Origin of the sequence: Nonomuraea deserti, from assembly GCF_004348685.1 — a bacterium.
Lineage (GTDB): Bacteria > Actinomycetota > Actinomycetes > Streptosporangiales > Streptosporangiaceae > Nonomuraea > Nonomuraea deserti.
This window is the reverse complement of sequence record NZ_SMKO01000025.1, coordinates 1-57,503: the sequence shown is the minus strand read 5'-3', so window position 1 is coordinate 57,503 and position 57,503 is coordinate 1. Positions and strand designations below refer to the sequence as shown.

General features: G+C 71.2%; 51 protein-coding genes (1 of these 51 running past the window's edge). 17 read left to right on the top strand and 34 right to left on the bottom strand.

The window, feature by feature from the left end; translation table 11 throughout:
• Positions 1–182, top strand: the final stretch of a protein-coding gene (locus E1292_RS13135; RefSeq protein ID WP_132595405.1) for an acyltransferase family protein. The gene continues 1,042 nt to the left of window position 1, outside the view; the window shows 182 of its 1,224 coding nt (coding positions 1,043–1,224); the start codon falls outside the window, past its left edge; the stop codon is at positions 180–182.
• On the opposite strand, the gene map is transcribed toward E1292_RS13135, so the two are convergent.
• Positions 169–936 carry a type I methionyl aminopeptidase gene (gene map / locus E1292_RS13130; protein ID WP_132595404.1) on the bottom strand — a complete coding sequence of 256 codons (768 nt, stop codon included), beginning with the start codon at positions 934–936 and terminating at the stop codon, positions 169–171. The two genes, E1292_RS13135 and map, sit on opposite strands and share 14 nt — an antisense overlap.
• A gap of 391 nt (positions 937–1,327) precedes the next feature.
• Positions 1,328–2,293: an NAD(P)-dependent alcohol dehydrogenase gene (locus E1292_RS13125; RefSeq protein ID WP_132595403.1), complete on the bottom strand. Its 966-nt coding sequence runs from the start codon at positions 2,291–2,293 to the stop codon at positions 1,328–1,330.
• A 144-nt stretch (positions 2,294–2,437) separates the two neighbouring features.
• Here E1292_RS13125 and E1292_RS13120 point away from each other — a divergent pair, with 144 nt between their 5' ends.
• The gene (locus E1292_RS13120) at positions 2,438–3,283 is read left to right on the top strand and encodes an NAD(P)H-binding protein (RefSeq protein ID WP_246090091.1); all 846 of its coding nucleotides are present in this window, start codon (positions 2,438–2,440) and stop codon (positions 3,281–3,283) included.
• Between the two features lie 62 nt (positions 3,284–3,345).
• Complete coding sequence (locus tag E1292_RS13115) at positions 3,346–4,209, top strand: haloalkane dehalogenase (protein WP_132595402.1); 864 nt, start codon at positions 3,346–3,348, stop codon at positions 4,207–4,209.
• Positions 4,210–4,252: 43 nt separating this feature from the next.
• On the opposite strand, the gene E1292_RS13110 is transcribed toward E1292_RS13115, so the two are convergent.
• Complete coding sequence (locus E1292_RS13110; protein ID WP_132595401.1) at positions 4,253–4,927, bottom strand: TetR/AcrR family transcriptional regulator; 675 nt, start codon at positions 4,925–4,927, stop codon at positions 4,253–4,255.
• 77 nt (positions 4,928–5,004) lie between these two features.
• On the opposite strand from E1292_RS13110, the gene E1292_RS13105 reads away from it, so the two are divergent.
• Entirely contained in the window at positions 5,005–5,961 is a 957-nt protein-coding gene (locus tag E1292_RS13105) for an NAD(P)-dependent alcohol dehydrogenase (RefSeq protein ID WP_132595425.1), read from the top strand.
• A 58-nt stretch (positions 5,962–6,019) separates the two neighbouring features.
• Here the strand turns inward: E1292_RS13105 and ilvC are convergent, their stop codons facing one another.
• From ilvC to E1292_RS13080, 5 genes are all read right to left on the bottom strand, one after another.
• Positions 6,020–7,003 carry a ketol-acid reductoisomerase gene (gene ilvC, locus E1292_RS13100; protein WP_132595424.1) on the bottom strand — a complete coding sequence of 328 codons (984 nt, stop codon included), beginning with the start codon at positions 7,001–7,003 and terminating at the stop codon, positions 6,020–6,022.
• Positions 7,004–7,026: 23 nt separating this feature from the next.
• Complete coding sequence (gene ilvN / locus E1292_RS13095) at positions 7,027–7,551, bottom strand: acetolactate synthase small subunit (RefSeq protein WP_132595400.1); 525 nt, start codon at positions 7,549–7,551, stop codon at positions 7,027–7,029.
• Positions 7,544–9,283 carry an acetolactate synthase large subunit gene (locus E1292_RS13090; protein ID WP_132595399.1) on the bottom strand — a complete coding sequence of 580 codons (1,740 nt, stop codon included), beginning with the start codon at positions 9,281–9,283 and terminating at the stop codon, positions 7,544–7,546. The genes ilvN and E1292_RS13090 overlap by 8 nt, the downstream gene beginning before the upstream one ends.
• 205 nt (positions 9,284–9,488) lie before the next feature.
• A complete protein-coding gene (locus E1292_RS13085) occupies positions 9,489–12,116 on the bottom strand; it encodes a putative bifunctional diguanylate cyclase/phosphodiesterase (RefSeq protein ID WP_246090090.1) in 2,628 nt (875 codons plus the stop codon).
• Positions 12,117–12,352: 236 nt separating this feature from the next.
• Positions 12,353–13,261, bottom strand: a complete 909-nt coding sequence (locus E1292_RS13080; RefSeq protein WP_132595398.1) for a 2-hydroxyacid dehydrogenase — start codon at positions 13,259–13,261, stop codon at positions 12,353–12,355.
• A 37-nt stretch (positions 13,262–13,298) separates the two neighbouring features.
• Here E1292_RS13080 and E1292_RS13075 point away from each other — a divergent pair, with 37 nt between their 5' ends.
• Entirely contained in the window at positions 13,299–14,396 is a 1,098-nt protein-coding gene (locus E1292_RS13075; RefSeq protein WP_132595397.1) for a PQQ-dependent sugar dehydrogenase, read from the top strand.
• 27 nt (positions 14,397–14,423) lie between these two features.
• On the opposite strand, the gene E1292_RS13070 is transcribed toward E1292_RS13075, so the two are convergent.
• The 3 genes from E1292_RS13070 to E1292_RS13060 all read right to left on the bottom strand — a co-directional run bounded on the left by E1292_RS13070 (position 14,424) and on the right by E1292_RS13060 (position 18,744).
• Positions 14,424–16,415 (bottom strand): VanW family protein, encoded by a 1,992-nt coding sequence (locus E1292_RS13070; RefSeq protein ID WP_132595396.1) that lies wholly within the window; start codon positions 16,413–16,415, stop codon positions 14,424–14,426.
• A gap of 92 nt (positions 16,416–16,507) precedes the next feature.
• The gene (locus tag E1292_RS13065) at positions 16,508–17,170 is read right to left on the bottom strand and encodes a response regulator (protein WP_181958224.1); all 663 of its coding nucleotides are present in this window, start codon (positions 17,168–17,170) and stop codon (positions 16,508–16,510) included.
• Complete coding sequence (locus E1292_RS13060) at positions 17,167–18,744, bottom strand: ATP-binding protein (RefSeq protein ID WP_246090089.1); 1,578 nt, start codon at positions 18,742–18,744, stop codon at positions 17,167–17,169. The genes E1292_RS13065 and E1292_RS13060 overlap by 4 nt, the downstream gene beginning before the upstream one ends.
• 177 nt (positions 18,745–18,921) lie before the next feature.
• Between E1292_RS13060 and E1292_RS13055 the strand changes: the two genes are divergently transcribed.
• From E1292_RS13055 to E1292_RS13045, 3 genes are read left to right on the top strand one after another with little or no spacing between them, the layout of a single operon-like run.
• Positions 18,922–19,890: a tripartite tricarboxylate transporter substrate binding protein gene (locus E1292_RS13055; protein ID WP_132595395.1), complete on the top strand. Its 969-nt coding sequence runs from the start codon at positions 18,922–18,924 to the stop codon at positions 19,888–19,890.
• Positions 19,890–20,375, top strand: coding sequence for a tripartite tricarboxylate transporter TctB family protein (locus E1292_RS13050; protein ID WP_132595394.1), 486 nt, complete (start codon positions 19,890–19,892; stop codon positions 20,373–20,375). Before E1292_RS13055 ends, E1292_RS13050 begins: the two co-directional genes overlap by 1 nt.
• Positions 20,376–21,896, top strand: a complete 1,521-nt coding sequence (locus E1292_RS13045; RefSeq protein ID WP_132595393.1) for a tripartite tricarboxylate transporter permease — start codon at positions 20,376–20,378, stop codon at positions 21,894–21,896.
• Between the two features lie 126 nt (positions 21,897–22,022).
• Here E1292_RS13045 and gatB read toward each other — a convergent pair whose 3' ends face one another.
• The 8 genes from gatB to E1292_RS13005 all read right to left on the bottom strand — a co-directional run bounded on the left by gatB (position 22,023) and on the right by E1292_RS13005 (position 32,568).
• Positions 22,023–23,510 (bottom strand): Asp-tRNA(Asn)/Glu-tRNA(Gln) amidotransferase subunit GatB, encoded by a 1,488-nt coding sequence (gene gatB / locus E1292_RS13040; protein ID WP_132595420.1) that lies wholly within the window; start codon positions 23,508–23,510, stop codon positions 22,023–22,025.
• Positions 23,511–23,512: 2 nt separating this feature from the next.
• Complete coding sequence (gatA, locus tag E1292_RS13035) at positions 23,513–25,003, bottom strand: Asp-tRNA(Asn)/Glu-tRNA(Gln) amidotransferase subunit GatA (protein ID WP_132595392.1); 1,491 nt, start codon at positions 25,001–25,003, stop codon at positions 23,513–23,515.
• A 58-nt stretch (positions 25,004–25,061) separates the two neighbouring features.
• Positions 25,062–25,361 (bottom strand): Asp-tRNA(Asn)/Glu-tRNA(Gln) amidotransferase subunit GatC, encoded by a 300-nt coding sequence (gene gatC / locus E1292_RS13030; RefSeq protein ID WP_132595391.1) that lies wholly within the window; start codon positions 25,359–25,361, stop codon positions 25,062–25,064.
• A gap of 121 nt (positions 25,362–25,482) precedes the next feature.
• Positions 25,483–25,755 (bottom strand): hypothetical protein, encoded by a 273-nt coding sequence (locus E1292_RS13025; protein ID WP_132595390.1) that lies wholly within the window; start codon positions 25,753–25,755, stop codon positions 25,483–25,485.
• Between the two features lie 59 nt (positions 25,756–25,814).
• Positions 25,815–27,887, bottom strand: a complete 2,073-nt coding sequence (locus E1292_RS13020) for a putative bifunctional diguanylate cyclase/phosphodiesterase (protein ID WP_132595389.1) — start codon at positions 27,885–27,887, stop codon at positions 25,815–25,817.
• A gap of 725 nt (positions 27,888–28,612) precedes the next feature.
• Positions 28,613–30,802, bottom strand: coding sequence for an NAD-dependent DNA ligase LigA (gene ligA, locus E1292_RS13015; protein ID WP_132595388.1), 2,190 nt, complete (start codon positions 30,800–30,802; stop codon positions 28,613–28,615).
• A gap of 392 nt (positions 30,803–31,194) precedes the next feature.
• Positions 31,195–32,196 (bottom strand): methionine synthase, encoded by a 1,002-nt coding sequence (locus E1292_RS13010; RefSeq protein WP_132595387.1) that lies wholly within the window; start codon positions 32,194–32,196, stop codon positions 31,195–31,197.
• Positions 32,197–32,238: 42 nt separating this feature from the next.
• On the bottom strand, positions 32,239–32,568 hold the full coding sequence (locus E1292_RS13005; RefSeq protein ID WP_246090088.1) for a helix-turn-helix domain-containing protein: 330 nt from the start codon (positions 32,566–32,568) through the stop codon (positions 32,239–32,241).
• On the opposite strand from E1292_RS13005, the gene E1292_RS13000 reads away from it, so the two are divergent.
• Positions 32,504–33,136 carry an MBL fold metallo-hydrolase gene (locus E1292_RS13000; RefSeq protein ID WP_132595386.1) on the top strand — a complete coding sequence of 211 codons (633 nt, stop codon included), beginning with the start codon at positions 32,504–32,506 and terminating at the stop codon, positions 33,134–33,136. The two genes, E1292_RS13005 and E1292_RS13000, sit on opposite strands and share 65 nt — an antisense overlap.
• On the opposite strand, the gene mnmA is transcribed toward E1292_RS13000, so the two are convergent.
• Positions 33,129–34,187, bottom strand: a complete 1,059-nt coding sequence (mnmA, locus tag E1292_RS12995) for a tRNA 2-thiouridine(34) synthase MnmA (protein ID WP_181958223.1) — start codon at positions 34,185–34,187, stop codon at positions 33,129–33,131. The two genes, E1292_RS13000 and mnmA, sit on opposite strands and share 8 nt — an antisense overlap.
• 79 nt (positions 34,188–34,266) lie before the next feature.
• Between mnmA and E1292_RS12990 the strand changes: the two genes are divergently transcribed.
• Complete coding sequence (locus E1292_RS12990; protein WP_132595385.1) at positions 34,267–35,319, top strand: DUF695 domain-containing protein; 1,053 nt, start codon at positions 34,267–34,269, stop codon at positions 35,317–35,319.
• Between the two features lie 95 nt (positions 35,320–35,414).
• On the opposite strand, the gene E1292_RS12985 is transcribed toward E1292_RS12990, so the two are convergent.
• Complete coding sequence (locus E1292_RS12985; RefSeq protein WP_181958226.1) at positions 35,415–36,629, bottom strand: cysteine desulfurase family protein; 1,215 nt, start codon at positions 36,627–36,629, stop codon at positions 35,415–35,417.
• Positions 36,630–36,728: 99 nt separating this feature from the next.
• Here E1292_RS12985 and E1292_RS12980 point away from each other — a divergent pair, with 99 nt between their 5' ends.
• The 4 genes from E1292_RS12980 to E1292_RS54865 all read left to right on the top strand — a co-directional run bounded on the left by E1292_RS12980 (position 36,729) and on the right by E1292_RS54865 (position 39,590).
• On the top strand, positions 36,729–37,241 hold the full coding sequence (locus tag E1292_RS12980) for a TetR/AcrR family transcriptional regulator (RefSeq protein WP_132595384.1): 513 nt from the start codon (positions 36,729–36,731) through the stop codon (positions 37,239–37,241).
• A gap of 273 nt (positions 37,242–37,514) precedes the next feature.
• The gene (locus E1292_RS12975) at positions 37,515–38,702 is read left to right on the top strand and encodes an MFS transporter (RefSeq protein ID WP_132595383.1); all 1,188 of its coding nucleotides are present in this window, start codon (positions 37,515–37,517) and stop codon (positions 38,700–38,702) included.
• Positions 38,703–38,924 (top strand): HIT family protein, encoded by a 222-nt coding sequence (locus E1292_RS12970; RefSeq protein ID WP_132595382.1) that lies wholly within the window; start codon positions 38,703–38,705, stop codon positions 38,922–38,924.
• 171 nt (positions 38,925–39,095) lie between these two features.
• On the top strand, positions 39,096–39,590 hold the full coding sequence (locus tag E1292_RS54865) for an ATP-binding cassette domain-containing protein (protein WP_281284020.1): 495 nt from the start codon (positions 39,096–39,098) through the stop codon (positions 39,588–39,590).
• A 73-nt stretch (positions 39,591–39,663) separates the two neighbouring features.
• Here E1292_RS54865 and E1292_RS12960 read toward each other — a convergent pair whose 3' ends face one another.
• From E1292_RS12960 to E1292_RS12905, 12 genes are all read right to left on the bottom strand, one after another.
• Positions 39,664–40,617 carry an electron transfer flavoprotein subunit alpha/FixB family protein gene (locus tag E1292_RS12960; RefSeq protein WP_132595380.1) on the bottom strand — a complete coding sequence of 318 codons (954 nt, stop codon included), beginning with the start codon at positions 40,615–40,617 and terminating at the stop codon, positions 39,664–39,666.
• A gap of 21 nt (positions 40,618–40,638) precedes the next feature.
• Positions 40,639–41,418, bottom strand: a complete 780-nt coding sequence (locus E1292_RS12955; RefSeq protein WP_132595379.1) for an electron transfer flavoprotein subunit beta/FixA family protein — start codon at positions 41,416–41,418, stop codon at positions 40,639–40,641.
• Between the two features lie 251 nt (positions 41,419–41,669).
• Complete coding sequence (locus tag E1292_RS12950; RefSeq protein WP_132595378.1) at positions 41,670–42,884, bottom strand: serine/threonine-protein kinase; 1,215 nt, start codon at positions 42,882–42,884, stop codon at positions 41,670–41,672.
• A 35-nt stretch (positions 42,885–42,919) separates the two neighbouring features.
• On the bottom strand, positions 42,920–44,731 hold the full coding sequence (locus tag E1292_RS12945; protein ID WP_132595377.1) for a serine/threonine-protein kinase: 1,812 nt from the start codon (positions 44,729–44,731) through the stop codon (positions 42,920–42,922).
• 16 nt (positions 44,732–44,747) lie between these two features.
• Positions 44,748–46,727, bottom strand: coding sequence for a serine/threonine-protein kinase (locus E1292_RS52635; RefSeq protein WP_220446801.1), 1,980 nt, complete (start codon positions 46,725–46,727; stop codon positions 44,748–44,750).
• A 131-nt stretch (positions 46,728–46,858) separates the two neighbouring features.
• Complete coding sequence (locus tag E1292_RS12935) at positions 46,859–47,371, bottom strand: YbaK/EbsC family protein (RefSeq protein ID WP_132595376.1); 513 nt, start codon at positions 47,369–47,371, stop codon at positions 46,859–46,861.
• A gap of 60 nt (positions 47,372–47,431) precedes the next feature.
• Entirely contained in the window at positions 47,432–48,982 is a 1,551-nt protein-coding gene (locus E1292_RS12930) for a flavin monoamine oxidase family protein (RefSeq protein WP_246090087.1), read from the bottom strand.
• 66 nt (positions 48,983–49,048) lie between these two features.
• Positions 49,049–49,891 carry a M55 family metallopeptidase gene (locus E1292_RS12925; protein ID WP_132595375.1) on the bottom strand — a complete coding sequence of 281 codons (843 nt, stop codon included), beginning with the start codon at positions 49,889–49,891 and terminating at the stop codon, positions 49,049–49,051.
• Between the two features lie 65 nt (positions 49,892–49,956).
• Positions 49,957–51,156: a DUF6395 domain-containing protein gene (locus E1292_RS12920; protein WP_246090086.1), complete on the bottom strand. Its 1,200-nt coding sequence runs from the start codon at positions 51,154–51,156 to the stop codon at positions 49,957–49,959.
• The gene (locus E1292_RS12915; RefSeq protein WP_132595373.1) at positions 51,153–51,566 is read right to left on the bottom strand and encodes a hypothetical protein; all 414 of its coding nucleotides are present in this window, start codon (positions 51,564–51,566) and stop codon (positions 51,153–51,155) included. The genes E1292_RS12920 and E1292_RS12915 overlap by 4 nt, the downstream gene beginning before the upstream one ends.
• Before the next feature lie 109 nt (positions 51,567–51,675).
• Positions 51,676–52,449, bottom strand: coding sequence for an enoyl-CoA hydratase/isomerase family protein (locus tag E1292_RS12910; protein ID WP_132595372.1), 774 nt, complete (start codon positions 52,447–52,449; stop codon positions 51,676–51,678).
• A gap of 205 nt (positions 52,450–52,654) precedes the next feature.
• Positions 52,655–53,314 carry an endonuclease gene (locus tag E1292_RS12905; RefSeq protein ID WP_220446800.1) on the bottom strand — a complete coding sequence of 220 codons (660 nt, stop codon included), beginning with the start codon at positions 53,312–53,314 and terminating at the stop codon, positions 52,655–52,657.
• Positions 53,315–53,439: 125 nt separating this feature from the next.
• On the opposite strand from E1292_RS12905, the gene E1292_RS12900 reads away from it, so the two are divergent.
• Both E1292_RS12900 and E1292_RS12895 read left to right on the top strand, forming a co-directional pair.
• A complete protein-coding gene (locus E1292_RS12900; protein WP_132595371.1) occupies positions 53,440–53,724 on the top strand; it encodes a HesB/YadR/YfhF-family protein in 285 nt (94 codons plus the stop codon).
• A gap of 75 nt (positions 53,725–53,799) precedes the next feature.
• Positions 53,800–55,815 (top strand): CehA/McbA family metallohydrolase, encoded by a 2,016-nt coding sequence (locus E1292_RS12895; RefSeq protein WP_165974504.1) that lies wholly within the window; start codon positions 53,800–53,802, stop codon positions 55,813–55,815.
• Here the strand turns inward: E1292_RS12895 and E1292_RS12890 are convergent.
• Positions 55,794–56,819 carry an NADP-dependent oxidoreductase gene (locus tag E1292_RS12890; RefSeq protein WP_132595370.1) on the bottom strand — a complete coding sequence of 342 codons (1,026 nt, stop codon included), beginning with the start codon at positions 56,817–56,819 and terminating at the stop codon, positions 55,794–55,796. The two genes, E1292_RS12895 and E1292_RS12890, sit on opposite strands and share 22 nt — an antisense overlap.
• Positions 56,820–56,945: 126 nt before the next feature.
• On the opposite strand from E1292_RS12890, the gene E1292_RS12885 reads away from it, so the two are divergent.
• The coding region (locus E1292_RS12885) for a TetR/AcrR family transcriptional regulator (protein WP_165974503.1) at positions 56,946–57,503 on the top strand (558 nt) is incomplete at its 3' end.

Below are 57,503 nucleotides of genomic sequence, written 5' to 3'. Positions count from 1 at the left end.
ACCAGCCGATCGTCGTGGCCGTGGCCTACTTCGTCACCGGCTGGCAGGCGCCGATCCTGGTCGAGTACGCGGTGATCGTGGCCCTGTCGCTGGTGCTGACGGTGGCCGTCTACGACGTGCTGGTGCGCAAGACGCGGGTGACCAGGTTTCTCTTCGGGATGCGGGAACCTACGGCACGGTGAGGACGACCGGGCCGTCACTGGTGATGGCGACCGTGTGCTCGACGTGCACGCTCCTGCTGCCGTCGCCCGAGCACAACGACCACCCGTCGTCGGCCAGGTAATAGTCGTCGCCGCCGCCGGCCATCAGGCTCGGCTCGATCGCGATGACCAGGCCGGGCCGCAGCCGCAGGCCGCGGCCCCTGCGCGCCTCGTTGGGCACGAACGGCGACTCGTGCATGGCCCGCCCGATGCCGTGGCCGCCGAAGTCGTTCTGCATGCCGTAGCCGGCCCCGCGCCCGACCGTGGACATGGCGTGCCCGATGTCGCCCATCCTGCCGCCGGGCAGGGCCGCCTCGATGCCCGCGGCCAGCGTCTCCTCGGCGACCTTGATCAGTTTGAGGTCCTCCTCGCGGGCGTGGCCGACGGTGAAGCTGACGGTGCCGTCGGCGTGCCAGCCGTCGATGTACGCGCCGCAGTCGACGCTGATCAGGTCGCCGTCGCGCAGTTTGTACGCCGTCGGGAGGCCGTGCAGCATCACCCCGTTGACCGAGGTGCAGATCACGCCGGGATACGGCGTCGCGCCGAACGACGGGTGATAGCCGAGGAACGACGCCCCCGCGCCGGCCTCCTCGATGACGGTCCTCGCCACCTCGTCGAGCTGCTTCAGCGTCACCCCGATGCCGGCCCGCTCCCGCACCGCCGCCTGGACGCCGGCGACGACCTTGCCCGCCTCCCGCATCGCGGCTATCTCTCCCGCTGACTTGAGCTCGATCACAACGCCTCCTTATCGATAACTATACCGGTATTATTATCACAACCGCCCGAGCCGGGTGCGCAACCGGACGAAGGAGATGCTCGGGCGCATGACCATGCCGGCGCCGTCGTGCATCCGAGCCCCGGACGCCGCGGTCTCACCCACGGGATCCGGGTGATTTGCCCTTTCCGGCGCGGCTCGGGGTCACGCACAGGGGAAAGGCGCCCGCCTTGGGAGTCGCATTTCCCGTCGCCCGGAAAAGGCCGGCCCCGGCGACGGCCAGGGTCGTCAGGAAACGCGGAACGAATGGAAAGTCACGGCGTCGAGAAAGCCCGTCGGGAGAGCCGGGCGATGGCGCGGCGCCGCGTCCTGCGGCGATGTTCAGCGTTCGGGGGCCGGGGGCATCCGAGCGTCAGATCGTGATGACGACTTTCCCTCTGGCGTGCCCCTGTTCGACGTAGCCGACGGCCTCGGGGACCTCGGCCAACGGGTAGGTCCGGTCGATGACGGGGGCGATTTCGTGCGATTCGAGCAATCGGCACAGGGTGACCAGGTCGTCGCCGTTCTCCTTCATCAGGAGTGAGACCAGCCGCTGGCGTACGCACAGGGACAGCACGAGCAGCCGGATTATGCGACCCATGACCCCGATCCAGGGACCGCCCGAACCGCTGTTGTGCACGAAAGTGCCACGTGGGGCGAGAACGCGCCTGCAGGCAGATAACGAACGATTCGCAATATTGTCGAGAATGAGGTCGTATTTCCTCGCGCTCAGCGTGAAATCCTCCTTGGTGTAGTCGATGACGTGGTCGGCGCCGATCGACCTGACCAGATCCACGTTGCGCCCGCTGCACACTGCCGTCACCTCGGCCCCGAAAACCTTGGCGAGCTGCACCGCGAACGTCCCCACCCCGCCGGAGGCGCCGTTCACCAGCACCCTGCGCCCGCCGACCTGCGCTTTGTCGCGGATGGCCTGCAGGGCGGTCAGGGCCGCCGTCGGCACCGCCGCCGCCTCCTCGTACGTCAGCCCGGCCGGCCTCCGCGCCACCAGCCCGCCCTCGGGCACGGTGACGTATTCGGCGAACGCCCCCTGGCACACGCCGTACACCTCGTCGCCGGGCTGGAACCGGGTGACGTTCTTGCCCACCGCTTCAACCTGCCCCGCCAGGTCGAAGCCGAGCACGTGCGCCTTGGGCCGGGTCAGCCCGGCCATGGCGCGGAAGATGTACGGCGAGCCTCGCATGAGGTGCCAGTCGCCGGGGTTGACCGAGGCCGCGCGCACGCGGATGAGCACCCCGTCGTCGCCGGCCTCCGGCCTGCCGACCTCCTGCAGCTCGAGCACGTCGGGCGAGCCGTAGGCGCGATAGCGGATGGCCTTCATAGGTCTTCCTTTGATTTCACGTGTAAGAGAATTATTACATATGAAAACCCTAGCATCCGCTGAGCCTGCCGCCAATGTGCAACTTGTGGACACCCGTTGCCACGATGCACTACCGTCGGAGTCAGTCAGCCAACTAACTTATAAATGGAGGACATCGTGATCGTGGTGACGGGTGCCACCGGTAACGTCGGCCGCGCGCTGGTCGAACTGCTCACCGCCGGAGGCGAGCAGGTGACCGCGGTGTCCCGCGGGTCGGCGACGGTGCCTGCGGGCGCGCGGCACGTCCGGGCCGACCTGGGAGACCCCGCCAGCCTGCGGCCCGCCCTGGAGAGCGCCCGGGCGCTGTTCCTCCTGGTCGCCGGGGACGATCCGGAGGGCGTGCTGAGCCGGGCCGCCGACTCCGGTGTCCGCCGGGTGGTCCTGCTCTCCTCCCAGGGCGCGGGGACCAGACCGGAGAGCTACCACCACCCCGCGCGGTTCGAGGAGGCCGCACGCGGCTCAGGCCTGGAGTGGACGACCCTGCGGCCAGGCGGCTTCCACACCAATGCGCTGGCCTGGGCCGAGGGGATCCACGCCGAACGCACGGTGGCCGCGCCGTTCCCCGACGTCGGGCTGCCGAGCATCGACCCCGCCGACATCGCCGAGGTCGCGGCCACGGTGCTGCGCGAAAACGATTATGAAGACGGGAACGACCACGCGGGCCGCACGTACGAGTTGACCGGGGGCGTGCCCCTCACCCCGAGAGAGCGGGCGGCAGCGATCGGTGAGGCGCTGGGAGAGCCGGTGCGGTTCGTCGAGCAGACGCGCGAGGAGGCCAGGGCCCGGATGTTGCGCTTCATGCCAGAACCGGTCGTCGACGGAACACTCGCCGTCCTGGGCGAGCCGACGGCGGCCGAGCTGAAGGTGAGCCCGGACGTCGAGCTGATCCTCGGCCGCGCGCCACGCACGTTCGCCGACTGGGCCGGACTCAACGTCGCGGCCTTCCGCTGACGACGCAGCCCCGCTCCGTCGAGGCCTTTCATCAACCTCCGCACTCCCAGAAGGGGCCCTTCATGCCCGTCCAACACGTCCTCGATTCCACGATGTACCACCAGGAGGTCGGCACCGGCGCGCCGATGGTCTTCCTGCACGGCAACCCGACCTCCTCACATCTGTGGCGGCACGTCCTGCCCGCCCTCGGCGGTCCGGGCCGCCGGCTTGCCCCCGACCTGATCGGCATGGGACGGTCGGGCAAACCGCCCACCGACTACACGTTCGCCGACCACGCACGCTATCTCGACGCCTGGTTCGACGGGCTCGGCCTGGACCAGGTGGTGCTGGTCGGGCACGACTGGGGAGGCGCTCTGGCCTTCGACTGGGCCGCCCGCCACCCAGGCCGGGTGCGCGGCGTCGCGTTCACCGAAGCGATCGTCAAGCCGATGTCCTGGGAGGAGTTCCCCGAGGGCGGCCGGCCCATCTTCCAGGCCATCAAGACTGAGGGGGTGGGCGAGTCGCTGATCCTCGACGACGCCCGCTATCTCGAACGGACGATGCCCGCGACCGTCGCCACACCGCTCGGCGAGGACGACATCGCGGCCTACACCCGGCCGTACCCGACCAGGGAGAGCCGCCTGCCGCTGCTGCGCTGGGCGCGGTCCATGCCGCTGGGCGGGGAGCCGGCCGACGTCGTGGCCAGAGCGGAAGCGTACGGCGCGTGGCTGGCGGCCAGCGTGGACGTACCCAAGCTGATGCTCACGTTCGAGCCGGGGCCGGGCACGATGCTGGGCCCCGAGCTCATCGGCTGGTGTGCGGACACCATCGCCGGCCTAGAGCTCAGGCACCATGACGCCGTCGCCGGCCACCACACCCCCGAGGACCAACCCGCCCTGATCGCGAAGACCATCGCGGAATGGGCGGACGAACGCCGGCTCCGCTGAGCCCGGCGGTGGTCGGCGGAGCCGGATACCAGTCGCGCGGCGGTCAGCACGCCGGGTAGAGGCCGAGCGGGGCGGGTGGTGGCAGCGGGTCGGCCGATTCGGCGCGGCCGGCGGGGCCGGCGCTGAAGACCTGCAGCAGGTACGCGACATGCCGCCGGGACGCGGCCAGCCTGGCCTCAGGGGGGCCGGTGGCCAGGCCGCCGTTCGCCATGAGCAGCAGCGTCAGATCCGACCGGTCGAAGTCGGCACGCAGCCGCCCGGCCGCCTTGGCCCTGCGTACCAGCTCGGCGAAGCCCTGTTCGGCGCGCACGCGCACGTCCTCGGCGCCTTCCACGGCGGAGAACCACGTCAGGAGCGCCACGCTGAAGCCGCGCTCGACCACCTGCATGGTGGCCACCTTCTCGATGAGCGTGCGGAATCCCCGCCAGGGGTCGGGGTCGGCCAGCGCGTCGTCGATGGCCGAGGCGCACACGCTCAGCTCGTCGGCGAACACCTCCACGATCAGCGACTCGCGCGTGGGGAAGCGCCGGTAGAGGGTGGCGACGCCGACACCGGCACGGCGGGCGATCGCGGCCATCGGCACGTCGAGACCGCGGGCGGCGAACGCCTGGCGGGCGGCTTCGAGGATGCGGTTGCGGTTGTGCAGCGCGTCGGCGCGGAGCCCGGCCGTGGCCGGGCCCGCCGCGGCAGGCCGCATCCGAGAGGAAGCAGCAGGCATGTTTCTCACATTAGTCCCAAGCGGATCGGCTTCTCCGTTTCCCGTCTAGCCTCGCGACCATGCGGACAGCGACAGAGATGCGTGCGGCCCTCTTCGACCGGTACGGCCCGCCGGAGGTGCTGTACGAGGGCACGGTGCCGGCCCCGGCCCCCGGACCGGGCGAGGTCCTGGTACGGGTCCACGCCGCCAGCGTCAACGGAGGCGAACTCCATGGCCGCGCGGGCCGGGTGCGCTTCGTGACGGACGTCGTGGGGCGCGGATTCCCGAAGCGCATCGGGATGGACTTCGCCGGCGAGGTGGCCGCCCTCGGCTCACCCATGTCCGGGCTCAAGGTCGGCGACCGGGTCTGGGGCGGGCTGCCGAGGGTGTTCGGCGCCGCCGCCGAGTTCGTGGTCGTACGCCCCCGGTACCTGGCCTTCGCCCCGGACGGGCTGGACCTCGTGCGGGCGGCGGCCCTGCCGGGCGTCGGCACGACGGCGATCACCGCGCTGCGGGACAAGGCCCGGCTCACGTCGGGCGAGCGGCTGCTGGTGCGCGGCGCCGGCGGCGGCGTCGGCCACGTCGCCGTCCAGCTCGGACGCGCGTACGGCGCCCACGTCACCGCGCTCGCGGGCGGCCGGAACCTGGGTTTCGTCCGGGAGCTCGGCGCCGACGAGGCCTTCGACTACGCCACCACCGGGCCGGGCGACCTCGGCACGTTCGACGTCGTGCTGGACACGGTGGGCACCGGCATGGGCGCCTACCGGCGGCTGCTCGCGCCGGGAGGGCGCATGGTGTCGATCGCGTTCGACCTGGGCAACGTGGCGGGGTCGCTGGGGTACGTGCTCGCGTCGGCCGTGTTCGGCTCGCGGCGGGTGCGCTTCTTCAGCGGCAAGCCCACCCACGCGCTGTTCGCCGACCTGACCCGGCTGGTGGAGAGCGGGGCGATCCAGCCCGTCGTCGACACGGTCTATCCGCTCTCCCGCATCGCCGACGCACATCGCGCCCTGGAGGCCGGCGGCGTACGCGGGAAACTGGTCGTGAAGATCGATTAGCCGCTCACGGCTGAGCCGACGGGCGGGCCGTATCCCGCCCGTCGGCCCCGGCGGGAGCTCAGGCCTTCAGCCAGCTCATCATCGGGCGGAGCTTGGCGCCGGTCTTCTCGATCGGGTTTTCGGCCAGCTCCTCGCGCTTGCGGTGGAACTCCTTCTGGCCGCCGTCGAACTCCTCGACGAGCTGCCGGGCGAAGGTGCCGTCCTGGACCTCGGCGAGGATGCGGCGCATCTCCTGGCGCGCCTCGTCACCGATGACGCGCGGGCCGCGGGTGTAGCCGCCGTACTCGGCGGTGTCGGACACCGACCAGTACATCTTCGACAGGCCGCCTTCGTACATGAGGTCGACGATCAGCTTCATCTCGTGCAGGCACTCGAAGTAGGCGACCTCGGGCTGGTAGCCGGCCTCGATGAGCGTCTCGAAGCCCGCCTTGATCAGCTCGGACACGCCGCCGCACAGCACGACCTGCTCGCCGAACAGGTCGGTCTCCGTCTCCTCCTTGAACGTCGTGCGCAGCGCGCCGGCGCGCGTTCCGCCGATGCCCTTCGCGTAGGACAGCGCCAGGTCGAGCGCCTTGCCCGAGGCGTCCTTCTCCACGGCCACGAGGACCGGCACGCCGCGGCCCGCCTCGAACTGGCGGCGCACGAGGTGGCCAGGACCCTTGGGCGCGACCATGCACACGTCGACGCCCTCGGGGGCCTCGATGAGGCCGTAGCGGATGTTCAGGCCGTGCCCGAAGAACAGCGCGTCGCCCTCGACGAGGTTGGGAGCCACGTGGTCGGAGTAGAGCCGGCGCTGGATGTGGTCGGGAGCCAGGATCATCGTGAGGTTGGCCTCTTCGACCGCCTCGGACGGCGTGACGACGCGAAGGCCGTCGTTCTCCGCCTTCTCGCGGCTCTTGGAGCCCTCCGGCAGGCCGACGCGCACGTCGACGCCGGAGTCACGCAGGGAGAGCGCGTGGGCGTGGCCCTGGCTGCCGTACCCCAGCACGGCCACGTGGCGCCCCTGGATGATCGACAGGTCGGCCTGGTCGTCGTAGTAGATCTCGGTCACTTGCTCAAAACCTTTCAGGCGGTACGGTCCAGTGCCCTGAGGGACCGGTCGGTGATGGAACGGGCGCCGCGGCCGATGGCCACCATGCCCGACTGGACGAGTTCTTTGATGCCGAACGGCTCGAGGACCTTCACGAACGCCTCGAGCTTGTCGGTGGTGCCGGTGACCTCGATGGTCACGGCGTCGGCCGCCACGTCGATGCAGCGGGCCCGGAAGAGCTGGACGAGCTCCAGCACGTGGGAGCGGCTGTCGGCGTCGGCCTTGACCTTGATCAGCATCAGCTCGCGCTGCACGGACTGCGACGTGTCGAGCTCGACGATCTTGAGCACGTTCACCAGCTTGTTGAGCTGCTTGGTGACCTGCTCGAGAGGCAGCTCCTCGACACTGACCACGATCGTCATCCGCGAGATGTCGTCGTGCTCGGTCGGGCCGACGGCCAGCGAGTCGATGTTGAAGCCCCGGCGGCTGAACAGCGCCGACACCCGCGCGAGCACGCCCGGCTTGTTCTCGACAAGCACGGAGAGCGTGTGTCTAGTCATCCTCGTTCTCCCACTTCGGCGCCATGTCACGGGCGATCTTGATGTCGTCGTTGCTGGTGCCCGCCGCGACCATGGGCCAGACCATGGCGTCCTGGTGGACGACGAAGTCGACCACCACGGGAACGTCATTGATCTCCATGGCCTTCTCGATCGTCGCGTCGACGTCTTCTGGACGCTCGCAACGCAGGCCCACACAACCATAGGCCTCGGCCAGCTTGACGAAATCCGGGATGCGGCGCGTCGTCTGCAGGTCGGTGTTGGAGTAGCGCTCATCGTAGAAGAGCGCCTGCCACTGGCGGACCATGCCGAGGTTACCGTTGTTGATGACGGCGATCTTGACCGGCACACCCTCGATGGCGCAGGTGGCGAGCTCCTGGTTGGTCATCTGGAAGCAGCCGTCGCCGTCGATGGCCCACACCGTGGCGTCGGGGCGGCCCATCTTCGCGCCCATCGCGGCCGGCACGGCGAAGCCCATGGTGCCCAGGCCGCCGGAGTTGATGAACGTGCCGGGCTTCTCGTAGCCGATGAACTGCGAGGCCCACATCTGGTGCTGCCCCACGCCTGCCACGTAGTAGGCGTCGGGGCCCGCGATGGCGCTCAGCCGCTCCATCACGTACTGGGGCGCCAGCGAGCCGTCCTCGAACGTGTCGTAGCCCAGCGGGTAGGTCGCTTTGTAGCCGTTGAGCACCGTCCACCAGTCGGCGTAGTCGCCGCGCTCGCCCGACGTCTGGATCGTGCTGACGAGGTCGCTGATGACCTCCTTGCAGTCACCCACGATCGGCACGTCGGCGTGGCGGTTCTTCGAGATCTCCGCCGGGTCGATGTCGGCGTGCACGATCTTCGCGCGAGGCGCGAACGACGACAGCTGGCCCGTCACCCGGTCGTCGAAGCGCACGCCCAGCCCGACGATCAGATCGGACTGCTGCAGCGCGCCGACGGCCGAGACGCTGCCGTGCATGCCCGGCATCCCCATGTGCTGGGGGTGGCTGTCGGGGAAGGTGCCCCTGGCCATCAGGGTGGTGACGACCGGGATGTTGGTCAGCTCGGCCAGCTCCAGCAGCTCGGCCGACGCGCCCGCCTTGTGCACGCCGCCGCCGACGTACAGGACCGGGCGCCTGGCCTCGGCGATCAGCTTGGCGGCCTCGCGGATCTGCTTGGAGTGGGGTCTGGTCACGGGGCGGTAGCCGGGCAGCTGCATGGTCGGCGGCCAGGTGAACGTGGTCTCCGCCTGCAGCGCGTCCTTCGAGATGTCGACGAGCACGGGGCCTGGACGGCCGGTCGAGGCGATGTGGAAGGCCTCCATGATCGTACGCGGGATGTCCGCGGGATCGGTGATCAGGAAGTTGTGCTTCGTGATCGGCATGGTGATGCCGGAGATGTCGGCTTCCTGGAAGGCGTCGGTGCCGATGGACCCGCTCGCCACCTGTCCGGTGATCGCCACGATCGGCACCGAGTCCATGTACGCGTCGGCGATCGGGGTCACCAGGTTGGTGGCGCCGGGGCCGCTGGTCGCCATGCACACCCCGACCCGGCCCGTCGCCTGCGCGTAGCCCTCGGCGGCGTGGCCCGCGCCCTGCTCGTGGCGTACGAGGACGTGCCGGACCTTGGTCGAGTCGTAGAGAGGATCGTAGGCCGGCAGAATGGCGCCGCCTGGGATCCCGAACACTGTGTCGACGTCCATGTGCTCCAGCGCCCTCACCAGGGACTGCGCACCTGTCATGCGTTCGGTCATCGGCTCGTTCCTTGCGTGGCTACTCGCTTAAGGACATAAAAAAGGCCCCGTCCCACCGGCGAGGTGGGCCTGGGGCGGCGCGCAGGTCGTCGTGCTTCGCTATCGGCCTGCGCGCCGGCGAAGTACTACGAGAATCTCACTGCGAAGCATGGCTTACACGATAGCCGCTCCGAACGCCCCAGTGTCAACTTGGTGGACACATGTCTCAAACGGTGAGACTCGTCCGCATCAGGGAGTCGACCCCGCGCGCCGCCATGGGCCTGGCCACCAGGAAGCCCTGCCCCCGCGTGCAGCCCATCTGCTTGAGCAACTCCAGTTGCTCGGGACGCTCGATGCCCTCGGCCACCACGATGAGCCCGAGGTCGTGACCGAGCCGCACGATCGTGCGCGTGAGCAGCGTCAGCGTGTCGTCCTTGCCGAGCCCCGACACGAACGACGGGTCGATTTTGATCATGTCGACCGGGAGTTGCCGGAGGAAGGCCAGCGAAGCGTAGCCGGTGCCGAAGTCGTCGATGGCCAGGCGCACGCCGAGCGCGCGCAGCTCGGACAGCCGCTTGATGGTCTCCTCGGCGTCTTCGACCAGCATCTCCTCGATCACCTCGAGGGTGAGCGCGGAGGCGGGCAGCCCGCTCTCGGCCAGCGCCTCCTCCACGGTCTCGACGAACCGGGGCGCGGTGATCTGGCGGGCCGACAGGTTGAGCGACAGGCCGATGTCCCAGGACTCGGCCCGCCAGGCGGCCACCTCGCGGCACGCCTCGCGCAGGATCCACTCGCCCAGCGGCACGATCAGCCCGGTGTCCTCGGCCGGGCCGAGGAACTGCTCGGGCGGCACGAACACCGACCCGCGCCACCACCGCACCAGCGCCTCGACCGCGGTCACCCGCGACGTGGCGAGGTCGACCACCGGCTGGTATTCGATCGCGAACTGCTGGTCGATCAGGGCCCGCTGCAGGTCGGCGGCCAGCTCCAGGCGGCGCACGACGTCGGCGTGCATCTGCGCGGCGAACACCTCGACCCGCCGCCCGCCGAGCTCTTTGGCGCGTGCCATGGCGACGTCGGCGTTGCGGATGAGGTCGCCCGCGGGCATGTCGTCCTCGGTGAAGGCCACGCCCACGCTGGCGGTCAGGGCCACGTCGCGGTCGGCGACGCGGAACGGCTCCTGCGAGACCGCGCGGACGAGCCGCTCGGCCAGGTCGACCGCGAGCTGCGCCTCGCCGCCCGTCTCCACGAGCACCGCGAACTCGTCACCGCCCCACCTGGCCAGCGTGTCGTCGGCCCGCACGGCGCCGCGCAGCCGCCTGGCCGCCTGGCCGAGGAGGTAGTCGCCGCTGGCGTGGCCGACGGAGTCGTTGACCGAGGTGAACCCGTCGAGGTCGAGGAAGATGACCGCGGTGTTGGCCCCTCCGGTGCCCGGCGTGCGGCCGGAGAGCACCTCACGGGTGCGCTCCTCGAAGTAGGCGCGATTGGGCAGCCCGGTGACGCCGTCGTGGAAGGTCAGGTGGGCGACCTGGTTGCGCAGGGCCTCCTCGTCGCTGACGTCTCTGGTGGTCACCAGCATCAGCTCGTCGCCGCGGACGTGGCGGGTGGCCACCGACTCGGTGGGGCGCCAGGTGCCGTCGGCGGCCCGCACCCGGCACGCGATCAGGCAGGCGCCGGGCGAGGCGCCCTCCTCGTCGAGATGCATGGCCCGCATCGCGACCTGGATGCCGGGCACGTCCTCCGGGTGGATGTAGTCGAAGATCGACCCGCCCACCAGCTGGTCGGGGCGGTAGCCGTAGGTGGCCTCGACCCCGGCGCCGATCTCGCGCACCACGCCCTCGTAGTCGCACAGGAGCACCACGTCGCCGGTGCTCTCCGCCAGCTCCCTGAGCTGCCGCTCGCCCAGCTTGACCAGGCCGCGCAGGCGCAGGTTGGTCGCCGACACCACGAACAGGCGCATGAGCAGGAGCAGCACGACGGAGACCGCGACCACCACGACACCGGTGACCGCCGGCCCCTTCGCCCCGCCCGCCAGGTGCGCGAGCAGCGTGCAGGCCGCGATCGCGACCAGCGCCTGCGGCACCACGCCGATCACGCCGGCCACGGCGGGCCCGCCCGCGTGCCTGCCGCGAGGACCCCACGGGACGGCGGCCAGGAGCAGGAACGCGACCGGCGCGAGCATGACGCTCCAGAGCGGCGCGTCGCCGCCGTCGAGCCGCGCCACCGCGACCGCCAGGCCGGCCACGGTCATGGTGGCGAGCACGCCGACGCCGGCCAGCCCGAGCAGCCATGAGGTGGCCTTGCTGGTGAGCACGGACGGGATCACGGCGAACGTGACCAGCAGCGCGATCATCGGCGGCAGCATCACGAACGTGAAGGCCGCGGGGTCGGCCGCGTCGGCGTAGACGTGGCGCAGCGCCACCACCCAGCCGATCAGGAAGAGCGAGGCGGCGCACAGATAGGCATCGGTGACCTGCCGTAAAACGGCTCTGGCCGGGAACTTGCGGTCGGCGGCGATCAGCGCGCCGCCGGCCGTGACACCGGCGCCCAGCAGCACGAACATGTCGGCGAAGCTGACCACGAAGCTCTCGGCGAAGGGACGCAGCGCCACACCGGCGGCCCAGATGACGGCGCCGCCGCCCATCCAGCGCGCGCCCATCGCCATGGGGCGATGCGCGGCCGACTTCACCGAGGCGATCAGCAGGGCCGTGGCGGCGGCCAGCGCCGCGAGCCCTCCCGCGACCGCGCCGGTGAGCAAGGGCTGACCGCCCGCGAGGAGCGCGGCGGCGAACGCCACCGCGCCGACCGCCGCCGCCGCGGTCAGCGGCACCCGTGGATCACGCCAGCGGATCACAGTCGTTGCCCATCCCGTCTTGTCCTCTGCGCCCATGACCGCCGAAGCCCGGCGGACCACTTCGCCAGTGTGTACGGTTGTGGGTGCGCGGGTGGTGACAACGCCGATGTCGTCACCGATCTGATAACCACACGGACCAATTGCTGCCAAGAGCGCCTTGACAGTGAGTCAGGAACTCCCTGCAAACGTAACGCTACGCACCGAAGGTCACGGACCAGCCACGTTCCGGGATCCTCTCAGTACGTGTCGGTTATGACATTGATCAGCCGCTCACCTGCGAGGTAACGCTCCAGCTGGCCCCGGATGAGGCGGAGCACGCGCCGCTCGGACGCCGGGGTGCTGCCCGCGACGTGCGGGGTGATCAGCACGCCCGGCGCGCTCCAGAGAGGGTGACCCTCCGGCAGCGGCTCCGGCGCCGTCACGTCCAGCGCCGCGCGCAGTCTGCCCGTCTTCAGCTCAGCGATCAGGGCGTCGGTGTCGACCACCCCGCCCCGGGCGGCGTTGACGAGCACGGCGCCGTCCTTCATGCGGGCCAGGAACGCGGCGTCCACCATGCCGGCCGTGTCGGGCGTGGCGGGCACGAGCAGCACCACGACGTCCGCCGCCGGCAGCAGCGCGGGCAGGTCGGCCATGCCGTGCACGCCGTCGCGGGCGGTCCTGGCCACGCGTACGACCTCGACCTCGAACCCGGCGAGCCGCCGCTCCAGCGCCGCCCCGATGGAGCCGTAGCCGACGATCAGCACGGTCGAGTCGGCGAGGACGCCGGTGTGGTGGTAGGTCCACTCGCCCCTGCGCTGCGCGTCCACGAACCCGGGGAAATCGCGCACCACCGCCACCATCGCCCCGACCGCCCACTCCGCGGTCCCCGCGTCGTGCACCCCGCGCGCGTTGCACAGCGTCACGCCCTCGGGGATGTGCGGACGGTACGGCTCCACCCCCGCGGTCACGGTCTGCACGAGCCGCAACGAGCTCATCCGCGCCATCGTCCCCCGCACGTCGGGCACCGTGACCAGGGGCGGGATCCACACCTCCACCTCCTCGACGCCTTCCGGCATCGGGGTCGTGCTGTTGTACACGGCGCATTCGACCCCGGACAGGTCGGAAAGAACATCAGCCGCCGAATCGGACGGAACCCAGGTCTTCATGCGGCAAACCTTACGACTCCGGGGAAGTATGGAATACATGAGGAAGCCCATGACGAAGCTCTGCGCGACCCTGTCGGAGGCCGTGCTGCTGACGGGGCTGCTGACCGGGCTGCTGACCGGGCTCGCCGGCTGCTCCGGCGGCGGCGGCGCGGTGCTCCCGACGGCCGCCGTGCCTGCGGATGGGCCGGCCGCGGACCCGAAGGACGTGGCGACCGGGCTGGCCGTGCCGTGGGCGATCGCGTTCCTGCCCGGCGGCGACGCCCTGGTCACCGAACGTGACACCGCCCGGCTGCTCCGGGTCACCGAGGACGGCAAGGTGAGCGAGCTGGGCACGATCGAAGGCGTGACGCCGGACGGCGAGGGCGGCCTGATGGGGGTCGCGGTCAAGGACCAGCACGTCTTCCTCTATTACACCGCCGCCGAGGACAACCGGATCGTCCGCTACCGGCTGGCCGGCGACGCGCTCAGCGACCGCCGGGTGCTCGTCCAGGGCATCCCGAAGGGCGGCATCCACAACGGCGGCAGGCTGGCGTTCGGCCCCGACGGTCACCTGTACGCCTCCACCGGCGAGACCGGCGACCGCGACCTCGCCCAGCAGCGCGACTCCCTCGCGGGCAAGATCCTGCGCATGGCCGTGGACGGCGCGCCCGCCCCCGGCAACCCGTTCGGCACGCTCGTCTACAGCTACGGCCACCGCAACGTCCAGGGCCTGGCGTGGGACGACTCGGACCGCCTGTACGCCTCCGAGTTCGGCGCCGACGCCTACGACGAGATCAACCTGATCGAGCCGGGCGCCAACTACGGCTGGCCCGAGGTCGAGGGCCGGGGCGATGACGAGCGGTTCGTGAACCCCATCCTCACCTGGTCGACCGACGAGGCCTCACCGTCCGGCCTGGCCTACGCCGGCGGTTCGTTGTGGGTGGGGGCCCTGCGCGGGGAGCGCCTGTGGCAGGTGCCGCTCGGCTCCGACGGCGCCGCCGGCCGGCCGGTCGCCCACTTCACCGACCGCTACGGCCGCCTCCGCGCGGTCACCACCGCCCCCGACGGCACCGTGTGGGTGGGCACCAGCAACAAGGACGGCAGGGGTTCGCCGCGGGAGGGCGACGACCGCATCCTGTCCGTCCCCGCCTCATGACCAGGGCGCTCGCTCAGGCGGCGCGCGTCACGACGCGGTGCAGGTGGTCTGGGGCTGCGGACGGTACTTGGTGGTCAGCTTGTCGTCCTTCTTGACCACCCGGCCGTCCTTGTGGAACACCCGCGTGACGTCGATGGAGAAGCCCTGAGCGCCCGTCGTCGACAGGCAGCCGGGCTCGCTGCTGGTCTCCCGGCGGAACTGGGTGAAGTCCCGCCGTTCCGACTCGACCGCCTCGATCTTGTCGTACCGCTTGGTGCCCCAGAGTGCCACCGTCACCGACGTCTGCGTGAACGCGGTCTTGATCAGCACGCCGTTGTCCGAGTCGTTGCGCCACTTCAGGTCCGACTCCGGGTAGAGCAGCGCGACGTCACGCCCGGCCGGGAACTGGTCGGTGTAGTAGTCCATCGGCTTGTGCTCGACGTCCTCGAGCCCGCTGAAGTACGCCGCGTTGTACATCGTCGTGGCGAACTGCGAGACCCCGCCGCCGACGATGCTGACCAGGCGCCCGCCGACGGTCTCCGCCGCTTCGACGTACCCGTCCTCGAGGGTGCGCTCGCCCACGACATCGTTGATCGAGAACGTCTCGCCCGGCTTGACGATGTGGCCGTCGAGCTCCTCCGCCATGCGCTGGATGTTCTTCGCGCGCGGCTGGCAGCAGTCGAAGTTCGTGGTGAAGGTGGCGAGGGTCTCCTTGATGCCGAGGTTGTCGATCTCCGAGGTCGCGACCGTCGGGGCGACGGCGCCCAGCCGCACCGGGATCGTCCGGTCGCCACCCTCGGCGAACACCTTCTCGGCGTCCCTGGCCAGCAGCTTGTCGTTCACGCCCCGTCCGGTGCGGGCGGGCACCAGGACCGGCTTGCCGTTCACGATGTCGTACGTGGCGTCGCGGGGTTGCTGGGCGGCGGAGACCAGGCTGCTCTCCACGGTGGTGAGCGCCGCCTTGGCGTCGAACTGCGGTGCGAGCCCGCCGCTGCCGTCGGAGGCGAAGGACAGGTTGGCCGCGATCACGGCGGGCGGGACCTGCGCCTGCTTGCCGTCGAGGGTCAGCGTGACGGGGGCGGCGACGGCCTGCTTCGCCTTGGCCAGCGCCGCCCTGACGGCTCCCGGGGTGGTGACGGGCTTGGACGGCCTCAGGGTGAGCACGACGGAGCCGCCGCCCCGCAGGAAGGCGTCTCCGATCCTCTTCACGGCGTCCTCCCTGTCGAGCAGCACGCCGTCCTGCGGCTGGCGGGCTTTCGGCGTCAGCCCGGAGAAGGCCACCCGGCCTTCCTGCGCGCGCTTGTCCACGGACTCGGCCAGGCCCTCGACGGTCCTGGTGAGCTGGGAGGTGTCGATGTTGATCTTCGGTTCGAGCTCGGTGGTGCCGGTCAGGCCGCGCCACACCTCCTGCGGGCTGGGGAAGCCGCTGGGCGCCTGGCCGATCGTGCCGACCACGTCGAGCTCCAGTCCGGCCTCGTCGGCCTGGATGGTGTCCTTCTTGCCGCCGATGTCGGCGACGACCGGCTTGCTCAGCTGGGCGGCGAGCTCGGTGCGCAGCTTGTCGGCCGCCTGCGTGACGGTCAGTCCGCCGATGTCGACCCCCGACACGCGGGTGCCGCGCAGCACGCTGCCGGACATGAGCACGGCGGGCACGACGTACGCCAGCACGGCGAGCAGCAGGAGAAGCGTGAGCAGGCCCGGCAGGAGGCGCCGTCTGCGCGGCTCGGGCTCGAAGGCGGGCGGGTGTTCGCGCGGGCTTTCCTGGCCGAACACGGCAGCGGGCCGGCCCGAGTCGTTGCCCGCCATCGGCCACGGCTGCGCCGGTGGCGGTGCTGGGGGCAGCGCGCCGCCCGAGGGACCGCCCGAGGCGCTCGGGGCTTGGGCCTGCCGGGGCTCCTGTCGTTCCGGCGGTCCGAAGATGTCCCGGGAGACCCCCGGGGGCAGGCCTTCGATCCGCGGCTTCTTGGAGACGCTCGACGTGGGCAGTGGCACCGAGGCAAACGGGTCGGTCGGTGACTCGATCGGTCCGGCGTTTCGCACGCCTCAATCTCCTCCCGGTCCGCAGCCAAGTCTCAGGCAACAGTAAGGCACGCGGATCCGCATATGTCACGGGAAATGACTACGGAAGTGTGTCAACCTAGCCACCGGTAGCGATGTTCCGGACGACCGGCCGTGCCGTAACGCGGCCGGAGTTCGGCCTGCCCTGCCGCGCAGAGATGTTCGAGATAGCGGCGGGCGCTCACCCGTGACAGGCCCGTGAGCTGGGCGGTCTCGGTCGCCGACAGGTCGCGGCCCGCCTCCCGCAGGCTGTCGGCGACCAGCGCGCAGGTGGCCGGGGACAGACCTTTGGGCATGGGCGCCGCGGTCATGGGCGTGCCGAAGAGCCGGTCGACGTCGTCCTGGCGTGCCTCGGGACCGATGGCGGTGATGCGCCTGCGGGTGTCGGCGTACTGCCGGAGCCGCTCGGTCAGCGCGGTGGCGGTGAACGGCTTGATCAGATAGTTGACCGCGCCGCCGCGCATGGCCTCCTTGACCGTGGGCACGTCGCGGGCCGCGCTGATCATGAGCACGTCCACGTCGTCGATCGCCTTGAGCACCTCGAGCCCCGACATGTCGGGCAGGTAGATGTCGAGCAGCACGAGGTCGGGCCGCAGCTCCGCCGCCGCGGCCAGCGCGCCGGCCCCGTTGTGGGCGACGGAGACGACGCTGAACCCCGGCACGCGGGACACGTAGCCGCTGTGGATCCGCGCGACCATGAAGTCGTCGTCGACGACGAGCACCCTGATGTCGTTCACGAGCCCGCCCCCGCCCGCTCTCTGGCCGGAAGGAGGGCGGTGAAGACGGCGCCGTCCGAGTTCGTCACCCGCACCCAGCCTCCTCTGCGCAGGCACGCCTGCCGGGTCAGGGCCAGGCCGAGACCGCGCGGCCCCGACTGGGCGGCCTTGGTCGTGAAGCCCTCCCTGAAGACCTCCTCCACCAGGTCGGGGGCGATGCCGGGGCCCGAGTCGCCGACGCGCACCCGCAACCCGTCGTGATCGGCCTGCACCGACACCTCGATCGTGCCCTCGGCGCCGTCGAGCGCGTCGATGGCGTTCGCGACCAGGTTGCCCACCACCAGCACCGCGTCCTGCGGGTCGCCGAGCAGGCCGACCGGCACGGTGGAGTCGTCCGACAACACGAGCGTGGCGCCCCGCTCGGCCGCCTCCGCGGACTTGGCCAGCAGCAGCGCGGCCAGGGTCGGGTCCTGGACCCGCTCGCGCAGACCGGCCGCGTACGAGCCGCCGGTGGTGCGGGTGATGAAGCCGATCGCGGCCTCGTGCTCGCCCAGCTCCAGCAGCCCGACAACCGTGTGCATGCGGTTGGCGAACTCGTGTGCCTGCGCCCGCAGCGCCTCGGTCGCGCTGCTGGCGTCGTCGAGCTCGCGGGCCAGGTGGATGAGTTCGGTGCGGTCACGCAGGGTCACCACCCAGCCGCGGTGGTGACCGCGTACGGACACCGGGGTGCGGTTGAGCACCAGCACGCGGTCGCCGTGCAGCACGACGCGGTCCTCGCCGGGGTCGGCGCCTCCCAGCACGTCGCGCATGCGCTCGGAGACCGGCATCTCGGTCAGGTCGGCGCCCACGTCGCCCAGCAGCTCGCGGGCGGCGTCGTTGACCAGGGTGACGCGCCCGTTGAGGTCGAGCGCCAGCACGCCCTCCTTGACGCCGTGCAGCACCCCCTCGCGCTGCTCCAGCAGGGCGGCGATCTCGCGCGGCTCCAGGCCGAACGTCTGCCGGCGCACCCGCGCGGTGATCAGCGCGGCCAGCGCGAGGCCGGCCAGCAGCACGGCGAGCGCCGTCCAGATCAGCGGCGGGAGCGCGTCGACGACCTGGCTGATGACCGTCGTCTCCAGCACGCCGACCGAGACCAGGCCGATGACCTCGCCGTACTCGTCGCGGATGGGCGTCTTGCCCCTGACCGTGGTGCCGATCGTGCCGGTCTCCTTGCCGACCCAGCTCCGGCCGGTCCTGAGCACCGTGCTGCCGTCGGTGGACAGCTGCTTGCCGATCAGCGAGGCGTTGGGGTGGGCGTAGCGTTTCTGGTCGGTGTTGGCGATCACGACGTAGTCGGCGCCGGTTTCCTGCTGGACGCTCATGGCCAGCGGCTGCAGCACCGTCTCCGGGTCGCTCAGCTTGAACGCCTCCCGGACCTGCGGAAGCGCGGCCACCGACTGCGCGATCGCCAGTGCCCGTTGCTGGTGGAGCGAGGCCAGCTGATCACGCGTGTGCTCGGCCCACACGCCTCCGGTGCCCCCCACGGCGAGCAGCACGATCACCATCTGTAGCGCGAACAGCTGGGTCCCGAGTGAGGCCTCACGAACCCGTCTCACGGGCACATGGAAACAAATCGAGGTCACGGCCAGGTCGCGGGCCACATCGCCGCCCGGCGGCCAGGGACGCGCGACCAATACGACCACTATGACGGCAACCGTGCAAAGGGTCGACTCCGGAGGGTAGGGGCTTCACGATCCGGGTTTTGTAACCGTGAAACCCTTCTTGGAGTGATCATGCGCTTGCGCGTATTCGCCGCCCTCGCGGCACTCTCCCTTGGCGCACTGACCGGCTGTGGCGAGACGACGGGCACCTCCGCGAACTCGCCGTTGCGGATCATGGCCCCGGCCGCGCCGGGAGGCGGCTGGGACCAGACCTCCCGCATCGCCGAACAGGCCATCAAAGCGGCCGACCCGCAGCGCAAGGTCGAGGTGTACAACGTGCCCGGCGCCGGAGGCACGATCGGCCTGGCCCAGCTCGCCGGCGAAAAGGGCAACGGCAACCTGCTGATGACCATGGGCCTGGTCATGGTGGGCGCCATCGAGCAGAACAAGTCGAAGGTCACGCTGGCGGAGACCACGCCCATCGCCAAGCTGACCGAGGAGTACGAGATCGTCGTCGTGCCGGCCGCGTCGCCGTACAAGACGCTGGACGACATGGTGGCGGCCTGGAAGGCCGACCCGGCGAAGGTGTCCATCTCCGGCGGCTCCGCGGGCGGCACCGACCACATCGTGGCAGGTCTGATGGCCAAGGCCGCGGGCATCGACCCCAAGCAGGTCAACTACATCGCCCACTCGGGCGGCGGCGAGGCGCTCAACGAGCTGCTCGGCAACAAGGTGAGCGCGGGCATCTCGGGCGTGGCCGAGTTCGCCGAGCACGTGAAGTCGGGCAAGCTGCGCGCGCTGGGCGTCACATCGGGCGAGCGGCTGCCGGACCTGGACGCTCCCACGCTGAAGGAGGCCGGGCTCGACGTCGAGCTGGCCAACTGGCGCGGCTTCGTCGCCCCTGCCGGGCTCTCCGACGCCGACAAGAAGGCGCTGACCGACCTGGTCACCAAGATGCACGACGCGCAGCCGTGGAAGGACGCGGTGGCCAAGAACGGCTGGATCGACTCGTTCCAGACGGGACAGCAGTTCGCCGACTACCTGGCCGCCGAACAGAACAGGGTCAAGGCGATCATCGCCGAAATGGGGCTCGTCTCCTGATGGCCCGCTGGTGGCGGCCCGAGCTCGGGCTGGCGCTCGTCGTGCTGGTGCTGGGCGTGCTCGTCGTGGTCGGGACGCTCGACGTCTCCGCCGCGGCCTCCCAGCTCGGCCTCGGGCCGCGCTTCTTCCCCATGCTGGTGGGCGGCGCCATGGTGCTCATCGGCCTGTTCTACGTGGCCGACGTCGTACGCGGCGGGCGGGGCGACCCCGAGGAGAGCGAGGACGTCGACGTCGACGCGCCCGCCGACTGGCGCAGCGTCGGGCTGGTCAGCGGGATCTTCCTGGCGTTCAGCGCGCTGCTGAACGTGCTCGGCTGGATCATCGGGGCGAGCCTGCTCTTCTTCGGCCTCGCCGTGGCCCTCGGCGCCGAGCACAAGCTGCGCGCCGCCGTGATCGCGGTGGTCGTGGGAGTGGCCACGTACCTGCTGTTCGTCAAGGGGCTCGGCGTGTCACTGCCCGGCGGGCCGCTGACGGGGGTGATCTAGGTGGAGTCGCTGCAGCTCCTCCTCGACGGCTTCGCCGCCGCGCTCACCCCGGTCAACCTCATGTACGCGCTCATCGGCGTCACGCTCGGCACGCTCGTCGGCGTGCTGCCCGGCATCGGCCCCGCGATGACCGTGGCGCTGCTGCTGCCGATCACGTTCACGGTGCCGCCGGCCAGCGCGTTCATCATGTTCGCCGGCATCTACTACGGCGGCATGTACGGCGGCTCCACCACCTCCATCCTGCTCAACACGCCGGGCGAGTCCGCCTCCATGATCACGGCGCTGGAGGGCAACAAGATGGCCAGGCGGGGCCGGGCCGCCCAGGCGCTGGCCACGGCGGCCATCGGCTCGTTCGTGGCCGGGACGATCGCGACCGCGCTGCTGGTCGTGGCGGCGCCCGCCGTGGTGAGCTTCGCGATCTCGTTCGGCCCCGAGGACTACTTCGCTCTGGCTGTCCTCGCGTTCACCGCCGTGTCGTCCGTGCTCTCCCGTTCCGTCGTACGCGGCCTGGCCTCCCTGGGGCTCGGCCTGGTGATCGGGCTGATCGGCATCGACCAGCAGACCGGCCAGGCACGGCTCACGCTGGGCATCCCGCAGCTGCTCGACGGCATCGACGTGGTGATCGTGGCGGTCGGGCTCTTCGCGCTCGGCGAGTCGCTCTACGTCGCCTCGCGGCTGCGCCACGCCACGCCGGAGGTCGTACCCGTGGGCCGGGCGTGGATGGGCCGCTCCGACTGGGGACGCTCGTGGCTGCCCTGGCTGCGCGGCACCGCGCTGGGCTTCCCGTTCGGCGCGCTGCCCGGCGGCGGCGCGGAGATCCCCACCTTCCTGTCGTACGCGGCCGAGAAGCGCCTGGCGCGCGGCGTGGCCCGCGAGGAGTACGGCAAGGGCGCGATCGAGGGCGTCGCCGGCCCCGAGGCGGCCAACAACGCCTCCGCCGCCGGCACCCTGGTCCCGCTGCTCACGCTGGGCCTGCCCACGTCGGCCACGGCCGCGATCCTGCTGGCCGCCTTCCAGCAGTACGGGCTGCAGCCCGGGCCGCAACTGTTCGACCACAATCCCGCGCTGGTGTGGGGCATGATCGCCTCGCTGTTCATCGGCAACGCGATGCTGCTGGTGCTCAACCTGCCCATGGCGCCGTTGTGGGCGCGCGTGCTGCGGATCCCCCGCCCGTACCTGTACGCCGGGATCATCCTCTTCGCCGCGCTCGGGGTCTACGCCGTGAACGGCACCGTGGTGGACCTGTTCGTGCTCTATGTGCTCGGCCTGCTCGGCTACGCCATGCGGCGCTTCGGCCTGCCGGTCGCCCCCGCGGTGATCGGCATGATCCTGGGCCCGATGGCGGAGATCCAGCTCCGCAGGGCACTGGCCATCGGGGCGGGGGACGCGAGCGTGCTGGTGGGCAGCCCGATCGCGGTCGTGCTGCTGGTGCTGGCGCTGCTCGCCCTGCTCACGCCGCTGCTGAGGAAGGCGCTGGCCCGGCGTGACGTCGAGCCGACCCGGCCGTCCGGCAACGAGTGAGCGTATGCCACCCGCCGGGCACCGGCGACAGAGCCCTCCGCACACCGCGCGCACTGGGCGGTCACCGGTCACACGCCGGGGCCCCGCCGTTGGAGCGGCGGGGCCCCGGTGACCGTGAGACGCCGGTTACCCGGAGACGCCGAGCTTCTCCAGGATCAGCTGCCGGGCGCGGGCCGCGTCGGCCTTGCCCTTGCTGGCCCGCATGACGCCGCCCACCAGCGCACCGGCTGCGGCGATCTTGCCGGAGCGCACCTTGTCGGCCGCGTCGGCGTTGTCGGCCAGCACCTGGTCGATGATCGCGGACAGCTCGCCCTCGTCGTTGACGATCTGCAGCCCGCGCTTCTCGACCACCTCGTCGGGCGTGCCCTCGCCGGCCAGCACGCCTTCGAGCACCTCGCGCGCCAGCTTGTCGTTGAGCGCGCCCGAGGCGACCAGCTCGGTCACGCGGGCGATGTCGGCCGGGGTGATGGGCAGGTCGGCCAGCGGCGTGCCGGTCTCGTTGGCACGCCGCGCCAGCTCGCCCATCCACCACTTGCGCGCGTCGGCGGGCGGGGCCCCCGCCGCGACCGTGGCCTCGACCAGGTCGAACGCGTCGGCATTGTGCATGGCCTGCATGTCGAGGTCGGACAGCCCCCACTCGGCCTGCAGCCGCTTGCGCCTGACCGACGGCAGCTCGGGCAGCGCCGCCTTCAGCTCGGCCACCCAGGCCGGGTCGGGCGCGATCGGCACCAGGTCGGGCTCGGGGAAGTAGCGGTAGTCCTGCGCCTCCTCCTTGGACCTGCCGGACGTGGTGGTGCCGGTGTCCTCGTGGAAGTGGCGGGTCTCCTGGACGATCTTCCCGCCGTCGGCGAGCACGCCCGCCTGCCGCTCGATCTCGCTGCGGACGGCCCGTTCGACGCTGCGCAGCGAGTTGACGTTCTTCGTCTCGGTGCGGGTGCCCCACTCGGACGCGCCACGCGGCATGAGCGAGACGTTGACGTCGCAGCGCAGCGAGCCCTCCTCCATGCGCACGTCGGAGACGCCCAGCGAGCGCATGATCTCGCGCAGCTCGGTGACGTAGGCCCTGGCCACCTCCGGCGCGAGCCGGTCGGTGCCCGGGATGGGCTTGGTCACGATCTCGACGAGCGGGATGCCGGCCCGGTTGTAGTCGACGATCGAGTAGTCGGCCCCGTGGATGCGGCCCGTGGCGCCGCCCACGTGGGTGGACTTGCCGGTGTCCTCCTCCAGGTGCACCCGCTCGATCTCGATCCGCACGGTCCTGCCGTCGACCTCGACGTCGACGTAGCCGTCGAAGCAGAGCGGCTCGTCGTACTGCGAGATCTGGTAGTTCTTCGGCATGTCCGGATAAAAGTAGTTTTTCCGGGCGAAGCGGCACCACTCGGCGATCGAGCAGTTCAGCGCCAGGCCGATGCGGATCGTCGACTCGATGGCCATGGTGTTGGCCGTCGGCAGCGCGCCCGGCAGCGCCAGGCAGGTCGGGCAGACCTGCGTGTTGGGCGGGGCGCCGAACGTCGTCTTGCAGCCGCAGAACATCTTCGACCTGGTGCCCAGCTCGACGTGCGTCTCCAGGCCGAGCACCGGCTCGAACGCGTCGAGTGCTTCGTCATAGACCATGGTCATAGCGACGGGGCCTCCTTCAGCAACGGGCCGCCCCAGCGGCTCTCCAGGGCCTGCTCCACGGCGGCGCCGACGCGGTAGCAGCGGTCGTCGGCCAGCACGGGCGCCATGATCTGCAGGCCGACCGGCAGACCGTCTTCCTCGGCCAGCCCGCACGGCACCGAGATGGCCGCGTTGCCGGCCAGGTTGGACGGGATGGTGCACAGGTCGGCGAGGTACATCGCCATCGGGTCGTCGACGCGCTCGCCGATCGCGAACGCCGTGGTCGGCGTGGTCGGCGACACCAGCACGTCGACCTGCTGGTAGGCGGCCTCGAACTCGCGGGAGATGACCGTGCGCACCTTCTGTGCCTGGCCGTAGTAGGCGTCGTAGTAGCCGCTCGACAGCGCGTACGTGCCGAGCATGATGCGCCGCTTGACCTCGGGACCGAACCCGGCGGCCCTGGTCAGCGCCATGACCTCCTCGGCGCTGCGGGTGCCGTCGTCGCCGACGCGCAGGCCGTAGCGCATCGCGTCGAAGCGCGCCAGGTTGGACGAGCACTCCGACGGCGCGATCAGGTAGTAGGCGTAGAGGGCGGTGGTGAACGACGGGCAGGAGACCTCGACGACCTTGGCCCCGAGCGACTCGAGGAGCTGCACGGCCTCGTTGTAGCGGGCCAGCACGCCCGGCTGGTAGCCGTCGCCGCCCAGCTCCTTGACCACGCCGATCCGCATGCCGGCGACGTCGGCGTGCCTGGCCGCCTCGACCACCGAAGGCACGGGGGCGTCGATGGAGGTCGAGTCCATCGCGTCGTGGCCGGAGAACGCCTCCTGCAGCAGCGCCGCGTCGAGCACGGTGCGGGCGAACGGCCCCGGCGTGTCGAGCGAGCTCGCGAACGCGATCAGCCCGTAACGGGACGAGCCACCATAGGTCGGCTTCATCCCCACGATGCCGGTCACCGAGGCCGGCTGCCGGATCGAGCCGCCCGTGTCGGTGCCCGTGGACAGCGGCGCCTCGTAGGCCGCCACGGCCGCGCTCGACCCACCGGAGGAACCGCCCGGCACCTTCGTCAGGTCCCACGGGTTGCACGTCGTGTGGAAGGCGGAGTTTTCCGTCGAGGAGCCCATGGCGAACTCGTCGAGGTTGGTCTTGCCGAGAATCACCAGCCCCGCCTCGCGCAGCCGCTTGGTGACGGTCGCGTCGTAGGGCGGACGCCAGCCTTCGAGGATCATGGACGCGGCCGTCGTCGGCATGTCGCGGGTGGTGAAGATGTCTTTGTGCGCGATCGGCACCCCGGCCAGCGGCCCGAGCCTCTCACCGGCCCTGAGCCTGGTGTCGACGGCCCGCGCCTGCGCGATCGTCGTCTCGCGATCGACGTGGAGGAACGCCTTGACCTTGGGCTCCACCTCGGTCATGCGGTCGAGATGCGCCTCGGCCACCTCGACCGACGACACCTCACCCGCGGCGATCATCGAGCCCAGCTCGGCGGCGGTCTTGCGGATCAGACTCATGCGCCCTCCTTCGTCGGGCAGATGAGCCTGACAGAGCCGTGTTCGGTCATTCGCTCGCTCATGCCTCCTCCCCGAGGATGCGCGGCACCCGGAATCGGTCGTCCTCGACGGCGGGAGCACCGGCCAGCGCCAGCTCGGGCGTCAGGGACTGTCGCACCTCGTCGGCACGGAAGACATTGGTCAGCGGAAGCGCGTGCGACGATGGCGGCACATCTTCGGCGGCGACCTCGGCCACCTTCGCGACCGCCTCGATGATGGCATCGAGTTGGGTGGCGTAGTGGTCGAGCTCGTCACCGGTGAGCGCCAGCCTGGACAACCGGGCCAGGTGTGCGACCTCGTCGCGGGTTATGGCGGACATGAGTCGTTGAACCCGTTTCGTGGATGGAGTCTTCGGACACTGCCATCCTAGAGGGCTTGACGAAGCACGCCCGAACGGTTAACTCCCTGGCAACACCGCTCCCGGGTGCGAGAGCGCGGCCTCACCCGTACGTCTCCTCCAACCCGCCCCTGCGCACGTCGCTCTCCCCTGCCACAGCCGCGTCGAACCCGACGCCGCCGCAGCACGTCAAGGCGTCCCAGACGTCATGACCCTTCGCGTCGAACCGGACCACGCGCCCGGGGCCCATCCTCCTGCCCCGCTTCACCCCGCCCAGCCGGAGCACGCGCTTGCGCTCACCAGGCATGGCGGGCGCGAAAACCACGACGTCGACCTCGATGTGGTCGTGCCGAACCGGGTCCGTGACGGTCCTCACCGGTCAGGTTCCGGAGAAGTCGATCCCGAGCATCACGAACCGGCGGCGCATCCGCACGGTCACGCGGTCCGGGTCACCTCGGGCGCGTAGCCGAAACCGACTTTCGGCACCGCCTCCACGTGATCACGCAGCCAAGCGGCGGCGTCGGCGGCCGGCATGGGCTCGCAGAAGAGCCATCCCTGCCCCACGTCGCAGCCCATGTCCGCCAGGCGGATGGCCACCTCGTCGGACTCGACCCCCTCGGCCACCGAACGCAGGCCGAGCGAGCGCACCAGGTCGACGATCGAGCGCACGATCCTTTCGTCGTCCTCCGACTCGGCGATCCTGCGCACGAACGACGCGTCGATCTTGACCTCCGACACCGCCAGGCGCTGGAGCCTGATCAGCGAGGAGTAGCCGGTGCCGAAGTCGTCGATGGCCAGCGGGACGCCGAGTGTGGCCAGCGCCTTGATGGTCTCCTGGGTGTAGGCCTGGTCGCCGGTCAGGATGCGCTCGGTGACCTCCAGCTGGATGGCCGCGGGCGGCAGGCCGTACTTCGCCAGCCCCACCTCCAACCGCTCGGGCAGCGCGGAGTCGAGCAGGTCACGGGCGGAGATGTTGACCGAGATCTGCACCCGCAGACCCGTGTGCCACCAGCGGGCGGCCTGCTCCAGCGCCTCGTCGATGACGTACGCGGTCAGCTGGCGCATCAGGTAGGACTGCTCCGCCAGCGGGACGAAATCGGACGGCGGGATCGGCCCGTGCGCCGGATGGCGCCAGCGCAGCAGCGCCTCGACGCCCTGGACCGCGCCGGTGCCGAGACTGACCTTGGGCTGGTAGTGCAGGCGCAGCTCGCGGTTGTCGATGGCGCGGCGCAGGTCGCCGAGCAGGCTCAGGCGCTCCGGCGAGTTCCTGTCCTTGTCGGGCTGGTAGAGCTCCACTCCCGTACGGCCCTCCTTGGCGAGGTACATCGCCACGTCGGCGCGCTGGAGCAGCAGCTCGAAGTCGGGGGCGTGATCCGGGTAGAGCGCGATGCCGACGGAGCCGTCCACGTCGAAGGTCATGCCCTCCAGACGCACCGGCTCGGTCAGCGCCGCGCGCAGCCGGGCCGCGACCTCCCTGGCCGCGTGCGTGTCCCTGATCGAGGGCAGCAGCACGGCGAACTCGTCGCCGCCCAGCCGAGCCACGACGTCTCCCGGGCGTACGGAGTGGGTGAGGCGGTGCGCGACCATCTGCAGCAGGCGGTCGCCCACCGGGTGGCCCATCGTGTCGTTGACCTCCTTGAACCGGTCGAGGTCCAGCAGGAACAGGCCGACCCGCTCGTCCTGCCTGGCCTCGGCGAGCGCCTCCTCGGTGCTGACGATGAGCAGCTTGCGGTTGGGCAGGCCGGTCAGCTCGTCGTGCATGGCCTGGTGGTCGCGGCGCATGGAGAGCGTGGCGGTGAAGTAGACGGCAGCCAGGGGTGCGACGAAGAGCGGCACCAGCCCCGGCGAATGGTTCATGACGACGACGACCAGCGGCGCCAGGCCGAGCAGGCCGGCGTAGACGAGACTCTGCGGGCCGACGGTGGCCTTCAGCACGCGGGTGAGCGAACGCCGCTCGTGCAGCGCGACCGCGCTGCACACGAGGGTCGCCCTGGTCGCGAAGTATGCAATCCCCGCCAGGCCGATCGCCAGCAGGTTACCGCCGCCCGGCACCCATGGCACGGCCGGGCTCGGCACGATGCCGAACGTCCCCAGCACCACACCCGCAGCGGTGAGCGCGAGGGTCGACTGCGCGATGTTGAACATGACCCGATGCCACGACTTGCGCGTCACCACGCCGTTCATGGCCACCGCGACCCCCTGCATCAGCACCGCGACGGGCAGCCCGAAGTGCAGGAGCACGGCGAAAGTGAACATGGTGGAGGGGTAGGTGCCGCCCACGGCCGCCGCCGAGGACACCATGACGGGCCTGAGCTCGCCCAGGACCACCAGCACGGCCAGCACCCAGAACAGCGGCGTGCGGGCGACCTCCACCAGCTCGGACGTGTCGAGCCTGAGCATGGCCACCACGAGTGCGGTGAACCCGATCACGGTGATGCCCGCGAGGAACGCCCACAGCGGCGTGCCGGCGCGTGGGCCGGTATCGCGGGTGTCGGTTGGGTCAGTCATCGGTAACAGAACCCCCATTAGGTCACTATGGGAGGGTACGACCTTCACCCCACTTCGCGAAACCAAGCGCGTACGTTCCGTCACTTCTCCTTTCCGACATATACCCAGAAAACACCCTGGGTAGCGCACCATGCACGCTGCGGACTCCCCATGCCGCCCAACACGGCACAACGCCCAGCCACGGAACGCGCCCCAGCACGCGGCCAGAGCCGGTCAGGCCACACGCCCTGCCACCCGTCTTGGTGGATCCGGGCACGGACCGCACGAGACGTTGCCTCTCCGAACACGGTCATCGATCAGGACGCGGTCACCCGTACAGCAGCCGGCCACACTCATGCCGAAACCGCGGTCACCACCCGCGCACGAGCCCTCGCCAACCGACCGCACCCATACGAGCAACCGCTCCCAGCACCGGCCCGCTCATGCGGACCGTCCGGGCCCGCACGAACCTCTCGCCCCCACGAACGACCGGGCCCGCAAGAACAACACCAACCACACACGAGCCGACCGGGCCTGCACGAACCAACCAACCCCCACACGAGCCGACCGGGCCCGCACGAACCAACCAACCCCCACACGAGCCGACCGGGCCCGCACGAACCAACCAACCCCACACGAGCCGACCGGGCCCGCACGAACCAACCAACCCCACACGAGCCGACCGGGCCCGTACGAACCGACCGAGCCCGTGCGAGCTCTTGGACCTGCATCATCGGCCGGAAAGGTCAGGACTCGGGTGGGGTCACGGCCTCCGTGGCCGCTTCCGGGCCTTCGTTCAGGAGGATCTCGAAGCCCGCACCGTCGAGGACCGGCACGCCAAGGTCGACCGCCTTGTCATATTTCGACCCAGCGTTGTCGCCCGCGATCAGGAACGACGTCTTCTTCGACACCGACGACGCGACCTTCCCGCCCCTGCTGGTCAGCTCGGCGGCGGCCGAGTCGCGGGTATAGCCCTCCAGCGTGCCCGTGACCACGAACGTCATCCCCTGCAGGGTCTGCGGGCCTTTCTCGGGGGCGGGCTCGTCCTCCATGCGGACCCCGGCCGCGCGCCACCGGTCGATGATCGCGCGGTGCCAGTCGACCGCGAACCATTCCCGAATCGTGGCCGCCACCCGGGGCCCGATGCCCTCGACCGCGGCCAGCTCTTCCTCCGAGGCGTTCATGATCGCGTCGATCGACCTCATGGCGTCGGCCAGGGCACGCGCCGTGGGCGGGCCGATGTGCCTGATCGACAGGGCGACCAGCACCTGCGCGAGCGGCACCTGCTTGGCCCGCTCGAGCTCCTCGATGAGCTGCAGCGCGTTCTGGCTGGGCTCGCCGTTGATGTTGGAGAAGAAGGAGACGACCTTCTGCTCCCCCGTCTTCGGGTCGATCTTGGGGAGGCCGGTGTCGGGATCGCGGACCACCGACTTGATCGGGATCAGCTGGTCGAGCGTCAGGTCGAACAGGTCGGCCTCGGTGCGCACCACCGGCTGCTGCGGCGGCAGCGGCTGGGTGAGCGCCGTGGCCGCGACGTAGCCGAGGCCGTCGATGTCGAGCGCGCGCCGCCCGGCCGCGAAATAGATGCGCTCGCGCATCTGGGCGGGGCAACCGCGCGCGTTGGGGCAGCGCAGGTCGGCGTCGCCCTCCTTCTCGTAAGCCAGCGCGGTGCCGCACTCGGGGCAGTGCGTCGGCATGACGAACTCCCGCTCGGACCCGTCGCGCAGCGCCGCCACCGGCCCGACGATCTCGGGGATGACGTCGCCCGCCTTGCGCAGCACCACGGTGTCGCCGATGAGCACGCCCTTCTTGGCCACGATGGCGGCGTTGTGGAGGGTGGCCCGCTCGACGGTCGAGCCCGACACCACGACCGGCTCCATCACGCCATAGGGGGTGACGCGCCCGGTGCGCCCGACGCCCACCTGGATGTCGAGGAGCTTGGTGTTGACCTCTTCCGGCGGATATTTGAAGGCGATCGCCCAGCGGGGAGCACGCGAGGTGGAGCCCAGCTCACGCTGCGTGCGGAAGTCGTCGACCTTGACGACCACCCCGTCGATCTCGTAGGGCGGATCGTGGCGGTGCGCGCGGTAGTGCTCGATGAACTCGTTGATCTCGGTGAGGCCCGGCAGCACCTGGTAGAGGTCGCTGACCGGCAGCCCGAACTCGCGCAGCCGGTCGTAGACCTCCGACTGCGCCCGCGGCTCCGTCGCGCCCTCCCAGACGCCGATGCCGTGCACCAGCATGCGCAGCGGTCGCTGCGCCGTGATGCGCGGGTCTTTCTGCCGCAGCGTGCCCGCCGCGGAGTTGCGCGGGTTGGCGAACGGCGGCTTGCCCTGCTCGACGAGCTGCTCGTTGAGCTTTTTGAAGTCTTCGACCGGGATGTAGACCTCGCCGCGCACCTCGACCAGGCTCGGCACGTCGTCGCCCTTGAGCCGGTGGGGCACGCCCTTGATGGTGCGCACGTTGGCCGTCACGTCGTCACCCGTGCGCCCGTCGCCCCTGGTGGCGGCGCGCTCCAGCTTGCCGTCGCGATAGACCAGGGCGATCGCGAGCCCGTCGATCTTCAGCTCGCACAGGTAGGGACCGGGGTCTCCCTCGGCCAGCCGCTCGGCGCGCACCTGCCAGGCCGCCATGTCGGCGTCGTTGAAGGCGTTGTCGAGGCTCTCCATCCTGGCCAGATGGCGGACCTTGGCGAAGTCGCCGCTGACCGGCGCGCCCACCTGCTGGGTCGGCGAGCCGGGCGTCTGGAGCGACGGATGCGCCTCCTCCAGCGCCAGCAGCTCTCTGAACCACTCGTCGAACTGGGCGTCGCTGACGGTGGGCTGGTCGAGCACGTAGTAGCGCCAGCGAGCCTCCTCGACCAGCTCGCTCAGCTCGGCATGCCGCTTGAGCGCGGGCACCGGCACCCCGGCGACCTCAGTGGATGGCTCGCCCACGGCCTCTCCTTCCGTCCAGCATTCTGAGCAAACGCTACCGCTCAGCACCGACAGAACACGCCGCCGGCGTACGGACTCCCATCCGTCACGAGACCGGACGCTCTCGCAGGTGGAGCAGCTTCCCGCGGCCTTCACGCAAGTGCCGCGGCAAGCCTCGCCATCCGTCCAGGAACGGCACCGCGAGCGGCTCGCCACTCGAACCCTTTGCACCTCTTTGACCGTTTCCCGTGGGCCACCGGAACGTCAGCCGCGAGCACCCCGGTGAGTCACCCGGTTCGCCGGCGCCAGGTCTTCGGGCGGGCGGAGGCCATGGCGGGGGCGGCGATCGAGGTGGGCGCGATGACGAGAGTGGCCCGCGGCCGACGCGCGGAGCATCCCGAGCGGCCGGCCGGTCAGCCGGCTTGCAGCCCGTCGGCGGGATCGTCCCTGAGCACTTGGGCGGCCTTGGCGCAGGCGGCCAGCGCCGCCCTGGCGTACCTCGGCGTCGCCCCGGCCAGCCCGCACGCCGGCGTCAGCACCATCTGCGCCGCCAGCCCGTCAGGCGCGAACCCCAGCCGCCGCCACAACTCCACCGCGGGTTTGGCGACCACCCCCGGGTCGGGCAGCCGGGCATCCCTGCCCGGCACCACGCCCATGAACAACACCGTCCCGGCCTCGAAGAGCTCGCCCAGGGCGTCGTCGTCCCTGCGCCGCAGCAGGGCGGCGTCGACGGAGACCCCCCGCACCCCCGCCGAGCGCAACAGGCCGAAGGGCACCGCGGGTGCGCAGCAGTGCACCACGGGGGCGTCGAAGAGCCGCAGCGACTCCTCCACCCGCCATCCCTCCACCGCGGCCAGCCGCCCGAACCCCGAGGCGGTCGGCACCGTGCCCGCCAGCACCCGCGGCAGCCCCGGCTCGTCGAGCTGCAGCACGATCTCCGTCACCCCGGGCAACCGCCGCCGCACCTCCGCGCAGTGGTCGGCGACGCCCTGCGCCAGCGACGCCGTCAGATCGCGTACGGCCCCCGCGTCGGAGAGCATCTTGTCGCCGTGCTTCAGCTCGATCGCGCCGGCCAGCGTCCAGGGCCCGCACACCTGCAGTTTGAGCGGCCCCGAGTAGTCGTGCGCGATCTCCTCCAGCCCGTCGATGTCGCGGCGCATATGGTCGAGGGACCGTTGGTGGTCGCGCCCCGGCCGGTCGCTCAGCCGCCAGCCGGACGGCTGCACCTCGACCGGCAGGTCGACGAGCAGCCCCGCCGTGCGCCCGACCATGTCGGCGCCGACGCCTCGGGCGGGCAACTCGGGCAGGTAAGGCAGCTCGGGCACCTCGCCGAACACGACTCTGATCGCCTCGAGGTGGTCCTCGCCGGGATGCGAGCCGATCCCGGTGGCTTGCCCCATGGGCACACTAGACATGGGCACAAGCGTAGGCTCTGCCGCTAGGCGTCCTCCCTCTCGTCAACGCGAGGGATTCTCACGGTCGCCCGTGAGGGTTCCTCTCCACTGCGTCAGAGCGGCCGACGACTCCACGCAGGAGACGCGACGCCCCCGCTGGGCGAAGGCGCGAGTGCGCCCTTCCAGGGCTTTGTTGTAGACAAGGCGGACACAGCCGAACGTCCGGGCAAGCTCGTCCGCTTGACCGGGGGTCGGGTAGGAGCGGTACTTGTAGCCCGCTTCACGATTCCTCCTCCGCCTGAAGGCGGAGGTTACTCGGAGGTAACTGATGGAGCTCAGGAAGTACGAGCACGCGTGCGTCCGCGTGGAGAAGAACGGCAAGGTCCTGGTCATCGACCCGGGCACGTTCAGCGAGGGCCCCGTTCTGGAGGGCGCGGACGCCGTCCTCATCACCCATGAGCACTTCGACCACGTCGACGTCGGCAAGCTGAAGGCGGTCTCGCCCGACCTGGAGATCTGGACGTGCGAGGCCGTCGCCGCCGAGCTGGCGGAGGTGCCGGCCAAGGTGCGGGTCGTACGCCATGGCGACGACTTCGAGACGGCCGGTTTCGGGGTGAAGGTGTTCGGCGAGTGGCACGCGAAGAACCACCCTGACGTGCCCATCGTGCAGAACGTCGGCTTCATGCTCGACGACGAACTGTTCTATCCCGGCGACGCCCTGACCGTGCCCGGGGTGGACGTGCCGACGCTGCTGGTGCCGACCAACGCGCCCTGGTTGAAGCTCATGGAGATGGTCGGCTATCTCCGCGAGGTGCGCCCCGGACGGGCGTTCTCCACCCATGACGGCCTGCTCAACGACATCGGCCTCACCCTGGTGGACAACTGGCTGAAGCTGGAATCGGACAAACAAGGCGCCGAAATGCGCCGCTTGAAGGTCGGCGAGTCGGTCACCGTCAGCTAGCAGAGAGGATCGTCGCCGAGCCGATCACGGTGGCGCCGGAATAGAGGACGGCGGCCTGCCCGGCCGCCACCCCCGTGGCCGGGCGGTCGAGGTCGACGCGGAGCCCGCCGCCGGTCTCCTCGAACCGGCAGCCGTAGACCTCTCCGTGGGCGCGCAACTGCACGGTCAGGTCGTCGAAGCGGGAAGGGCCGTTCCAGACCGGGGCGCCGCAGGTGATCGAGGTGACCTCGAGCGCCGCGCGCGGCCCCACCGTGACGGTGTTGGAGACCGGCTCGATCGACAGGACATAGCGTGGCCTGCCGTCGGCGGCAGGACGGTCGATATGCAGGCCCTTGCGCTGGCCGATCGTGAACCCGTGGGCGCCCTGGTGGCTGCCGACGACGGCGCCGCTCTGGTCGACGATGGGCCCCTCCGCCGCGCCGAGCCGCTTGGACAGGAAGCCGCGGGTGTCTCCGTCGGCGATGAAGCAGATGTCGTGGCTGTCGGGCTTGTCGGCGACCGTCAGCCCGCGCCGCGCCGCCTCCGCGCGCACCTCGGCCTTGGTCGAGTCGCCCAGGGGGAAGATGGCGTGGCCGAGCTGCTCGCGGGTGAGCACCCCGAGCACGTAGGACTGGTCCTTGCCCTGGTCGGCGCTCCTGGACAGGACCCCGTCGACCAGCCTGGCGTGGTGGCCGGTGGCGACCGCGTCGAAGCCCAGGGCCAGCGCCCGGTCGAGCACCGCAGCGAACTTGATCTTCTCGTTGCAGCGCAGGCACGGGTTGGGCGTGCGGCCCGCGGCGTATTCGGACACGAAGTCCTCGATCACGTCGCGTTGGAACCGCTCGGCCATGTCCCAGATGTAGAAGGGGATGCCGATCACGTCGGCGGCACGCCGCGCGTCGCGAGAGTCCTCGATCGTGCAGCAGCCCCGGGCACCCGTGCGGTGGGATTGGGGGTTGGCGGAAAGAGCGAGATGCACACCAGTGACGTCGTGACCGGCCTCGGCGATCCGAGCGGCGGCCACGGCGGAGTCGACGCCGCCCGACATGGCGGCAAGCACACGCAGTCCCATGACCTTCTCAGCGTACTGTCCGTACGGGAGTGCGCGGCCATGTGCACGATCGGAGCCAGGGTCTGCGAGGATTCAGCGCATGCGACTGTTCGGGCGCAAGGACGAAGAGGAAGAGGCCGGCGGGCACGACGAGGCCATCGCCGGGTTCTGGACGTGGTGGCAGGAGACCAGGCCGCGGCTCGACTCGCTGGTGGCCGAGGGCGAGGCCGGGGGGCTGGAGGAGTGGCTGGCCCCGGCGGTCGCCGCCATCCATCCCGAGCTGGTCTGGGAGGTGGCGCCCGGCAGGGAGGCGGCGCACGCCCTCGTGGTGACCGCGGCGGGCGACGCCGAGCTGCGCCCGCTCGCCCACCGCTGGGCCAGGGCCGCGCCCGACGCTGACCTGCTGTGGGAGTTCCATCCGTCGCGGCAGGCCAATCCGCAGGCGGCGGAGCTCACCATCGAGGTGGGCGGTTACGCGTTCGCGCTCGACAAGCTGATGCTCGGGCTCCGGGTGCCGCGCAACCAGCCCAGGGTCGACGTGGCCGCCTACCACCCGATCTTCGCCGAGCTCGACGAGGAGACCAGGATGGAGGCCACGCTGTTGGCCCTCGACTGGCTGCTCGGCGAGGACGACGTCGCCAGGTGGGTGGGCGAGATCACGCCGGCCACGTTCCAGCCGATCGACGCCGTGGCCGCCATGCACCTGCCGGCCGTGGTCGCCGACGTGGCCTCCGGCTACGCGGAGGAGGAGTGGGTGCTGCTCCAGGGCCAGACCGCGACCGGCGCCCCGCTCGTCGCCACGGTCCGCCACCCGCTGCGCCCCGTCGACCATCCGCTCTGCGACCAGCACATCGCGATCACGCTGCCCTACGCGCATCGCGACGAGAACGGCCTGCCGGTCGACGGCTCGCTGGAGGCGCTGCGCGACTTCGAGGAGCGCCTGGTGGCCCGCCTGCTCAAGCTGGGTGACGACGCGGTGCTGGCCGCCCACCTGAGCACGGAGGGGCACCGGATCATCCACGTCTACGCCGACCCGACCGGCGACGCCGCGATCCACGCCAAGGAGCTGATCGTGGGCTGGGAGGAGGGCGAGCCCCGCGTCGACGTGGCCGCCGACCCCGGCTGGACCGCCGCGGCGCCGTTCCTGACCTGACGCCGGGCGGGATGGCCGCCGTGTCGCCCATCCTGACCTGACGCCCACCAGGGTTGACCCGCCGTGGCGGCCTTCCAGGACGTCCGGGCGGCCGGTCAGCTGAGGCCGGCGCGGCGGGCGCGTTCGACCGCGGCGGGCAGCACCTCGATCAGGCGGTCGACGTCGTCGCGGGTCGAGGTGTGCCCCAGGGTGAATCTGAGCGAGCCGCGCGCCGCCGCCGCGTCGGCCCCCATCGCGAGCAGCACGTGCGACGGCTGGGCGACGCCGGCCGAGCAGGCCGAGCCGGTCGAGCACTCGACGCCCTTGGCGTCGAGCAGCATGAGCAGCGCGTCGCCCTCGCAGCCGGGGAAGGAGAAATGGGCGTTGCCCGGCAGCCGCCCCGCCGAAGCCGTGGGGGTCACTCGCCGTTCGTCGTGGGGGGACGGGGTCACTCGCAGCTCGTCGTGGGGGGTTTGCGCGGGGGGCGTCTCGCGCAGGTCGGGATCGCCGTTGAGCACGACGTCGGGGACGGCCGCGCGTACGCGCTCGATCAGCTCGTCGCGCAGCGACGCCAGGCGGCGCCCCAGGGCCTCCTGCTCCTTCACGGCGGTGCCGACGGCGGCGGCGAGCCCCGCGATGGCGGGGGCGTCGAGCGTGCCGGAGCGCACGTCGCGCTCCTGCCCCCCGCCGTGCTGCACGGAGACCGGCGTCAACCCTCTGGCCAGCAACAGCGCGCCGACGCCCATCGGGCCGCCGATCTTGTGGCCGGTCAGCGTGAGCGCGTCGACGCCCGACTCGGCGAACGACACGGGCAGCTGCCCCACCGCCTGGACGGCGTCGGTGTGGAACGGGATGCCGTGCTCGCGGGCGACGGCGGCCAGCGCGTGCACCGGCTGGACGGTGCCGACCTCGTTGTTGGCCCACATGACGCTGACCATGGCCACGCCGTCGGGGTCGCGTTCGATGGCGGCGCGCAGGGTCTCGGGATGGACGCGGCCGTATGCGTCGGCCTCCAGCAGCTCGATCTCCGCGCCCTGGCTGTCGGCCAGCCACTGGGCGGGGTCGAGCGCGGCGTGGTGCTCCACGGAGCTGATCAGCACGCGCCTCCGGGGGCGGCGCGCCCAGTAGAGGCCCTTGATGGCGAGGTTGTCGGCCTCGGTGCCGCCCGAGGTGAACACGACCTCGCTGGGCCGCGACCCCAGCGCGTCGGCGATCGTCTCGCGTGACTCCTCGACCACCCTGCGCATCCGGCGCCCGGCGCCGTGCAGCGAGGAAGCGTTTCCGACCTGTTGAAGTTGAACCGTCATGGCCTCGATCGCTTCGGGCAGCATCGGGGTGGTCGCTGCATGATCAAGATAGGCCGACGGTCTGGTCACAGGTTCAGGGTATCTCGTTTGCGACTGTACCGTCCGGACGGTACAGTTGGGAGCATGCGAAAGGACGAGCTTTTGGACGCGGCGGAGGAGCTCCTCTGCGACCAGGGTTCGACCGCGCTCACCCTGGCCGCGGTGGCGGACCGGGCGGGCGTCAGCAAAGGTGGCCTGCTCTATCACTACGCCTCCAAAGAAGCCCTGATCAAGGGCATGGTGGAGCGCCTGATCGACGACTTCGACGAGCTCATGGCCGCCCAGCCCGACAGGACCTACACCGGGCGCTATCTGGGCGCGACCCTGGCCGCCGTACGGTCGGGCAGGTTGCGACGATGGGCGGTCGTCACGGGAGCGTCAGGCAACCTTTTCCTGCTCGCGCCGCTGCGTGAGGCGATGACCCGATGGCATCGCGAGGAGCTGGGCGAGGAGCCCGACCCGCTGGCGGCCCAGATCGTGCGACTGGCGTGTGAGGGGCTCTGGGACGTGGCGAGCCACGATCCGGAGCTCAACACGGAAGACGATCTCCAGGCTCTGGAGGGCCGCCTCCGGGCGCTGCTCAAACCTCCCGCCTGAGCCGCCCCTCGGCCCGCCCGGCTCCCGGGCGGCCGGCCCCCGCGCGGATCCCCAGAGCCGGCTCCTGAGCCGGCTCCTGAGCCGACCTCCCGAGCCGGTCCTCCGTGGGAGATCCCGCGCCGTCCCGATCACCACCCCTGCTCACGGGCCCTTCACGGTCCGATCGAGCCGGGGCCTTTCCCCTGCGGTGAGCGAGCTCGCTCACCCTCCCCTGCCTGGACGCCCGCGCGTCCGGACCGCTGAAGACAACGATTTTGTGAGAGGTGTGGCCATATGACCCGCGAGCTGAGGGGTGCCCGTTACGGGGCGGTCCTCACCTTTGTCCTTGCCGGCCTGATGGTGGGCACGATGACCGTGCGCATCCCCGCCCTGACCGACAAGCTGGCCCTGTCCGAGGCCATGGTCGGGACGATCCTGCTGGTGTGGGGCCTGGGCGCTCTGGTGACCATGCAGTCCATGCGGCGCGTCATGGCGCGCGCGGGCAGCAGGGCGGTTCTGCGGATCGGCGGCCCGCTGACGGCACTCAGCCTGGTGGCCGTGGCCCTCGCCCCCGACCTGCCGCTGCTGCTGGTGGCCGTGGCGCTCTTCGGCATGGCCTTCGGCGTCATGGACGTCGCCATGAACGCCCAGGGCTCCACCGTCGAACGGGCCTACGGCCGGCCCCTGATGAACGGCATGCACGCCGGCTGGTGCGTCGGCGCCATCTCCGCCGGCGCCCTGGGCAGCCTGGCCATCGCCGCCGGCCTGCCGTTCACCGCCAACGTGGCGCTCGTCGGCCTGGCCGCGCTGCCCGTCGCCGTGCTGGTCGGCCGTACGCACCTGCCCGAGCCCCCGTCCACCGGCACCGAGCAGGCGGGCCGGCGCCGCATGCCGCCGGTCGTCTACCTGCTCGGCGCGATCATGTTCTTCGCGTTCATGGTCGAGGGCACGGTCGCCGACTGGAACGGCCTCTACATGCGTGACGAGCTCGGCGCCCCCGAAGCCCTGGCGGCGCTCGGCTACCCCGTCTTCGAGACCGGCATGCTGGCCGCCCGGCTGACCGGCGACCGGCTGCGGGCCAGGTTCGGGGTACGCGGCATGCTGACCGTCTCCGGGGTGGCCACGGCGGGCTTCTTCGCGGTCGTGCTGGTCGCGCCCGCGGCGCTGGTGGCGGTGGCGGCGATGTTCTTCGTCGGGCTCGGCGTGGCGACGATCTCGCCGCTGACGCTGTCGCTGGCCGGCACCGCGACCGGCACGCCGGGGCCGGCGATCGCCCAGGCGGGGGCCATGGGGTACGCGGGCCTGCTGCTCGGGCCGGTGGTGATCGGCTTCCTGTCGGACTCCACCTCCCTGCGTACGGCACTCGGCGTCGCGGTCGTCCTGGGCGTGCTGATCGCGCTGGCCTCCCGCCTGCTCCCGCGCGAGGAGCCCGCCCCGGTCACCCCGCTGCCCGTCAGGGAACCCGCCGAAGCCGCCGCCTGAGTGGCAGGCTCGTACGGTGCGGCCCGCTACCCCACCATGCCCGGCTACCTGCTGGTGAGCCCCAAGCGGCACATCGAGCACGTCGTGCGCGACCTCGGCGCGGACGCCTACCTCGAGCTCATGCGGGTGGGCAGGAAGGTGGCGCTGGCCGTGGAGCCGGTGGTGCCGTCGGAGCGGACGTCCGGGGAGCCGGCGGCCCGCCTCAGGCGGGCGCCGGCGTGACGGGGAGTTCTCTGTGGATCCCGGCGGGAGCGCCGCACACCCGCACGTGGCGGCGCTGCCGCTCACAGAGAACTCACAGATTCGCTCAGAACGCCTTCAACCAGGCACCGCAGGCTGGGTCGCACGATTCAGCTCGACGCACTGACCAAACGTTACGGTGACGTGGTCGCCGTGGAGGATCTCACCTTCACCGTACGGCCCGGCCTCGTCACCGGCTTCCTGGGCCCGAACGGCGCGGGCAAGACCACGACGCTGCGCATGATCCTCGGTCTCGACCTGCCCACGTCGGGCTCCGCCACGATCGACGGCCGTCCGCACCACGAGCTGCCGAGCCCGCTGCGCGTGATCGGGTCGATGCTGGAGGCGCAGGCCGTGCATCCGCAGCGCACCACCTACAAACACCTGCTCTACCTGGCGCAGAGCAACTCCATCCCGGCCGGCCGGGTCGCCGAGGTGCTCGACCTGGTCGGGCTCGCCGACGTGGCGGGCCGGAAGGCGGGCTGCTCGCCGGGCTCGACGAGGCCGACGGCCCCGCGCTCGACCTCACCCCGATGGACCTGCGTACCCTCGCCGCCGACGCCCGGCACGACTTCGCCGCGCTCGACCCGTCCAGGCCCATCGCCTTCACCGGCCCGGACGGAGGGGCGGCGGCGAGCGCTCCCGTGATCCCCACGCTTGCCACTGGAAAGGGGCGGCCCGCATCGTGCGGCACCGCCCCTTTTCGCCTGGGCCCTCGGGCCTACTTGCGCTTGGTGACCTCTTCGGTGAGCTGCGGGACGACCTGGTGCAGGTCGCCGACGACGCCGTAGTCGGCCAGCTCGAAGATCGGCGCCTCAGGGTCCTTGTTGATCGCGACGATGGTCTTCGCGGTCTGCATGCCCGCCCGGTGCTGGATCGCGCCCGAGATGCCGGCCGCGATGTAGAGCTGCGGCGACACCGTCTTGCCCGTCTGCCCCACCTGGAACTGGTGCGGGTACCAGCCGGCGTCGGTGGCGGCGCGGGAGGCGCCGACGGCGGCGCCGAGCGCGTCGGCCAGGCCCTCGATGACCGAGAAGTTCTCGGCCGAGCCCACGCCGCGCCCGCCGGAGACCACGATCGCGGCCTCCGTCAGCTCGGGCCTGGCGCCCTTCTCCTGCTTGACCCGCTCGACGACGCGGGCCGACCTCCCGGCGTCGCTCAGCGCGACCGTCACCTCCTCCTCGGCTCCGGCGCCCGGGGCGGCCTCCGGAGCGGTGGAGTTGGGGCGTACGGCGACGATGGGCGTGCCCCTGCGCACCCGGGAGTGCACGTTGACGCCGCCGCCGAAGATGGACTGGTCGGCCACGAAGCCCTCACCCAGGCCCACGGCGTCGGTGATGACGCCGGAGTCGGTCTTGACGGCCAGCCGGCCGGCGACCTCCTTGCCTTCGGCCGTGGCGGCCACGAGCACGGCGGCGGGTGACTTGGCGGCCACGAGCTGGGCCAGCAGCTCGGCCTTGGGCGCCACCACATGGTCGACGATGTCGCTCGAACTTGCGACGTAGATCGTCTCCGAGCCGTATTCGGCGAGCCTGGCCTTGGCCTCGGGCGTGAGGCCCGGGCCCGCCCAGACGGCGGCGGGCGTGCCCAGCGAGCGGGCCAGGGTCAGCAGCTCCAGCGTGACCTTCTTGACCTCGCCTTCGACCTGCTCGACGAGAACGAGAATTTCCGACATATCAGGTGTTCTCTCCCGTGCTCAGATGAACTTCTTGGAGGCCAGGAACTCGGCGGCCTTCGCGCCGCCGTCGCCCTCGTCCTTGACGATCGTGCCGGCGGCGCGCGGCGGCGCGGCGGCGAAGTCGACGACCTCGGACCAGGCGGCGGCCAGGCCGACCTGGGAGGGGTCGATGGAGGCGTCGCCGATGGCCAGCGTCTCGACCGGCTTCTTCTTGGCCGCCATGATGCCCTTGAACGACGGGTAGCGCGGCTCGTTGATCTTCTCGACCACGGACACGACGGCCGGCAGCGTGGCCTCGACCCGGTCGTAGCCGTAGTCGGTGATGCGCTGGATCGTGATCGACGTGCCGTCGACGTCGACCTTGTTGGCCAGCGTCAGCTGCGCCACGCCGAGGCGCTCCGCCAGCATGGCGGCGAGCACGCCGGTGCGCGCATCGGTGGACTCGGAGCCCAGGACGACCAGGTCGAAACCGACCTTGTTGAGCGCCTGCGCCATCGCGTACGAGGTGGACAGCGCGTCGGAGCCGTGCAGCGCATCGTCGCTGAGGTGGACGGCCTTGTCGGCTCCCATGGCCAGCGCCTTGCGGATGGTCTCGGTGGCCTTGCCGGGGCCCATGGTGAGGACGGTGACCTCGCCACCGTGGGCTTCCTTGAGCTTCAGTGCCTCCTCGACCGCGTATTCGTCGAGCTCGTTGACCACGCCGTCGGCGGCGTCGCGGTCGAGCGTGTTGTCATCGGACCGCAGCTTGCGCTCGGTCGCCGTGTCGGGGACCTGCTTCACGCAGACGACGATGTTCATGGCCGGTGGCCGACCTCCCGTGTTCGCGTGCGCCACCGCCTCGCTGCGGTGGGCGCCGAATGCAATGCTGTCCAGACTGCCAGGTGCCCGCCGGGCCCCCGACAGAGGGTGTGCCATGGTCTGGCGTTATGTTACCCATGAGTAGTCGGTGTGCAACCGCCGGGTGGGGGCGGCCGGCGGGAGGGTCCCGCCGGCTCCACCATACCGAACTTCATTCTGTTGCTGCCTCCCACCCCTGCGCGCGGCGGGGATCAGGCCGACAGCAGGAACACGATCCCCACCACCAGGGCCGTGCCCGCGAACAAGGCCAGGGTGAACGTGCTGAACACCGCCGCCAGCCCGAAACAGAGCCCGACCGTCCCCGCCACACTGACCATATCCGTGACGACGCGGCGCCGCCGGTAGAGGGCGCGCGAGAAGAGCGCCACCCCCGCGTCGGACACCACACCCAGCGCGTACGCGGCCAGCAGGAAGAGCGCCACCTCGGGCAGCGTCTCCTGGGCGGCGGCGGCCAGCAGCGCCACGAACAGCCCGGAGCCGATCATCCACCGCCTGCGCACCTTCTCCCTGTGCCGCGCCCTCGACTCCTCCGCCGACCGCTGATGGCGCTCCTTGCCCGGCCGCCACTCCCTCGTGCTCGTGTCATCGGCGTCCGAGCGCGTACGTGCCGGACGGCCGGGGAGGCGGGGCACATGGGAGACGGGCGCCACATCGAGCCTGGCACAGATCTGCGCGGCCGTCGGCCGCGCAGCGGGATCGGTGGACAGGCACTCGATCAACAGCGGCTCCAGCCAGCCGGGCACGCCCTTCAGGTCGGGCGCGTGGTGCACGACCCGGTAGGCGACCGCCGACGCGGGACCCTGCCCGTACGGCTGCCGCCCGGTCGCCGCGTAGGCCAGCGTGGCGCCGAAGGAGAACACGTCGGTCTCAGAACCCGCGTTCTTGCCCTCCAGCACCTCGGGGGCGAGATAGCCGGGCGTGCCCACCACGGCGCCCGAGGCCGTGACGGACAGCGAGTCGAGGGCGCTGGCGATGCCGAAGTCGATGACGACCGGCTCGCCCTCGGTCATCATCACGTTGGCCGGTTTGAGATCGCGGTGCACCACGCCCGACTCGTGCATGGCGAGCAGCGCGTCGGCCAGCCCGCCGGCCAGCCGGCGAAGGTCGGCGACGGGCACGGGCACCGAGCTGAGCGGCCGGCCCTGGACGTAACGGGTCACCAGGTAGGGGCGGGCTCCCTCGAGCGAGGCGTCAAGCACCTCGGCCACGTGCGGCCCGCCGACCCTGCGCATGGTCTCGACCTCGCGCGCCAGCCTGGCCAGCGCGCCGCCGTCGGCCGCGACATGCGGATGCAGCACCTTGACGGCGACCGTGCGGCCCTCGGCGTCGAGCGCCAGGTGCACCTCGCCGAACCCACCGGCCCCGAGCCGGGAGAGGAGCTCATACGGACCGAGCCTGTCGCCCATACTTCTTCTCTCCCCTTGAGAGCCCGCGGGGACACTCAGTTCCAGGGAGTCAGGAACCCCAGCCCGAGCCCGTCGAGCAAGCTGTCGATCAACCCGGTGATCAGGCCGACCGTGGTCTGCCTGGCGTCGCTCGCCAGGTCCTCGATCACGGTCTCCGGCGCCCGCCACGGTGTCCACACCGCGTCCTGGCCCAGCGCGAACATCACCGCGAACAACGCCGCCGTGCCCATCAGCACGACCGCGACCAGCGCGGCTCCCGGGCTGCGCAGCACGCCGGTGAGCGTGCGGGTGACGGCCTTGCGCGGCGCGGCGCCGCCGGGCAGCACGAACAGGCCCGCCGCGAACGCGCCCGCGGCGTAGGACGCCGCCACGTTGACGCTCATCTGGCCGACCCAGTGGAGCAGGCCCCAGACGCACACGCCGAACAGCAGCGCCAGCGGCACGTGCACCGCCGACACGAGCGCGGACTTGACCAGCGCCCACGGCGTGCCCACCACCACGAGCCACGGGTCGGCCGCGCTGCTCCCCCGCACCTGGCGCCGCTTGACCAGGTCGCCGAAGAGGTATTCGCCGATGCGCAGCACCAGCACGATCACGACGGCGATCGCACCCACCATGACCGGCATCATCACGGTCAGCGCGACCAGGGTGACGAGCATGAGCAGCCCCACGAACTGGCTGCCGAAGAGATATCTCTTCCGCTCGGACGGCGGCGTGTACTTCCGCGGCTCGGGCGGCGGCGTGTAGGGCCTGACCTGCGCCGGAGAGGTGGGCCGCGGCGCGGCGTAGCCCGCCACGTGCTGGTCGGCACGCTGCGCGGGCGGCCTGGCGGAAATCGGCGCGGGCACGTAGGGCGGCGGCCGCTCGTCACGTCGCGGCGGCGCCTCCGCACGCCGCGGGGACGGCTCCGCGCGCCGCTGGGGCGCCGGCGGCGCGCCGTAGTCGACCGGCGGCAGCAGATCGGAGAACGTGTCCATGGTCCGTGTGCGGTCGCCCATGCGCTTGGTGCCCGTGGGGCCGTCGAACGAGGCCTCGTTGAACGCGGTCACCGACGGGTCGAGCGCCTTGGCCGTCCGCAGCAGCTCGCGCGCGTCGGGCCGGGCCGACGGGTCGACCTGCAGCGCGCGGGTGAGCCAGCCGCGCAACCACGCGGGCGCCTTGTCGATCTGCGCCCGCCCTTCCATGATGTTGAAGCAGACCGCCTCGAACGTGCCCGTGCCGAACGGCGGCGCCCCCGTCGCGGCGAAGAACACCGTCGAGGCCATCGCGTGCACGTCGGCCGCCTGGGTGATCTCGGAGTCGCGGATGATCTCGGGCGCGAGATAGCCTGGCGTGCCGACGAACATGCCGGTCTGGGTGAGCCTGGTGGCGTTCACCAGGTGGGCGATGCCGAAGTCGATGACCAGCGGCTCACCGTCGACGAGCATCACGTTGGACGGCTTGAAGTCGCGGTGGATCACGTCGGCCGCGTGGATGGCCACCAGCGCCCTGCAGAGCCCCTGGGCCAGCCTGATGAGGTCGCGCGCCTCCAGGGGCCCCTCGGCCAGGACGGTGTCCTCCAGCGTGCGGCCGGGCGCGAAGCGGGTGACGACATAGGGCTGGCCGCCGACGAGCTCGGCGTCGATCACCTCGGCCACGTGCGGGCTGCGCACCCGGCGCATGGTCTCGACCTCGCGGGTCAGCCGGTCGCGTGCCTTGAGGTCGGCGGCCACGTGCGGATGGAGCACCTTGATCGCGACCTCGCGGCCGTCACCGTCGAGACCGAGGTGGACGACCCCCATGCCGCCTTCGCCGATCTTCCTGACCAGCCGGTAAGGGCCGAGGCGCTCTGGTGCCTGGGTGTTCATCGCCACCTTCCCCGCGTCATCCTCCGGAATTCCCCCTCAGACTTTCGAGCTGCTCCACCACTGGATCGACGTTCAGCGGAGTCCATACGGCCCCCCTTGGCTTGTCCCCGAACGTGCCGTAAGCGAGGATCAGCGAGAGCGCGGCACCCGCCGCGAGAACTCCAGCCATCACCATCGCCGCTGTTCTCGAGGGTACGAGCGATGAGAGCGTTCTGCGCATCTGCTTGCCCGGGCCCTCCACCCCTGGACCCGCGCAGACGGTCCACAGGGCGATCGCGGCGCCCCACGCCAGGGCGTAGGACGGGTCCATCCGGGCGACCACGGTGAGCAGCAGCGTCACCGGCAATCCCAGGATGACGGCGTAGAGCAGCAGGGCGAGCGTGATGCCCGCCGATTTGGCGAGTTCTTTGGGGTAGGAGAGCACCCTGACCACGTCGAGCGCCGCCGCGCCCGCGGCACGGCGCGCCATCAGCGCGGGCTGCGCCAGGTCGGCCGCCCGCAGCACCACCGCGACCGGGATCGCCAGGACCGCCACCAGCACGGGCGCGAGCACGGCCGCCACGATCATGAGAACGAGCAGCATGGCGCTCGCCACGCCGTAGGCCCTGGAACGCTGCAGCACGTTGCCAGGAGACACGGCCGGAATGAAGGGCTCACGCTTCGTGGGGCCGGGCTGGTAGTGCTGCTGCGCCGGGATGTAGGGAGGCGGCTGCGCCGGCGTGGGCGGCTGCCTGGCGTAGTCGTGGCCGGGCCCGGACCGGCCAGGACCCGCCCCTCCGCCGGGACCCGTGCCGGGCCTGGCGTCGGCGGGCGGGCCGGCGGTGAGCCCGCGGAACTCGGGTGAGTCGGGCCGCACCCGCCTCGTGGGCACGTCGGCCTCGCCCGGCGGCACGTTGTGGGCGCCCGGCTGCGCCTGCCAGGGCTGCGAAACCCCGCTCTCACGCTGGATCCTGCGCAGCTCCTCCGGCGACACCCTGCGGGTCGGCCAGGGGTCGGGCTGGTTGGGCAGCAGCGAGACGTACTGCTGATCTTGCGGTGGCGGGTTGGGGTGGTCCTGGCTCTCCAGCAGCCGCCGTGGCGTCACCGGTGGCGTGGACACGTCGTGGGGCGGCTTGTCGGCCGCGGGCGGCGGCACCGGAAGGCTGGCCGGGGACGTGCCGGGCCGCGGCACGGTGGAGAGCTCGTCGGGCTCGCCGCCCCGCGGCGGCTGGGGCAACATCCTGGCGGTCTGCTCGGCCAGGTCGGCCGCCTTGGGGCGCTTGGCCGGATTGCGCTGGAAGGCCGACTTGAGCAGCGGCTGCAACGTCGCCGGGGCGGCGCTGATGTCGGCCTTGCCCGCCGTGATGTTGTAGAAGACCATCTCCAGCGTGCCCTTGCCGAAGGGCGGCTGGCCGGTCGCGGCGAACAGCAGCGTGCCCGCCCACGCGTGGACGTCGACCTCGGGGCCGGCCTCCTGACCCTCGATGATCTCGGGCGCGAGATAGCCGGGCGTGCCGATGAACATGCCGGTCTGCGTCAGCCGCGTCGCGTCGACCGCCTGCGCGATGCCGAAGTCGATCAGCACGGGCTCGCCGTCGAGGATCAGCACGTTGCCCGGCTTGAGGTCGCGGTGGATCACGCCCACCGAGTGCACGACGGCCAGCGCCGACGCCACCCCGTGCGCGACCTTGACCAGCGCGGGCAGGTCGAGCGGGCCGTCGTCCTTGACGATCTCGTCGAGGGGACGGCCGGGCACGTAGCGGGTGACGATGTAGGGGCGATGGCCGGTCACGTCGGCGTCGAGCACCTCGGCGATGTATCTGCTCCGCACCCTGCGCATGGTCTCGACCTCGCGCGAAAGCCGCCGCCTGGCGACCTCGTCGCCGGCGACCTCTCCGCGCAGGACCTTGACCGCCACCTGGCGCCCCTGCGGGTCGGCAGCGAGGTGGACAACGCCCATCCCGCCTTCACCGAGCCGCCTGAGCAACCGGTAAGGGCCGAGTCGGTCATCGTTCATGGCATGAAGCACCATATCGGCTTAGTCCCCGCCCACGAGATGAACCATGAGGCCACATTCCCACTCGTACAACGTCCGGAAAGGGCTCATCGGTTTCCCATCCAACGGTCTCGAATCGGCTTCAGTTTGTGTCAGCCGGCCAGCGGGAGAACCTCGGCCCCCTTCAGCCCGGCCAGCTGGGCCCCGGAGACGGCCAGCTTCGACCTGCGCACACCGCTTCCGATCACCACCCTCGGGTGCTCCGCGACGTGCGTGTCCACCAGGATCGGCCAGTCCTCCGGCAGCCCCAGCGGCGTGATGCCGCCGTATTCCATACCGGTCAGCTCGACCGCGTCGGCCATCGGCGCGAAACTCGCCTTCCTGGCGTCGAGATGCCTGCGCACGACGCCGTTCACGTCCGCCCGCATCGTCGCGAGCACCATGCAGGCGGCGTAGCGGATCTCGCCGCCTCGTTTCGCCGCCACGACCACGCAGTTGGCCGACTCGTCGAGCCGCACGGAGTAGCGCTCGCAGAACGCCGCCGTGTCGGCCAGATCGGGGTCGATCCCGGCCACTTCGACGCCCTCCACGTGCGGAACGGCCCGCGCCACCGGATCAGCGAGAAGCTCGATCCGTTCGGTCGCGGGCACCCAGTGCAAACTCATCCCATCTCCTCGATCGCTTCCCCTTGGACCCTAACCCGGGCGTCGGAGCAGCGTGCGACGTCACGGGGACTGCAGCACCCGCTGGTGCAGCAGCGTGACGGCGACGCGGGCGGACTCCATGGCCCCCGCCTGCCAGGCGATCAGATGGGTGAGCCAGTCGCCCGCGAAGTAAACCCTTCCGGCGGGGCGTTGCAGAAAAGTGAAGGACGAATCAAAGGACGGCCAGCGCACCCAGCCGCCCTGGATGTGCTCCTGGCGATCCCACGCGATGGAGACGCTGGACAGGAGGTTCTGGCGGTACTTCTCGCCGTGGATCTTCTTGCCCTGGGTGAGCGCCCTGCGCCTGCGGTCGTCGGGGGTGAGTGCCGCGTACAGCTCGGCGTCGCGCTCGGTGTTGTAGTAGCCGACCAGGAGGCCGCGTTCGGCGTGGTAGTCGTGAGACGGGTACCAGATGTGGGTGATGTCGAGGTCCGTCTCCGTCACGCCGCCGTAGATGTGGTCCTCCAGCTCCCACCAGCGCCTGCCGTACTCCAGGCCGATCTTTCCCGCGGCGACCGGGACCGGCGTCTTGAGCGCCGTGGTGACCTGGGCTCCGAGATTGTGCGGGATCTTGGCGAGGATGTGCGGCGGGAGGGCGGCGACGCAGTAGTCGGCCTTGACGCTGCCGCCGGTCCAGACGACCTCGACGCCGTCGTCCAGAGTGGTGATCTTGGTGACCTTGGCGCCCGTCGTGATGTTGTCCTCGCCCACCGCCTCCACCAGCCTGGTGACGATCGCGTCCATGCCGCCGACGGGCTGGAACATGGGGGTGGCCTGGTCGAAGCCGAAGTTGTTGGTGATGGCGCGGCCGGTGCCCGCGGCGAGGATCTGGTGGAGGGAGCCGGGGGCATCGAGGAGGACACCACCGTCTATTGCCGGGAATTTCGTGAAACCGCGGCGCGACGATCCTTCGTATTCCAGCCTGGGGCCCAGGTCACCGAACCTTCTGAGGAAATCGAGCAGGCGTTCCTGGTCGTCCTTGGTGATGGCCTTGTCCAGCGCACCGACATTTGTGGCCTTCGCCAACATTTCCGCGACATATCCATACATGTCGGCTCGGGCGGTCCGCGCCCGCATCGTCCGGCCGCTGGTGTGCACATACGCGGCGGCGTTGTCGTTGATGAAGGTCTCGATCGGGATGCCCAGCTCGCGGCAGTAGTCGAGGGTCACCATCCACGGGGCGATCCTGGCGGGGCCCGCGTTGAAGTAGACGCCCTCGCCGAGCGTCACCTCCTGCGCCGGGCCGTTCAGCTCGCCGAGGCGGTCGCCACCGCGCAGCGTGAGGTTCCGCCCGCCGGCCTTCTCCCTGGCCTCCAGCAGCGTGCACTCATAACCGGCCTTGCCCAGCTCGTACGCCGCCGTCAGCCCCGCCACCCCCGCGCCGATGATCACGACCTTGGCCGTGCCCTTGCCGCGCAGGGTGAAGTCGCCCGGCCTGGGCGCCACGTAATCCTTGGACTGCTCCGAGGGCGCCAGCCCTAACGCGCCCATGGCCGCGTACATGGCGCCGGCGCCGCCCACCGCGCCGATCCCGACGAGCAGCCCGCGCCGGGTCAGCGCCGCGCCTTCCACGTCACCCGCCCCCTACACCCGTTCCCGGGCTCTCACCGTCATCCCCACGCCCTGTCACCCGTCATCTCAGCCGTACGGACCGCTGCCGCAGGCGACCTGGCCGCCGATGGTGGCGAAGATCCCGAACAGCGCCATGATCTGGGTGAAGTCGTCGGTGGTGAACTCCGTGTGACGCGACCCCGCCGACTTCACGCCGGGGATGAGCGCCACAGCGGCGGCGATGGCGGTGGAGTTCCACTCCACGCCGAGCGTGTACGGCGCCGCCACCTCATACGGCGTGAAGTCGCTCAACCTGCCGAGCGCCCGCGCCGTGGCCTCACGGATCCTTGCCTGGGCGACGCTCGGCGGCAACAGCTCGGCCGAGAACTTGTCGATCCCCTTCTTCACCGCGACCGTCTCGACGTCGCCGAGCAGCTCGCGCGCCTCCTCGCCGACGGCCTCGTCCCCCGTCACCACCGCGACCGGCACCCCGTGGAACCCGGCGCACGCGGCGACGAGCCGGGTCTCCCCGCACAGCTCGCCGTTGAGGTGGACGTTCTGGATCTCCTTGCCCATCCAGGTGTGGTTCAGCACGCCGTCCTGCACGCCGGCGCGGGCGTGATAGCCCACGAAGCAGGCGGCCTGGAACGACCCGTCGAGCCCCTGCGCCATCCGCTGGGCCTTGCCCGGCCCCCGGATGAGGCTGGCCCGGGGATCGAGCAGGTCGATCCGGAGGTTCTTGGTGGACCCGTGGGCGTCGTTGACCAGCACGCTGACCGCCCCCGCGTCGAACGCGCCCTCGACGGCGGCGTTGGCGTCGGCGGTCATCAGCTCGCAGCCGCGCTCGTAGCCGCGCTTGCCCGCGTGCATCTCCTCGGGGTCCGTCAACCCTGTGACGCCCTCCATGTCCACCGACAGATAGACCTTCACGTGCCTTGCTCCTTCATCGCTTCCACGCCTGCCCGGCCACCCGCCGTAACGCTGTGACGGTGTCGTCAGGAACCCCAGGTCTCCACCCGCCGCACCTCATCCTCCGTCATGAGCCCGACGTTCTCCTCGATGTACGAGGCCGCCTCGGCACGCCACGGGGCCGGGATCTCGTCGAGGGCCGGCGGGTAGCAGTGGTCCAGCCAGCTCGTGGACTCCTCCGTGGCGTCGAAGTAGTCGAGCACCCCGGCGAAGAGGGTGTGCTCGATCCCGGGGACGCGCGCCAGCCCGTACTCGACCATCTCCTGGCCGCCGTAGGGCGGCTTCTTGAGCCACGACTGCGCGGCGCGGTGCCTGGCGGTCATGGGGGTGTCGAGCGGGCGGCGCTCGACGGCGGCCTGGATGAGCTCCTTGTAGAGGCACTTGCCGCAGACGCGGCACGGCCCGTCGGTGCCGCGCAGGCACCAGCGCACGTACTTCTTCAGATCGGAGCCGAGGGCCAGGCGCATGGTGACCGCCTCGCTCACGCCGCCCACGGGCAGCACGATGTGCACGCCCGCCGCCGCGAATAACCTGCCCCATCTGCCGTTCGGTGCCCACATGGGGTTGTCAGGCGTGTAGCGCAACACGTAGCGATCCCCGCCGAGCCAGCGTGAACCGAGTTCATAGCCGAAGGCCAGCCCGCCGAGGTTCAGCTGGTCGGCCAGGAGCAGCGCCCCCACCGCCACCGCGTGGTGCTCCGGATAGCCGGGACGCGGCTCGGCGAGGGTGTACTCCAGGTCGGAGGTGACCGTGGACAGCTCGCGGCCCGTCCGCTCGGCGAGCCTGGCCAGCACGTCGGACCGGTAGTGGGGCCAGCGGTTGGGGACCCGCGGGTGCGGCACACGCCGGAAGTGAACGAACGGCGCCTCCGGGTACATGGCGGCCGCCGCGACGGAGTCCGCGCCGCCGCTGTACGAGATCGCGAGCCTAGCCCCTGGCCGGCGCGGCTCCGCCCCCACGGGGCCCGCCTCGATCCCCCAGCCGGCGTGCAGGGCCTCGGCCAGCTCCGCCGATACGGCCCGGTCGAAGGAGACGCGGCGGCGGGTCCACGGCGCCACGACCGTCCAGGCGGCGAGGGCGAAGAGGTCGGGGTGGGCGTCCTCAGGGACGCCGCCGACGGAGCAGGAGTTGATGGCGAGCTTGATGGGATGCTCGTCGGAGGCCTTGCCGGTGATCTCGTCGTCCGGGTCGAGGCGGAACGTCAGATCCGCGCCAATCCAGGTCACGCGCACGGCTGCTCCTCGGAACGCCCCCGTGCCCGCTCGTCCGCCGGCCGGCCGGTCGCCTGGTCTCCCACGGGGGCCTCTCCCCCGGACAGGCGGGTGCGCAGGTCGTCGATGGCCTGCCAGACGAGCACCTCGTTCTGCAGCACGCCGTCCAGCGCCTTGGCCGTCTCCTGGGCGAGCCGGTGGGCGTCGCCGGCCTTGTCGCCGGCCTTGTCGCCGGCCGCGGGCGGGCGTGCGTTCCGCAGCCGCTCCACCTCGCCCTGGAGGGTCGCCATCTCCCGCCGCAGGGTCTGGACCTCCCAGAGCGCGTCCCTGATGTCCTGGCGATGATCGGCGATGGAGATGTAACGGGAGTCGAACCACGTACGCACGGCCTTGCGCAGCCGGACAGGGACGGGAACGCGCATCATGAAACGCCACCATAGTGGCAAACCACTGCTGGGACGGACGAAGCTACCGATGGGTTATCAGCCGCCTCGGCAGCCGCGCCCAGTTTGCGGTGACATGTCCGGAAGGGCGCTACCGCCCGGTGAATTTGGGCTTGGACTTCTCGGCGAACGCGCGCATGCCGATCTTGGCGTCGTCGGTGGCGAAGAGGCCGGAGAACTGCAGCCGCTCGATCTCGAGGCCGGTGTCGAGGTCGACCTCCAGCCCCTGGTCAACGGCCTGCTTGGCGGCGCGGAGCGCGATCGTGGGGCCGCCGACGAAGGTGGCGGCCCATTCGAGGGCGGCGGTGTAGACCTGCTCGTCGGGCACCACCCGGTCGACCAGGCCCATCGCGAGGGCCTCGGAGGCGGGCACGTGGCGGCCCGTGAAGATCAGATCTTTCGCCCGGGCCGGGCCGATCAGGCGGGGCAGGCGCTGGGTGCCGCCCGCGCCGGGGATGATGCCGAGCAGGATCTCGGGCTGCCCCAGCTTGGCCGACTCTCCGGCGACCCGGAAGTCGGCGCAGAGGGCGAGCTCGCAGCCGCCGCCCAGGGCGTAGCCGGTGATGGCGGCGATGACCGGCTTGCCGATGCGGGTGACCGCGGTGAAGCAGGCCTGAAGCATACGGGAATGAGTGGACATGTCGGCATAGGACATGTCGGCCATCTCCTTGATGTCGGCGCCCGCCGCGAAGACCTTCTCGCCTCCGTAGATGATCACCGCCTGCACCTGCGGGTCGGCGTCGACGAGGCCGGCGGCCTCGCCGATCTCCTGCTGGACCTGGCCGTTGAGGGCGTTCATCTTCGGACGGTCAAGACGGATCGTGGCGATCTGGTCGGCCACCTCGACGCTCACAAACTCACCCATACGTCGAACCTAACAGAGCGGATCCCCCGCTCCCCGCCGCCTTCCCGCACGATCCGCACCCCGTCCTCCCGACGGCCGGCTCCGACGCGCGCCACCTTCGACGCGGCCAGGCTTCCGCACGCCCTTCCGCAGGCCCTTCCGCCACCGCCGGGCCGCCGCCGGGCCGCCACCGGGCCGCCACCGGGCCGCCACCGGGCCGCCACCGTCAGCGGGCCGCCGCCGCGGACTTCACCTCCTCGGCGGTCCTCTTGCTGCGGGACACCCGTACGAGGGCGGCGGACAGGCGGGCCAGCTCGTCGCCGGAGCGGGCCAGCCGGGCCAGCGAGCGCTCCTGGCGCGGCAGCCCGACGTTGGCCGCGCCGTCCAGCACCTTCTTGTCCAGGTGCGGCGCGACCTGGGGCCAGACCGCCTGGGCCTCGCGCAGGAAGATGTCCGCGCCGGTCGGCCCGATGCCGGGGAGCTCCATCAGCATGCCGGCGACTTCGCGCGGATCGCCGCCCGCCTCGTCGCGCAGGCGGCGCAGGTCGCCCTTCCACCGGTCGAGGAGCAGTTCGGCCCCCTGGCCCAGCATGGTGGCGGTGCGCTCGTCGTAGCGGCGGTAGTGGCCGCGGCCCAGCGCGTCCACCCGGTCCTGCCAGGTCGCCTCCCGCATGGCCTTCGGCGTGGAGTACCCGGCCGCGAACAGCTCCCGGGTGGCCGCCACCGCCACGTCCGCCGAGATCCGCGCGCTGAGCAGGGTGGCCAGGACGAGCAGTTGGTAGAGCGGTTTCGGCTGGTCGGCCAGCTTGATTCCGGCCTCGTTCGCGAACGTGCGGCCGTAGCGGTCGAGCAGCACGTCCATGACGGCTTTGTCGGTCTTGGTCATGAGCGTCCCGCTACCCGCGACCCCTGCGGGCATGCCGGGCCGCCGGGCTCGCGGCGGAGGCCGGCCCGGGTTTGGGGCGGAGGGCGGAGGGGAGGCGAAGGTTCCGCGAGCGAAAGGAGTCTGTTGTGCTGACACTGACAGACAATGCCGTTGAGGCGATCCGCGACCTCATGGTCGGGGAGGACGTGCCCGCCGACGCCGGCCTGCGCATCGCCCCGAAGACCGACGAGGCGGGAACGCTCGAAGTCACCCTGGTGAGCACGCCGTACGCGGGCGACCAGGTCGTGGAGAAGGGAGACGTACGCGTCTTCGTGTCGGAGGACGCGGCGCCGATCCTGGACGACAAGGCGCTGGACGCCCAGCAGAGCGTTCCAGGACAGCCGACGTTCAGCCTGGGCCGGCGCGCCTGACCGTACGTACATCGCGGGGGACGTAGCGGTCGATTCATGTCACGATGACGACGCGTCCGATTCAGGGAGTGTCCGATGAGTGACGATCCGCTGTTCCCCGAACCGGTGGCTCGCGCACTGGCCGACTACCGTGCGCTGCGTGACGCGCACGGTGTCTGCTGGGGCGAGCCGCCCCTCACGTACGTCGTCCAGGCCTGGACCACCGTCTTCCTCTACACCCGGTACGACTTCTGGGGTGCCGGACTGCGCCAGCTCGCCGAGCGCCATCCCGAGCTCCCCCAGGACGGGCTCGAAGACCTCCTCGGCGGGGTCGACGCCGACCGGGTGGTGCGTGACGCGCTCGGCGGCGACGTCGTGGACAATCTCGCCGCGCTGCGGCTCACCCCCGACGGGGTCACGCTCGAAGCGATCACGCAGGTCGTGCTGGACGACCGGCCGTTCCGCACGTCGCTGCTCCTCGACTCCAGCAGGGACGAGCCCGTCACGGTCGTGGTGGACGGCACCGCGTACGAAGTGCCGCCACGCGGCGCCAAGGTGGTCGGGACCGGCGGGTCCGTCACCGCCGACGGCCGGCCGGTGGACCTGACCCTGCTGTGCCGCAGGGCGGCGCCGGCCGCGGTCAGGGTGCGGGCGGGGTTTCCGTGCCGGTGGAGCGTGACGGGCGCGAACGGCCAGGGCTGGTATCCCGAGGGCGCTCCCCACAAGGTCGACGCCCTGCGCAGACCGTACTTTCATGGCGACGATCTCGTGGTCGCGGTGCCCGCCGAGCCGCTCACGGTGACGGTGGCCAGGGGGATGGAGTACGCGTCGGCCGAGATCGTGATCACGCCGGAGGCGGGCGCGGAGGCGCTGGTCGAGCTGGCTCCCGAGCGGCTCTACGACGCCGCCGCCCGCGGCTGGTACGGCGGCGACCTGCACGTGCACCTCAACTGGATGGGCGAGGAGCCCGCCGCGCCCGAGCTGGCCGCGGCCGCGCAGCACGGCGAGGACCTGCACGTGCTCAATCTCGTGGCGGGCAACGTGGCGAGCGAGCGGGTCTACGACCTGGAGGCGCTGGCGCACTGGGCGGGCCAGGACCTGCCGTGGTCGGACGCCAGGCATCTGGCCAGGATCGGCGTCGAATACCGGAACGACCTGGTCGGGCACCTCACCGCGTTCGGGCTCCAGGAGCCGCCACAGCGCTGCCACACGGGCTTCCAGGGCACGGCCGACTGGCCGCCCAACGCCGTGGCGTGCGAGGAGCTGCGGGCGCTCGGCGGGGTGATCGGGTACGGGCATCCGTTCCACACGGCGTTCGGCGAGGGCGATCCGCCCGACGTGGTGCTCGGCCGCAGGCGCAACTGCTCGGCCAGGGAGATCGTCGCGGACGCGGCGCTGGGCCTGATCGACGCCCTGGATGTGCTCAACCACTCCTCCGTCGCCGGCACCGCGGCCGTCTACCGGCGGCTCGTCGGCGCGGGCAACAGGCTCGCGGTCACGGCCGGCACGGACGCGGTGTTGTCGTTCTGCCGCCGCGGGACCGCGTCGAGCCCGCCCGGATGGGAGCGGGTGTACGCCAACGTGGCCGGCCCGCTGACCGCCGAGTCGTACGCCGAGGCGATCCTGCTCGGCCGCACGTTCGCCACGACCGGGCCGTGGCTGGAGCTCGCCGTCAACGGGCATGGCCCGGGCGACACGCTGGACCTGGCGCCCGGGCAGCGGGCGGAGATCGTGGTCACCTCGATCGGTCCCGAGGTCGAGCGGCTGGAGATCCGCACCGCCGAGGGCGTGCTGGCGCAGGGGCCGCCGGGGCGGTTGGCCGCGACGCTGGTGGCGGACGAGCCGACGTACGTGGTCGCCGTCGCCACCGGCCCGCCGCATCCGCGCACCCTGCACCGGCGCGGCGTCCACGCGCACACCAGCCCGGTGTACGTGGACGTCGCCGGCTCACACGTGGCCAGGGAGGCGGACGTCCGGTGGTGCCTGGCGTGGCTGGACCGGCTGGAGGCGCTGCTGCGCGAGTTCGGCAGGTTCGATACGGGGGACCAGCTCGACGACCACCTGGAGGTGTACGAGCGGGCCAGGGAGGTCTACCGCGGGCGGCTGGCCTGAGCGTCCGGCATCCTGACGACGTATTTGCCGCGGGTGTGCCGGGCGGCGGCGAGGTCCTGCATTGCCCGCCCGGCCTCGGCGAACGCGTAACGGCGGCTGATCATGTCGCCGAGGGTACCGTCGAGCGCGCGGGCGGCGAGCGCGGTGAAGGTGCCGGGGCGCAGGCTGGGGGGGCCGTTGACGACCCGTACGGTGATGTCGTCCCTGCCCAGGGAGCCGTGGCCGAGCGAGCCGAGCGTCGTGGTGATCAGGCGGCCGCCGGGCCGGAGCGCCCTGACCGCCTCGGTGAGCCGCTCGCCGTCGAGCACCAGGTTGACGATGGCGTCGACGCCGCCGGGGTGCAGGCGCAGGGTCTCCTCGACGACGTCGTATGCCAGGTAGTCGATCGTGGCGGACGCGCCGAGCCCGCGCGCGTAGCCGGCGTGCCCGGGGATCGCGGTGGCGATGACCTCGGCCTGCTTCTCCTTGGCCAGCAGGGGCACGGCGACGCTCCCGATGCCGCCTGTCGCGCCGATGACCAGCACCCGCTCGCCCGGCAGGAACGCGCCGTCCTCCAGGGCCGCCGCCGCGCTCATGCCGGTGCTCGCCAGCGCCGCGGCGGTCTCGGGCGCGAGCCCTTCCGGCCTCGTGGCCACGTAGGGACCCTCGGCCTGGAAAGTCGCGTATTCGGCGAGCGCGCCCGAGGTGACCGCGGCCAGTCCGAAGCGCTCGGCGTACGAGGGCGGGGCGCCGAAGCCGAACACCTCGTCGCCTGTCGCGAAGGAGGTCACGCCGGGGCCGAGCCCGGTGACCGTGCCCGCGAAGTCGGTGCCGGGGACGCAGGGGAAGCGGAGCTCGAAGCTGTCCCTGATGGCCCCGCTCGTGAGCATCAGGTCGGCGGCGTTGAGCGAGGCCGCCGCGACCTTCACCAGAATCTGGCCAGGGCCCGGCTCGGGAATCGGCAGATCCTCGATCTGGAGCAATTCGGGCGGGCCGTAGTCCCGGGCGACCAGTGCTTTCATCATGGGCACAACCCCCCACAGCGCTATATGTGGAGAAATTTTCTCCGCTTTCCAGACGTTATGCTGCTTTGGAGAGCCACGTCAAGCGATCTCCAGCACACTCCAGCACACGAGAGGCGGCCAGCCGATATGCGCGCGCCGGGCCAACTGAGAGCGGACGCACAACGCAACCGGGAGCTGATCATCGACACCGCCAGGGAGGTGTTCGCCGAGCAGGGCCCCGGCGCCGCGATGGACGAGGTCGCACGGCTCGCCGGTGTGGGGGCGGGCACGCTCTACCGGCACTTCCCCGACCGCGACAGCCTCATCCACGCCGTGCTGGCCGACGCCCTCGAACGCATGATCGCGCTCGCGCAGAAGGCACGCGAGGAGGAGACCTGGGCGTGGGACGCGCTCAGCCGGTTCGTGCGCGGCTGCGCCGACCTACGGCTCGACCTGCTCATCTCGGTCGCGGGGGCGCAGGTGCACCGCGTGGCCGGCACGCCCGAGATCAACGAGGCCCGCGTCCGCCTGCTGGAGGTCCTCGACCAGATCGTGAGCGCCGCCCACGACGAGGGGGCGCTGCGCACCGACGTCGGCACGGGCGACGTCATGGGGGTCGTCGGCCTGCTCGTCCGCGGGCTGCCCACCCTGCCCGCCGCCCTGGGTGACGAGCTGCGGGAGCGGGCGGTGCGCCTGGTGCTCGCC

Coding starts and splice junctions, on each gene's coding strand:
- E1292_RS13125 (WP_132595403.1), bottom strand. CDS start 2,293: ATGAAGGCCATCCGCTATCGCGCCTACGGCTCGCCCGACGTGCTCGAG.
- E1292_RS13120 (WP_246090091.1), top strand. CDS start 2,438: ATGGAGGACATCGTGATCGTGGTGACGGGTGCCACCGGTAACGTCGGC.
- E1292_RS13115 (WP_132595402.1), top strand. CDS start 3,346: ATGCCCGTCCAACACGTCCTCGATTCCACGATGTACCACCAGGAGGTC.
- E1292_RS13110 (WP_132595401.1), bottom strand. CDS start 4,927: ATGCCTGCTGCTTCCTCTCGGATGCGGCCTGCCGCGGCGGGCCCGGCC.
- E1292_RS13105 (WP_132595425.1), top strand. CDS start 5,005: ATGCGTGCGGCCCTCTTCGACCGGTACGGCCCGCCGGAGGTGCTGTAC.
- ilvN (WP_132595400.1), bottom strand. CDS start 7,551: ATGACTAGACACACGCTCTCCGTGCTTGTCGAGAACAAGCCGGGCGTG.
- E1292_RS13090 (WP_132595399.1), bottom strand. CDS start 9,283: ATGACCGAACGCATGACAGGTGCGCAGTCCCTGGTGAGGGCGCTGGAG.
- E1292_RS13080 (WP_132595398.1), bottom strand. CDS start 13,261: ATGAAGACCTGGGTTCCGTCCGATTCGGCGGCTGATGTTCTTTCCGAC.
- E1292_RS13075 (WP_132595397.1), top strand. CDS start 13,299: ATGAGGAAGCCCATGACGAAGCTCTGCGCGACCCTGTCGGAGGCCGTG.
- E1292_RS13055 (WP_132595395.1), top strand. CDS start 18,922: ATGCGCTTGCGCGTATTCGCCGCCCTCGCGGCACTCTCCCTTGGCGCA.
- E1292_RS13050 (WP_132595394.1), top strand. CDS start 19,890: ATGGCCCGCTGGTGGCGGCCCGAGCTCGGGCTGGCGCTCGTCGTGCTG.
- gatB (WP_132595420.1), bottom strand. CDS start 23,510: ATGGTCTATGACGAAGCACTCGACGCGTTCGAGCCGGTGCTCGGCCTG.
- gatA (WP_132595392.1), bottom strand. CDS start 25,003: ATGAGTCTGATCCGCAAGACCGCCGCCGAGCTGGGCTCGATGATCGCC.
- gatC (WP_132595391.1), bottom strand. CDS start 25,361: ATGTCCGCCATAACCCGCGACGAGGTCGCACACCTGGCCCGGTTGTCC.
- E1292_RS13020 (WP_132595389.1), bottom strand. CDS start 27,887: ATGACTGACCCAACCGACACCCGCGATACCGGCCCACGCGCCGGCACG.
- E1292_RS13010 (WP_132595387.1), bottom strand. CDS start 32,196: ATGTCTAGTGTGCCCATGGGGCAAGCCACCGGGATCGGCTCGCATCCC.
- E1292_RS13000 (WP_132595386.1), top strand. CDS start 32,504: ATGGAGCTCAGGAAGTACGAGCACGCGTGCGTCCGCGTGGAGAAGAAC.
- E1292_RS13005 (WP_246090088.1), bottom strand. CDS start 32,568: ATGACCAGGACCTTGCCGTTCTTCTCCACGCGGACGCACGCGTGCTCG.
- mnmA (WP_181958223.1), bottom strand. CDS start 34,187: ATGGGACTGCGTGTGCTTGCCGCCATGTCGGGCGGCGTCGACTCCGCC.
- E1292_RS12990 (WP_132595385.1), top strand. CDS start 34,267: ATGCGACTGTTCGGGCGCAAGGACGAAGAGGAAGAGGCCGGCGGGCAC.
- E1292_RS12985 (WP_181958226.1), bottom strand. CDS start 36,629: ATGCTGCCCGAAGCGATCGAGGCCATGACGGTTCAACTTCAACAGGTC.
- E1292_RS12980 (WP_132595384.1), top strand. CDS start 36,729: ATGCGAAAGGACGAGCTTTTGGACGCGGCGGAGGAGCTCCTCTGCGAC.
- E1292_RS12975 (WP_132595383.1), top strand. CDS start 37,515: ATGACCCGCGAGCTGAGGGGTGCCCGTTACGGGGCGGTCCTCACCTTT.
- E1292_RS12960 (WP_132595380.1), bottom strand. CDS start 40,617: ATGTCGGAAATTCTCGTTCTCGTCGAGCAGGTCGAAGGCGAGGTCAAG.
- E1292_RS12955 (WP_132595379.1), bottom strand. CDS start 41,418: ATGAACATCGTCGTCTGCGTGAAGCAGGTCCCCGACACGGCGACCGAG.
- E1292_RS12950 (WP_132595378.1), bottom strand. CDS start 42,884: ATGGGCGACAGGCTCGGTCCGTATGAGCTCCTCTCCCGGCTCGGGGCC.
- E1292_RS12945 (WP_132595377.1), bottom strand. CDS start 44,731: ATGAACACCCAGGCACCAGAGCGCCTCGGCCCTTACCGGCTGGTCAGG.
- E1292_RS52635 (WP_220446801.1), bottom strand. CDS start 46,727: ATGAACGATGACCGACTCGGCCCTTACCGGTTGCTCAGGCGGCTCGGT.
- E1292_RS12935 (WP_132595376.1), bottom strand. CDS start 47,371: ATGAGTTTGCACTGGGTGCCCGCGACCGAACGGATCGAGCTTCTCGCT.
- E1292_RS12915 (WP_132595373.1), bottom strand. CDS start 51,566: ATGATGCGCGTTCCCGTCCCTGTCCGGCTGCGCAAGGCCGTGCGTACG.
- E1292_RS12910 (WP_132595372.1), bottom strand. CDS start 52,449: ATGGGTGAGTTTGTGAGCGTCGAGGTGGCCGACCAGATCGCCACGATC.
- E1292_RS12905 (WP_220446800.1), bottom strand. CDS start 53,314: ATGACCAAGACCGACAAAGCCGTCATGGACGTGCTGCTCGACCGCTAC.
- E1292_RS12895 (WP_165974504.1), top strand. CDS start 53,800: ATGAGTGACGATCCGCTGTTCCCCGAACCGGTGGCTCGCGCACTGGCC.
- E1292_RS12890 (WP_132595370.1), bottom strand. CDS start 56,819: ATGATGAAAGCACTGGTCGCCCGGGACTACGGCCCGCCCGAATTGCTC.